46 protein-coding genes and 2 tRNA genes (1 of these 48 running past the window's edge) are annotated in these 57,671 nt (G+C 54.7%); 34 read left to right on the top strand and 14 right to left on the bottom strand.

What is annotated here, in order from left to right; all coding sequences use genetic code 11:
• From clpP to mutL, 7 genes are all read left to right on the top strand, one after another.
• A protein-coding gene (gene clpP, locus QZ170_RS00240; RefSeq protein WP_297175801.1) for an ATP-dependent Clp endopeptidase proteolytic subunit ClpP crosses the window boundary here: on the top strand, positions 1–547 show its 3' portion. The gene continues 125 nt to the left of window position 1, outside the view; 547 of the gene's 672 nt are visible here — the last part of the coding sequence; its start codon lies off the left edge, out of view; its stop codon occupies positions 545–547.
• Positions 547–1,785 (top strand): ATP-dependent Clp protease ATP-binding subunit ClpX, encoded by a 1,239-nt coding sequence (clpX, locus tag QZ170_RS00235; RefSeq protein ID WP_297175800.1) that lies wholly within the window; start codon positions 547–549, stop codon positions 1,783–1,785. Before clpP ends, clpX begins: the two co-directional genes overlap by 1 nt.
• Before the next feature lie 128 nt (positions 1,786–1,913).
• Positions 1,914–4,091, top strand: a complete 2,178-nt coding sequence (gene recQ, locus QZ170_RS00230; protein WP_297175860.1) for a DNA helicase RecQ — start codon at positions 1,914–1,916, stop codon at positions 4,089–4,091.
• Positions 4,092–4,130: 39 nt separating this feature from the next.
• Positions 4,131–5,528: a peptidylprolyl isomerase gene (locus QZ170_RS00225; RefSeq protein WP_297175799.1), complete on the top strand. Its 1,398-nt coding sequence runs from the start codon at positions 4,131–4,133 to the stop codon at positions 5,526–5,528.
• 181 nt (positions 5,529–5,709) lie between these two features.
• A complete protein-coding gene (locus QZ170_RS00220; RefSeq protein WP_297175798.1) occupies positions 5,710–7,776 on the top strand; it encodes an OstA-like protein in 2,067 nt (688 codons plus the stop codon).
• Positions 7,689–8,066 carry a hypothetical protein gene (locus QZ170_RS00215; RefSeq protein WP_297175797.1) on the top strand — a complete coding sequence of 126 codons (378 nt, stop codon included), beginning with the start codon at positions 7,689–7,691 and terminating at the stop codon, positions 8,064–8,066. The genes QZ170_RS00220 and QZ170_RS00215 overlap by 88 nt, the downstream gene beginning before the upstream one ends.
• The gene (mutL, locus tag QZ170_RS00210; protein WP_297175796.1) at positions 8,063–9,988 is read left to right on the top strand and encodes a DNA mismatch repair endonuclease MutL; all 1,926 of its coding nucleotides are present in this window, start codon (positions 8,063–8,065) and stop codon (positions 9,986–9,988) included. The genes QZ170_RS00215 and mutL overlap by 4 nt, the downstream gene beginning before the upstream one ends.
• 102 nt (positions 9,989–10,090) lie before the next feature.
• Here the strand turns inward: mutL and QZ170_RS00205 are convergent, their stop codons facing one another.
• Positions 10,091–10,555: a hypothetical protein gene (locus QZ170_RS00205; RefSeq protein ID WP_297175795.1), complete on the bottom strand. Its 465-nt coding sequence runs from the start codon at positions 10,553–10,555 to the stop codon at positions 10,091–10,093.
• A 530-nt stretch (positions 10,556–11,085) separates the two neighbouring features.
• On the opposite strand from QZ170_RS00205, the gene QZ170_RS00200 reads away from it, so the two are divergent.
• The 9 genes from QZ170_RS00200 to mnmE all read left to right on the top strand — a co-directional run bounded on the left by QZ170_RS00200 (position 11,086) and on the right by mnmE (position 22,084).
• On the top strand, positions 11,086–11,682 hold the full coding sequence (locus QZ170_RS00200; protein WP_297175859.1) for a DUF5063 domain-containing protein: 597 nt from the start codon (positions 11,086–11,088) through the stop codon (positions 11,680–11,682).
• Positions 11,603–12,394, top strand: a complete 792-nt coding sequence (locus QZ170_RS00195) for a 3'-5' exonuclease (RefSeq protein WP_297175794.1) — start codon at positions 11,603–11,605, stop codon at positions 12,392–12,394. The genes QZ170_RS00200 and QZ170_RS00195 overlap by 80 nt, the downstream gene beginning before the upstream one ends.
• Before the next feature lie 7 nt (positions 12,395–12,401).
• Positions 12,402–13,634, top strand: coding sequence for a class I SAM-dependent rRNA methyltransferase (locus tag QZ170_RS00190; RefSeq protein WP_297175793.1), 1,233 nt, complete (start codon positions 12,402–12,404; stop codon positions 13,632–13,634).
• A gap of 32 nt (positions 13,635–13,666) precedes the next feature.
• Positions 13,667–14,320 (top strand): uracil phosphoribosyltransferase, encoded by a 654-nt coding sequence (gene upp, locus QZ170_RS00185; RefSeq protein WP_297175792.1) that lies wholly within the window; start codon positions 13,667–13,669, stop codon positions 14,318–14,320.
• 42 nt (positions 14,321–14,362) lie between these two features.
• The gene (locus tag QZ170_RS00180; protein WP_297175858.1) at positions 14,363–16,234 is read left to right on the top strand and encodes a U32 family peptidase; all 1,872 of its coding nucleotides are present in this window, start codon (positions 14,363–14,365) and stop codon (positions 16,232–16,234) included.
• 85 nt (positions 16,235–16,319) lie between these two features.
• A complete protein-coding gene (locus QZ170_RS00175) occupies positions 16,320–17,798 on the top strand; it encodes an acylhydrolase (protein ID WP_297175791.1) in 1,479 nt (492 codons plus the stop codon).
• Positions 17,782–18,993, top strand: coding sequence for a GDSL-type esterase/lipase family protein (locus QZ170_RS00170; RefSeq protein WP_297175790.1), 1,212 nt, complete (start codon positions 17,782–17,784; stop codon positions 18,991–18,993). Before QZ170_RS00175 ends, QZ170_RS00170 begins: the two co-directional genes overlap by 17 nt.
• A 124-nt stretch (positions 18,994–19,117) precedes the next feature.
• The gene (locus tag QZ170_RS00165; RefSeq protein WP_297175789.1) at positions 19,118–20,641 is read left to right on the top strand and encodes an MBOAT family O-acyltransferase; all 1,524 of its coding nucleotides are present in this window, start codon (positions 19,118–19,120) and stop codon (positions 20,639–20,641) included.
• A 30-nt stretch (positions 20,642–20,671) separates the two neighbouring features.
• Complete coding sequence (gene mnmE, locus QZ170_RS00160; RefSeq protein WP_297175857.1) at positions 20,672–22,084, top strand: tRNA uridine-5-carboxymethylaminomethyl(34) synthesis GTPase MnmE; 1,413 nt, start codon at positions 20,672–20,674, stop codon at positions 22,082–22,084.
• A gap of 214 nt (positions 22,085–22,298) precedes the next feature.
• Here mnmE and QZ170_RS09105 read toward each other — a convergent pair whose 3' ends face one another.
• Entirely contained in the window at positions 22,299–23,273 is a 975-nt protein-coding gene (locus tag QZ170_RS09105; RefSeq protein WP_365299554.1) for a hypothetical protein, read from the bottom strand.
• Between the two features lie 944 nt (positions 23,274–24,217).
• On the opposite strand from QZ170_RS09105, the gene QZ170_RS00150 reads away from it, so the two are divergent.
• Entirely contained in the window at positions 24,218–25,546 is a 1,329-nt protein-coding gene (locus QZ170_RS00150; protein ID WP_297175788.1) for a DUF2130 domain-containing protein, read from the top strand.
• A 187-nt stretch (positions 25,547–25,733) separates the two neighbouring features.
• Here QZ170_RS00150 and QZ170_RS00145 read toward each other — a convergent pair whose 3' ends face one another.
• On the bottom strand, positions 25,734–26,474 hold the full coding sequence (locus QZ170_RS00145) for an SIMPL domain-containing protein (protein WP_297175787.1): 741 nt from the start codon (positions 26,472–26,474) through the stop codon (positions 25,734–25,736).
• 128 nt (positions 26,475–26,602) lie between these two features.
• Between QZ170_RS00145 and QZ170_RS00140 the strand changes: the two genes are divergently transcribed.
• The 6 genes from QZ170_RS00140 to tyrS are packed head-to-tail and all read left to right on the top strand — an operon-like array spanning position 26,603 to position 30,791.
• Positions 26,603–27,301 (top strand): DUF4271 domain-containing protein, encoded by a 699-nt coding sequence (locus QZ170_RS00140; protein WP_297175786.1) that lies wholly within the window; start codon positions 26,603–26,605, stop codon positions 27,299–27,301.
• On the top strand, positions 27,298–28,047 hold the full coding sequence (locus tag QZ170_RS00135) for a uroporphyrinogen-III synthase (protein ID WP_297175785.1): 750 nt from the start codon (positions 27,298–27,300) through the stop codon (positions 28,045–28,047). Before QZ170_RS00140 ends, QZ170_RS00135 begins: the two co-directional genes overlap by 4 nt.
• Before the next feature lie 9 nt (positions 28,048–28,056).
• On the top strand, positions 28,057–28,488 hold the full coding sequence (gene rnpA / locus QZ170_RS00130; protein ID WP_297175784.1) for a ribonuclease P protein component: 432 nt from the start codon (positions 28,057–28,059) through the stop codon (positions 28,486–28,488).
• Positions 28,489–28,505: 17 nt separating this feature from the next.
• On the top strand, positions 28,506–28,727 hold the full coding sequence (yidD, locus tag QZ170_RS00125) for a membrane protein insertion efficiency factor YidD (protein WP_297175855.1): 222 nt from the start codon (positions 28,506–28,508) through the stop codon (positions 28,725–28,727).
• 25 nt (positions 28,728–28,752) lie between these two features.
• A complete protein-coding gene (locus QZ170_RS00120; RefSeq protein ID WP_297175783.1) occupies positions 28,753–29,442 on the top strand; it encodes a TatD family hydrolase in 690 nt (229 codons plus the stop codon).
• 53 nt (positions 29,443–29,495) lie between these two features.
• Positions 29,496–30,791: a tyrosine--tRNA ligase gene (tyrS, locus tag QZ170_RS00115; protein WP_297175782.1), complete on the top strand. Its 1,296-nt coding sequence runs from the start codon at positions 29,496–29,498 to the stop codon at positions 30,789–30,791.
• A gap of 98 nt (positions 30,792–30,889) precedes the next feature.
• Here tyrS and QZ170_RS00110 read toward each other — a convergent pair whose 3' ends face one another.
• The 7 genes from QZ170_RS00110 to QZ170_RS00080 form a co-directional block, all read right to left on the bottom strand.
• Positions 30,890–31,624, bottom strand: coding sequence for a glycosyltransferase family 2 protein (locus tag QZ170_RS00110; protein ID WP_297175781.1), 735 nt, complete (start codon positions 31,622–31,624; stop codon positions 30,890–30,892).
• 4 nt (positions 31,625–31,628) lie between these two features.
• Positions 31,629–32,960: a glycosyltransferase gene (locus tag QZ170_RS00105; RefSeq protein ID WP_297175780.1), complete on the bottom strand. Its 1,332-nt coding sequence runs from the start codon at positions 32,958–32,960 to the stop codon at positions 31,629–31,631.
• Between the two features lie 26 nt (positions 32,961–32,986).
• Positions 32,987–34,507, bottom strand: a complete 1,521-nt coding sequence (locus tag QZ170_RS00100) for a polysaccharide biosynthesis C-terminal domain-containing protein (protein WP_297175779.1) — start codon at positions 34,505–34,507, stop codon at positions 32,987–32,989.
• A 9-nt stretch (positions 34,508–34,516) separates the two neighbouring features.
• Positions 34,517–35,635, bottom strand: a complete 1,119-nt coding sequence (aroC, locus tag QZ170_RS00095; protein ID WP_297175778.1) for a chorismate synthase — start codon at positions 35,633–35,635, stop codon at positions 34,517–34,519.
• Between the two features lie 74 nt (positions 35,636–35,709).
• Positions 35,710–36,288, bottom strand: coding sequence for a peptidylprolyl isomerase (locus tag QZ170_RS00090; protein ID WP_297175777.1), 579 nt, complete (start codon positions 36,286–36,288; stop codon positions 35,710–35,712).
• A gap of 24 nt (positions 36,289–36,312) precedes the next feature.
• Positions 36,313–36,386 (bottom strand) — tRNA-Arg (locus tag QZ170_RS00085).
• A 120-nt stretch (positions 36,387–36,506) separates the two neighbouring features.
• Complete coding sequence (locus QZ170_RS00080; protein ID WP_297175776.1) at positions 36,507–38,813, bottom strand: hypothetical protein; 2,307 nt, start codon at positions 38,811–38,813, stop codon at positions 36,507–36,509.
• Between the two features lie 873 nt (positions 38,814–39,686).
• Between QZ170_RS00080 and QZ170_RS00075 the strand changes: the two genes are divergently transcribed.
• On the top strand, positions 39,687–40,277 hold the full coding sequence (locus tag QZ170_RS00075; protein ID WP_297175775.1) for a LemA family protein: 591 nt from the start codon (positions 39,687–39,689) through the stop codon (positions 40,275–40,277).
• Between the two features lie 59 nt (positions 40,278–40,336).
• Positions 40,337–41,656 carry a TPM domain-containing protein gene (locus tag QZ170_RS00070; RefSeq protein WP_297175774.1) on the top strand — a complete coding sequence of 440 codons (1,320 nt, stop codon included), beginning with the start codon at positions 40,337–40,339 and terminating at the stop codon, positions 41,654–41,656.
• A gap of 136 nt (positions 41,657–41,792) precedes the next feature.
• On the opposite strand, the gene QZ170_RS00065 is transcribed toward QZ170_RS00070, so the two are convergent.
• The 4 genes from QZ170_RS00065 to QZ170_RS00050 are packed head-to-tail and all read right to left on the bottom strand — an operon-like array spanning position 41,793 to position 46,296.
• The gene (locus tag QZ170_RS00065; RefSeq protein WP_297175773.1) at positions 41,793–42,419 is read right to left on the bottom strand and encodes a 4'-phosphopantetheinyl transferase family protein; all 627 of its coding nucleotides are present in this window, start codon (positions 42,417–42,419) and stop codon (positions 41,793–41,795) included.
• On the bottom strand, positions 42,409–43,722 hold the full coding sequence (gene gldE / locus QZ170_RS00060; RefSeq protein WP_297175772.1) for a gliding motility-associated protein GldE: 1,314 nt from the start codon (positions 43,720–43,722) through the stop codon (positions 42,409–42,411). The genes QZ170_RS00065 and gldE overlap by 11 nt, the downstream gene beginning before the upstream one ends.
• Before the next feature lie 12 nt (positions 43,723–43,734).
• Positions 43,735–44,961, bottom strand: a complete 1,227-nt coding sequence (locus QZ170_RS00055; protein ID WP_297175771.1) for a hypothetical protein — start codon at positions 44,959–44,961, stop codon at positions 43,735–43,737.
• 24 nt (positions 44,962–44,985) lie between these two features.
• The gene (locus QZ170_RS00050; protein WP_297175770.1) at positions 44,986–46,296 is read right to left on the bottom strand and encodes a porin; all 1,311 of its coding nucleotides are present in this window, start codon (positions 46,294–46,296) and stop codon (positions 44,986–44,988) included.
• 606 nt (positions 46,297–46,902) lie between these two features.
• On the opposite strand from QZ170_RS00050, the gene QZ170_RS00045 reads away from it, so the two are divergent.
• The 9 genes from QZ170_RS00045 (at position 46,903) to QZ170_RS00005 (ending at position 57,464) form a co-directional block, all read left to right on the top strand.
• Positions 46,903–48,876, top strand: a complete 1,974-nt coding sequence (locus tag QZ170_RS00045; protein ID WP_297175769.1) for a glycogen debranching enzyme N-terminal domain-containing protein — start codon at positions 46,903–46,905, stop codon at positions 48,874–48,876.
• Complete coding sequence (locus QZ170_RS00040) at positions 48,873–50,132, top strand: glycosyltransferase family 4 protein (RefSeq protein ID WP_297175768.1); 1,260 nt, start codon at positions 48,873–48,875, stop codon at positions 50,130–50,132. Before QZ170_RS00045 ends, QZ170_RS00040 begins: the two co-directional genes overlap by 4 nt.
• Before the next feature lie 29 nt (positions 50,133–50,161).
• Entirely contained in the window at positions 50,162–51,463 is a 1,302-nt protein-coding gene (locus QZ170_RS00035; protein WP_297175767.1) for a glycoside hydrolase family 57 protein, read from the top strand.
• 166 nt (positions 51,464–51,629) lie between these two features.
• Positions 51,630–51,917, top strand: coding sequence for a cupin domain-containing protein (locus QZ170_RS00030; protein ID WP_297175766.1), 288 nt, complete (start codon positions 51,630–51,632; stop codon positions 51,915–51,917).
• A gap of 14 nt (positions 51,918–51,931) precedes the next feature.
• The gene (locus tag QZ170_RS00025) at positions 51,932–53,641 is read left to right on the top strand and encodes a DUF438 domain-containing protein (protein ID WP_297175765.1); all 1,710 of its coding nucleotides are present in this window, start codon (positions 51,932–51,934) and stop codon (positions 53,639–53,641) included.
• A 422-nt stretch (positions 53,642–54,063) separates the two neighbouring features.
• Positions 54,064–54,136: transfer RNA gene (locus tag QZ170_RS00020), tRNA-Gly, on the top strand.
• Positions 54,137–54,216: 80 nt separating this feature from the next.
• Positions 54,217–54,894 (top strand): MarC family protein, encoded by a 678-nt coding sequence (locus tag QZ170_RS00015; protein ID WP_297175764.1) that lies wholly within the window; start codon positions 54,217–54,219, stop codon positions 54,892–54,894.
• A gap of 54 nt (positions 54,895–54,948) precedes the next feature.
• The gene (locus QZ170_RS00010) at positions 54,949–56,892 is read left to right on the top strand and encodes an NAD(+) synthase (protein ID WP_297175763.1); all 1,944 of its coding nucleotides are present in this window, start codon (positions 54,949–54,951) and stop codon (positions 56,890–56,892) included.
• A 119-nt stretch (positions 56,893–57,011) separates the two neighbouring features.
• Positions 57,012–57,464: a copper resistance protein NlpE N-terminal domain-containing protein gene (locus QZ170_RS00005; RefSeq protein WP_297175762.1), complete on the top strand. Its 453-nt coding sequence runs from the start codon at positions 57,012–57,014 to the stop codon at positions 57,462–57,464.
• Positions 57,465–57,671 lie beyond the last annotated feature (207 nt).

The following is a 57,671-nucleotide window of genomic DNA, read 5'->3' as shown; positions in this document are numbered from 1 at the left end:
CGCTCAGATGGATGTCTTCTCCCGACTGATGATGGATCGCATCATCTTCCTCGGGACACAGATCAATGACTATACAGCTAATGTCATCCAGGCTCAGCTCCTCTTCCTAGATAGCAGCGAGCCCGGCAAGGATATATCTATCTATATCAACTCCCCTGGGGGTGCCGTATACGCAGGCTATGGCATCTATGATACGATGCAGTATATCGGCTGTGACGTCTCTACCATATGCACTGGGATAGCCGCCTCCATGGCCTCCATCCTGCTGGTAGCAGGGACCAAGGGGAAGCGCTTCGCCCTCCCCCACTCCCGAGTGATGATCCACCAGCCACTAGGTGGTATGCAGGGGCAGGCCAGCGATATGGAGATCGCAGCCCGTGAGGTCATCAAGGTCAAGAAGGAGCTCAATACCATCCTATCGACCCACTCTGGTCAGAGCTTCGAGACGATCGAGCGTGACAGCGACCGAGACTACTGGATGAATGCCTACGAAGCCAAGGACTATGGCATGATCGACAAGGTACTCATACGAGAGGTAGAGAAGTAATGGCAAAGAAGTATAAGCGCCACTGTGCCTTCTGTGGACAATCAGAGGAAGAGGCTGGGCCACTCATCCAGGGGCTCGATGCCGAGATCTGTACCTCCTGTATCTACAGAGGCTATCACCTACTAGAGGAGCTCTCAGAGAAAGCCCCCCAGGATCAGCACGACCTTCCCCTAGAGGGAATAGATACCCTCCCCAAGCCACAGGAGATCAAGGAATATCTCGATGGCTATGTCGTGGGGCAGGATGAAGCCAAGCGCTACCTCTCAGTAGCAGTCTACAACCACTACAAGCGACTCTTACAGAGCCAGACCACGGCGGATGATGGTGTCGAGATCGAGAAGAGCAACATCCTACTCCTAGGCCCCACGGGAACCGGCAAGACACTGCTGGCTAAGACTATCGCACGGCTACTGAAGGTACCCTTCACGATCGTGGATGCGACCGTCCTCACCCAAGCAGGGTATGTCGGGGAGGATATCGAGAGTCTGCTGACGCGCCTCCTGCAAGTCGCCGACTACGATGTCGCAGCGGCCGAGCGGGGGATCGTCTTCATCGACGAGATCGACAAGATCGCTCGTAAGGGCGATAATCCCTCGATCACAAGAGATGTCAGTGGCGAGGGGGTACAGCAGGGGCTCCTCAAGCTCCTAGAGGGCTCTATCGTCAACGTCCCCCCTCAGGGAGGACGTAAGCACCCCGACCAGAAGATGATCGAGGTCAATACACAGCAGATCCTCTTCATCTGTGCTGGTGCCTTCGATGGGATCGAGCGCAAGATAGCCCATCGCCTCAATACCCGTATCGTGGGCTACAACAGCCCTGGAGCAAAGCACGCTCAGCTGGCAGAGGAGGAACTAATGAAGTACGTAGATGCACGTGACCTCAAGAGCTATGGGCTCATCCCCGAGATCATCGGTCGTCTACCTATCATCACACACCTCAGCCCACTGCACCGCGATACGCTACGCATGATCCTCACGGAGCCTAAGAATGCGCTCGTGCGTCAGTATACCAAGATGTTTGAGATGGATCATATCAAGCTCACCTATACCGAGGATGCCCTAGATGCTATCGTAGAGAAGACCATGGAGCAGAAGCTCGGTGCACGTGGACTACGCTCCATCATGGAGCAGGTCATGATGGATGCTATGTACACTCTCCCCTCACAGAAGGTAGAGACCTTCACTATCGACCGAGCTTACGTAGAGGCTCGGCTCTCAGAGCGGATCGAGGCCTAGCAAACAGAGCTGATCACTACACCTATTTATATCAACACTATATCACCTCATACCTAATTAGAACGACTAGTAACAGGACAACCGCTCAAGAGGAGTAAAAAGGGACTCACAGATTGGTAAGTAGGCATATGGAGGCTGTAGACCTAACAAAGGCACTAAAGAGGTACTTTGGATTTGACCAATTCAAAGGGAACCAGCGGGAGATCATAGAGCAGATCCTCGCTGGTCGGGATACCTTCGTCCTAATGCCTACGGGCGGAGGGAAGAGCCTTTGCTATCAGCTCCCTGCCCTACTGATGCCCGGGACGGCTGTCATCATCTCTCCCCTCATCGCTCTGATGAAGAACCAAGTGGATGCCGTCCGAGGCTTCTGCGAGGAGGATGCTGTAGCCCACTTCCTGAACTCTTCGCTCTCTCGCCCAAAGCTAGAGGAGGTCAAGCAAGACATGCGCTCGGGCAAGACCAAGCTACTCTATGTCGCCCCCGAGTCACTGCACAAGGCGGAGAATATGGAGCTCCTTCGGGAGGTGCCCATCTCCTTCTATGCCGTCGACGAGGCACATTGTATCTCAGAGTGGGGTCATGACTTCAGACCTGAGTACCGACGTATACGTAGTGTCGTCACCGAGATCGCAACGAGACCCATCATGGCACTCACAGCGACCGCCACACCGAAGGTACAACATGACATCATGAAGAACCTCGGGATAGAGCGAGCCGCTGTATTCCAAAGCTCGTTCAACCGTCCGAACCTCCTCTACCAGATACGCCCCAAGACGATAGACATAGATCGCGAGATCGTGCGTTATATCTTAGCCAATCCCAAGAAAAGTGGCATCGTCTACTGTATACGCCGCACACAGGTCGAGACCTTTGCGCAGGTGCTCCAAGCCAATGGAATCAAAGCCCTCCCCTATCATGCTGGGCTAGAGACTAAGGAGCGCATGGAGAACCAAGATGCATTCATCGAGGAGCGTGTGGAGGTCATCGTGGCGACCATCGCCTTTGGGATGGGTATCGACAAGCCCGATGTGCGCTATGTCATCCACTATGATATGCCCAAGAGCCTAGAGGGCTACTATCAGGAGACAGGACGAGCGGGACGAGATGGAGGCGAGGGGGTCTGTATCGCATACTATGACCCCAATGAGCTAGAGCGTATGGAGCGATTCACCAAGGGTAAGTCTGTCGCTGACCAAGAGATAGCACGTGTGCTACTGAGAGAGACGGCTGACTATGCTGAGACGACACTCTGTAGGCGCTCCTTCCTCCTCAACTACTTTGGGGAGCGCTATGAGCGGGAGAACTGTGGCTGTTGTGATAATTGTTTAGTACCTAAGAATAAAGTGGAAGCTAAAGAATTACTTCTAAATCTCCTAGAGGTCGTCAGTGCCCTCAAGGAGAAGTTTAATGCCGACTATGTAACGACCATCCTCCTAGGGAATACGAACTCGGATGTCGAGTCGTTTCACCACGAGGAGCTGGACTGCTTCGGCGTCGGTCGGGATACCGAGGAGTCTGTCTGGACGACCGTTATCCGCCAAGCTCTCATCTCTGGCTACCTAGCCAAGGATGTAGAGAACTATGGCCTGCTGAAGATCACCCCTGCCGGGAAGAAGTATATGAAGAAGCCTACGAGCTTCAAGATCACCGAGAGCGACGAAGAGGCCGAGGAGGGTACCCCCACGGTAGGGAGCGGTGGTGCAGGAGAGTCTACCGACCCTGTACTCTACTCCATCATGAAGGATCTTCGCAAGAAGGTCGGACAGCAGAACGGAGTCCCCCCCTATGTGATCTTCCAAGACACCTCTCTGGAGGCCATGGCGACCCTCTACCCGATCACCATGGAGGAGCTACAGAATATCCCGGGTGTAGGAGCAGGCAAGGCTGCACGCTACGGACAGAAGTTCCTCGAGGTGATCCGCCGACATGTGGAGGAGAACGACATCGAGCGTCCCGCAGACATGCGAGTCAGGACGCTCCCCAACAAGTCTAAGCTCAAGGTGAGCATCATCCAGCAGATAGACCGCAAGGTCGCCCTCGACGACATAGCCATCGCCCTCGGACTAGACTTCGATGTCCTGATCAGCGAAGTCGAGGCGATCGTCTACTCAGGGACACGGATCAATATCAACTATTTCATCGAGGAGGTCATAGACGAGGATCGTATCGAGGATATATACGAGTACTTCAAGAACTCTACGACAGACGATATCAATGAGGCACTCTCTAGCCTAGGCAGCGACTACTCCGAGGAGGAGGTGCGTCTGGTGCGTATCAAGTTCCTCTCCGAGCTAGCCAACTAGACGATATACAATTTTCTCCATTCAGATTATTAGCACAAGATGAGATGTAAGACAGCCCTCAGCCTGCTAGGATTATTCTCCATCGGAGGTATACTCCTAGCACAGCCGACACAGGATGAGCCTCAGAAGAGGAGTATCGCAGACCAGGTCGTATGGATGGTGGGTGATGAGCCTATCCTCCTATCCGATATCGAGTACCAGAAGCTCATCCTACGGAGTGAAGGTCAGGGCATAGAGGGCGACCTAGACTGTATCATCCCCGAGCGTATCGCCATACAGAAGCTCTTCCTGAACCAAGCCAAGATAGATAGTATCGAGGCTAATGAGACCCAGGTCAATCGTATGGTGGAGATGTGGATCCAGAATGCCATCTCCCAGCTCGGCTCTAAGGAGAAGCTCGAGGAGTACTTCAACAAGAAGATCTCCCAGATCCGAGAGGAGCAGGCCGTACAGATGCGCAACGAAGAGATCGTACGTGCGATGCAGCAGAAGATAGCACAGGGCATACAGGTATCCCCCTCCGAGATCAGCATCTTCTACAAGAGTATCCCGAAGGATAGCCTCCCCTTCATCCCCAAGACGGTCGAGGTAGAGATCATCGCTCTACAGCCTCAGATACCCCTCACAGAGATTGACCGAGTCAAGAGCGTCCTAAGAAGTTACGCAGACGACATCAACGAAGGCAAGCGAGAGTTCTCCACCATCGCACGCCTCTACTCTGAGGACAAGCGCACCGCTCTGCAGGGCGGTGAGTATGGGTTCGTTGGGAAGGTATCCCTCGACCCAACCTTCGCGACCGCCGTCTTCAACCTCTCGGACAAGACCCGTGTCTCTCCTATCATCAAGACAGACGAAGGATATCACATCGCCCAGCTCATAGAGAAGCGTGGAGATCTCGTGAACTTTAGACACATCCTGGTACGCCCTGTCGTCGATGAAGCAGCGCTGAGTGCAGCGACCAAGCGTATGGACTCCATCGCCCAGCTTATAGAGGAGGGCAAGCTCGCCTTTGACCAAGCAGCAGCACTCTACTCTGAGGACAAGAACACCTACAACAATGGTGGCCTCATGATCAATAGCTCGAACGAGAGTGACTTCGCTGGCTCCTCCAGCTTCCGCTATGAGGACCTCCCTCAGGATATCGCCAAGATAGCCCATGAGCTCAAGGTCGGGCAGGTCTCTAAGCCCTTCACGATGCGTACAGAGAAGGGACTGGAACAGGTTGCTATCATCCGTCTCAAGGAGGAGCACCCTGAGCATATCGCCAATATGAATACGGACTTCCGCACAATCAAGGAGATGGCTTTGGCCAAGAAGCGTAGCAAGGTCATCGATGAGTGGATACGCACGAAGCAAAAGGCAACGCATATCTACATCAACGAAGCCTATCGGAACTGCACCTTCCAATACCCAGGCTGGGTTCACGAAGAGCAATAATCCATACCTTCGCATACTACGGGCATCTCCTAAGGAAGCCCAAGAACTATAAGTATCACCACTAGCCCCCCATCACCACCTAGGTATGGGCGGCTAGTCCACGTACTATACAGAGTACACAGAGGGGACACTGAGATAGTCCCCCATGTCGGGATAAGGCTCTCATGAGCCTCCCCCAGAGATGAGACAAGATAAGATGAAGCAGGAGCAGGGAAGAGACAGTAGAGAGCACCCACGAGGTATTCGCCTCGTGCTGATGGCCGTAGTTATTGCCTTCATAGGGATTAGCTACCTTGCCTCTAGTGCCTCTCATCGTACTCAGTCTCTCGACGTTCGGGCTGGAGGGGGACAGGATACCCTAGCCCCTAGCCAAGGTCAATCAACCAGCCGAGGCTCCAGGACCCCACAAAAGATCTATATCGAGCACGCAGACCTCCTCAGCTATGATGCCTCACTGCAGCCAGGTGTACAGAGGCTGAGTGGCAATATCATCCTCAAGCATGGGAATGCGACGATGACCTGCGATAGTGCCTACCTCAATGAGGAGGCGCAGAGCTTCGAAGCCTTTGGCAACGTCCATATGGTGCAGGGAGATACGATCAATATGTACTCCCGATACCTCTTCTACGATGGTATTACCAAGGTCGCACGTCTGAGGCACAATGTCCACCTTGCCAACCCCACGACGGACCTCTATACCGATAGTCTAGACTATGATAGGATAGCAGATATCGCCTATTACTTCGAGGGAGGATCGGTCTCTGATGCCAAGAATACCCTCACTTCGGACTACGGGCAGTTCCTACCGGCGACGAATGACGCAGAGTTTAGATACAACGTCAAGCTCGTCAATGAGCGGACGACGATGACGACAGAGCACCTCTTCTACAATACCCGGAGCCAGATAGGACGCTATGAGGGAGAGACCCTCATCGTATCTGACTCTGGACAGATCATCTCTCAGCGAGGGATCTATGATGTCGGCAAGGACATCGGGATCCTGCTGGATCGATCTACCGTCTACTCGGGATCTAAGACCCTCATGGGGGACTCCATTTACTACGATGGTGGAGCTAAGATTGGTGAAGCCTTTGGGCGCATGGAGCTATCAGATAGCGTACAGAGGGCTACACTCTTCGGTGACTACGGCTTCTTCGATGACAAGCGCAGCTATGCGTTCTCCACCTACAGAGCACATGCAGAGGATTACTCGCAGAAAGACACGCTCTATGTCGCAGCTGATACCCTCGAACTAGTGAGTGTCCCTATACGTGATCGGAGGAAGCTCGACAGCCTCATGGCAGATACCACCCTCGGTAAGCGCCCCGATACCCTACAACGCTACCTGAGAGGGTATCATCATGTACGTATCTATCGTCGGGATGCACAGGCCGTAGCCGACTCCATGAGCTATATATCGACCGACTCGATCCTCTCCCTCTATGGTCACCCCTATATGTGGAGTGAATCTCGGCAGCTCTCTGGGGATACGACCGTCTTCTACTTCCGCAACAAAAAGATTGACTTCGTCGATGTCCTCGGGAACACCCTTGCCGTAGAGCATATTGATAGTGTGAACTACTACAATCAGATGCGTGGTGACAAGCTCCGAGCCTATATAGCCGATAGCACCATACGACAGATCGACGTAGATGGTCGTGTCGAGACGATCCTATATATGAGGGACGAGAAGACCAATGACTATACAGGCATGAACCGTATGACGAGTAGCGCTATGTACATCACCCTCGACTCAGGTGTCGTCAAGCGAAGCTTCTGGACAGGCCCTGTAGAGGGGAAGATGTACCCCCTGAGCATGGCTTCCTCGGCTGAAGTTAATCGCCTAAAGGAATTCGTATGGGCCTCCGATCGTAGACCCATGGACAAGGAAGGTGTGATCTACGGCATCGACTCAGCGAGCAGGGCAAGGCAAGCTCCGATCCCCCTATCAGACCTCCGTAAGTTCAGCGGTATCAAGGCCGCACTCTCCGCCTACCAAGTCTTCGACGAGCAGGCGCGTGCAGACTCCCTCCGTACAGACTCCCTGATGAAGGCTCGTAAGCCCTTGACCGAGGAGGAGTACCGTAAGCAATATCAGTTTGTCCTGCGTCCTCGACCCACGGACAGACCTACAGAGCAACCCCCGATCATCAATACATCATGGGTATCCAAAGTTTTTTTAAGCAAAGAAGGCCAAGACAGTTCGAGCACAAGCTCATCTACTGGGATCCTCGTAAAGAGGAACTAGAGAAGCGCGTAGAGCGTATCCGTCAGGAGATGATCGCCTCTGGGGAGCTATCTGCCGAGGAGGCGGACAGAGCCGTAGAGGAGATGCGTCAGCAGGCCTCTACTCCGACAGAGATGGGCGACTATGACTCCTCGGCTCACCTACGAGGCACCTTCATCCGCTCCACAGAGCACCTCCAGCGCCAGCACCGTCGGGGCATCACCTCCTCGGATCGTGATCGTAAGACGATCCGCCTCATGCTTGCCCTACTTGTGCTTGGGTTCGCGTTCTGGTACTTCTTCATCCGATGAGTGATATTATCCGTCTCCTCCCTGAGAGTATCGCCAACCAGATCGCGGCGGGCGAGGTCGTCCCCGCTCCCGCCTATATCGTCAAGGAGCTCCTAGAGAACTCCATCGATGCCGGGGCGACACAGATCCAAGTAGAGATCGTCGGAGCGGGTCGCGAGGCCGTGCAGGTGACTGACAACGGCAAGGGTATGTCCCCGATCGATGCCCGTATGGCCTTCGAGCGGCATGCCACCTCTAAGCTCCGTGAGATCGAGGATCTCGACAGCCTTGCTACGATGGGCTTCAGAGGGGAGGCTCTAGCTGCTATTGCCTCGGTCTGCCAGGTAGAGCTAAGGACACGTACTCAGGAGCAAGAGGTCGGTACCGAGCTTCGGATCGAGGGGGCAAAGGTCAAGTCCTCCTCTCCCATAGCCTGTCCAGTCGGGACGACCCTCCGGGCTATGAACATCTTCTACAACACCCCCGGGCGACGCAAGCACATCGAGGCACGCAAGGAGTCTACGGAGCTGAGCGATATATGGAAGGAGTTCGCTAAGGTAGCCTTAGCGAACCCTCAGGTAGCCTTCACGCTCAAAGGGACGGGGAAGTATGACAAGGTGCTCCCAAGTAGCACACAGAAGGAGCGCATCCTCGGGATCGGTGGGGCGAAGCTCGCCAAGGCTCTGCTCCCCGTAAGCTACGAGAGTGCCTTCTGTAGTATCAGGGGCTTCGTAGGTACCCCTACGACAGCTCTGAGGAGTGGTGCTCAGCAGTACTTCTTCGTGAATAACCGCTTTATCCGTCACCCCTACTTCCATAAGGCCGTCATGCTGGCCTACGAGAAGTTTATCCCTGCAGGGACACAGCCCCACTACTTCCTATTCTTCACCATACCAGCAGCGAATATTGACGTCAATATCCATCCGCAGAAGACCGATGTACGCTTCTTGGATGGGGAGACGATCTTCCAGATCATCATCAGTCTGGTGAAGGAGGCCTTCAGCTCGCATGCGCTCACCCCCTCTATAGACTTCGAGCAGGGGATCCCCATCGAGATCCCAGCCTATCAGGGGCGGCGGGAGGTCGTCCTAGATCTAGACGGCCAGTATCAGTGGCAGGATGAGGGGCAGGCGCCCACGGAGGAGGGCACACGAGGGATCTCCCTCTCTACGGGCGGTACAGTCCTCAGGACACTTTCGGGGCGTAGTCTTCGCCCCAAGGAACCTCAGATTGACTGGGATGACCTCGGGGAGCACTTCGATAGTATGAGCTTCGAGGAGACAGAGTCCCCAGAGCCTCTATTCTCTGCGTCCCCCGACGAAGAGTTCGGCTCCACAGGTATTCGCCTCTCCTCGACCAAGGTGCAGCGACCGACTCCACTCTTCACCGCTAGCTCTCTGCTCTACCAGAGTCGCTATATCATCACGACACTTGCCGACTCACTTGCCATCATCGATATACGCCGAGCACAGCTACGCATCACCTATGATAGCTACCTCAGCGGACTCTCCAGCCTCGCCTATAGCTCGGAGCAACCGCTTTTCCCCGAGGTGCTGGAGTTCTCCCCTGGAGAGCTTCCCACGGCTCTTGCCGTGATGGAAGAGCTCACACAGCTGGGCTTCGACTTCGGGGATCTAGGGGATGGACACTTCTCCGTCTCGGAGGCTCCCTCCCTACTGGCACGAGAGGCTATCAACTTCGTCCGGCTCATCGTCGCCGACAGCCTCGATACTCACCGATCGGGAAGTGAGTATGTCCGTAGCTTCCTCGCCGAGGCAGCTGCCGAGGCGGAGGTACTCCAGATGCCTCTACCGAAGACTAGTGACGAGGTAGCAGCTCTGCTCTCCGACCTCACCTCCAGCTCTGATGCCTACCTTACCCCCTCGGGGAAAAGTATCATCACGCTGCTCAGCGAGACAAGTCTAGCGAGCTTCTTCGGTTAGAGCTCACCGCCACAGCATAAGTATAGTACGAGCGAGAGGCACAGGATAGGATGAATACCTATGTCCTGCGCCTCTCGCTCGTATTGGGTAGGTGTGATTGGGCTATGCTTGTTGCTCAGGCTTCACGCCATTGATGAATACTCCCCGCTTGCTACCTTGCTTGTGAATGAAGAGTACGGGCTGGGACTCATGAGCTACATAGCAGAGGCAGATACCACGCTCTACGATCCAGAAGAAACCTAGATAGCCAAAGAAGCCACCAGAGCCAAAGAGACGAAAGCGTATCCGACGTAGGAGTGTACCATCCTCCTCTATCTCGTATTGGGCATAGGGATAGAACTTGTTGAAGGCCAAGAGGCGTACATGCAGTCCGTCGGGCTGCCACTCATAGTATACAGGCTTCCAGAGGACCGTGATACTCATCAGAGCGATGATCACGAGGACGAAGGGGGCGAGAATCCGATACTCTGGAGTATACAGGGTGTATACGAGCAGAGCGAGAAGGGTGACATAGGCAATCCCTGTAGAGAGCCATACTCGCCAAGAGAGTTGATAGTAATGTTTCATATGTGCTATGTTCGTTTAGGTAAACTTGCTAACGGTATTCCAAAGGTACATTTTTCTACAGAACCTATCACCCATATCTATCATTCTGCTCTCACAGAAAGGTCTCTGCCGTGCAGTGTACGGAGGGGAGAGGTGTATACATAGCTCTTTCACAGGGGGAAGAACCTGGGCTCCCCCCCTCGTATAGACCATGCTATATCGCGTATACCGAGAGGGGAAAAACGCTCTTACCGAGAGCCCACTTGCGCTCTCGGTAAGAGCGTCCTCGTCACCTTACATAGGTGATGGGGACGCTCTTTATAGGAGCGTAGACACGCTCTCAGTATGCTCGTCTCAGGGGATGCGAAAAGCCCTCAGTGATTGGTTCTATTCCCCCCAAGGTGGGACAAGTGCTCCCCTACGTCACACCTATCCGGAGGTGTACGACTCAGTGGGAGATACACGTAAATAGGGATACTGAGGGCATGGAGGGAGATACTTAGCAGAATAAACGGTATTTTTGTACTCGTATGGAATCGAATGAACAAGTGATGACAAGCCTGTACACCAAAGAGGTCTTGGAGTTCGCTGCCGTAGGTGTGAGGTTTGCGAGCCTGCTTGAGCAGGCTTCTTCCCTCAGTGAACGAGCGTTCGTCCATGAGGCGATCTTGGTTCTTCCTCAGCTTTACCTCTCTACCCTACGCTTACCAGATTACCTCTATAGTCCTGAGGAGGACTATATCGAGGAGTTTGTGACCGAGGAGGCCTATGAGGGTGTGCGTCTGAGGGTAGCGGAGCTATTGGGAGAGAAGGACAGCTTCCTCTCCTGTCAGGGTGAGGAGATGCAGTATAGCGACACTCCTCTAGCGGCCTTCGTCTCGGAGTACCTAGCAGACGTCTATCAGCAGACGGTGAACCTACTCGGTATCCTACGGGATGAGAATGAGGAGGCGCTACCAGCAGCCATCGGGAGATGCCTGTTCTACTTCCACTCCTACTACGGGCTACACCTCCTAGAGGCTTTGACCGCACTACATCGCTTACATACCCAGCTACAGAGCTCATCAGATGACGAAGAAGACAACAGAGACGACGAAGAGGAAGACGACGAAGACGACAAAAGGCTCAACGAAGACCTCCTCTACTAAGAGGAAGAAAGCAGAGCTCCCAGAGCCCTCACTATCAGTAACACCTACCCCCAGGCGCGCCAGTAGGCGTACCGGGCGAGGGTCTGCACCCTTCACTCCCGTACATCTCTATCCCACTACAATCAGCGAGGAGGAACTGGCAGCCCTACCCATAGCCAAGTGCCCCGTGCCCCTACACGTCATAGACACCAAGCTCGATGCCCGCAAGGCAGTGGCTAAGATCCGTAAGTCTATGGTCATCGGGATAGATACAGAGACCCGCCCTAGCTTCAAGGCAGGGGTACGCTACGAGGTATCCCTCCTGCAGATAGCGACTGAGGAGGAGTGCTATCTCTTTCGTCTCAACCTCATAGGACTCACCAAGTCCCTCATCAGCCTCCTCGAGGATCCCGATATACTCAAGGTCGGGCTGAGCCTCAAGGATGACCTATCCGCTCTGGCTCGTCGCCATAGCTTCACCCCTGCCTCCTTCGTAGAGCTACAGCGTCTATGTGGGGGCTATGGGATACGAGAGCTCAGCCTACTAAAGATCTACGCGATCATCTTCGCCGAGCGAATGAGCAAGGCACAGCGAATGAGCAACTGGGAGAGCTCCACGCTCAGCCCCGCTCAGATACACTATGCGGCACTAGATGCCTGGGCATCACTCCGCATCTATCTGACGCTACTAGCTTCGCCAGCCCCCTCACCTACGAACTTCGCCCTACTATAATTAAGATATGTCCTACCCTAAGATACATTTGTACCCCCGCAAGGAGGAGTCACTCCTGCGCTTTCACCCCTGGGTCTTCTCTGGGGCTATTGCTTCGATCACCGATGGCAAGCCTCAGGATGGAGACCTCGTAGAGGTACTCGACGCTCGAGGTTCGACCCTCGGCATAGGGCACTATGCAGCAGGGAGTATAGCGGTGCGCATGCTGAGCTTCGGAGGGAGCGAGCAGATCGGACGAGACTTCTTTAGGGATCGGCTACGGGCTGCCCTTGAGCTAAGAGCAAGCATGGGACTCATTCGCCCTGAGGGCGGACCCGCCACCCCAAACACAGCCTATCGCCTTATCCACGGAGAGGGCGACAGCCTACCCGGCCTCATCATAGATATCTATGGGGACACCGCAGTCATGCAGGCTCATAGTATGGGTATGCACTACGCTCGGGAGCTAATCGCAGAGACCCTCTTGGAGGCCTACAGCGAAGCACCAGAGCTGACACCCCCTCTACAAGCCGTCTACTACAAGTCTGAGACGACCCTCCCGACACGGGATATGAGGGAGCTCGCAGAGGATGGCTTCCTCATCGGACATACCGAGGCCAGCTATGTGTGGGAGAACGGACTGAAGTTCATCCCCGACTGGCTCAAGGGGCAGAAAACTGGCTTCTTCATCGACCAGCGGGATAATAGATCCCTCTTGGCTCAGTATGCTGATGGGCGTAGGGTGCTCAATGCCTTCTGCTACACGGGGGGCTTCTCCGTCTATGCACTTGCCTCTGGGGCGGAGCGTGTGGACTCACTCGACAGCTCAGGCAAGGCGATATACCTCACCGAGCAGCATGTCGCCCTCAACTTCGGAGCAGACTGCCCTCGTCACCACTCGATTACTCAGGATGCCTTTGACTACCTAGAGCAGATGCCCGAGGGAGCGTATGATCTGATCATACTCGATCCGCCAGCCTTCGCCAAGCACCGCAAGGTGCTACGCAATGCCCTCATCGGCTACCGTCGGATCAATAGCCAAGCCTTCCGCAAGATAGCTCCAGGGGGGATTGTCTTTACCTTCAGTTGCTCTCAGGCTGTGTCCAAGGAAGAGTTTCGCCTAGCAGTCTTCACCGCAGCAGCAAGCTCTGGCAGGCGGGTACGTATCCTACATCAGCTCACCCAGCCAGTGGATCACCCCATCAACATCTACCATCCCGAGGGTGAGTACCTCAAGGGTCTTGTCCTCTACGTAGAATAAGTCGAACCTTCGTAACCCACTATACCCCCAAGATGCAAATAAAACATCTCATCGAGGAGCACTCTCTCCTCTGTCACTTCGTTGCAGAGATGCGTGATGTCACAATCCAGAAGGATGCTATGCGCTTCCGACGCAACGTGGAGCGTGCCGGCGAGATCATGGCCTACGAGGTGAGCAAGCGACTGCACTATGCCTACCACGATGTACAGACCCCTCTAGGAGTAGCCTCCTGCGCAGAGGTCTCAGATCAGATCGTCGTAGCGACGATCCTTAGGGCAGGGCTAACCCTTCATCAGGGCTTCCTCAACTACTTCGACCGTGCGGAGAATGCCTTTGTCTCTGCCTACCGCAAGTACAAGGATCGCCTAAACTTCGACATCTTCATTGAGTACATCGCCTCACCCTCCCTACAGGACAAGACCCTCCTACTCGTAGACCCGATGCTCGCCACAGGGAGCTCTATGGAGCTTGCCTACAGAGCCCTACTGACCAAAGGAACGCCCCGTGAGGTGCACCTCGTCTCCATCATCTCGAGTCAGCAGGCCGTGGATGCCCTACAGGCCTCCTTCCCCGAGGACAATATCACCCTATGGGTCGCAGCCATTGACCCCGAGCTCAACGATCATGCCTACATCGTGCCTGGCCTAGGCGATGCAGGTGACCTGGCCTACGGAGAGAAGCTCTAAGGCTCCCCACTCCACCCGTCCCACCATCATATAGATACGACTATCAAGCCGACCCTTCGCCCCATAGAGCTCCTCGCTCCCGCACGAGACCTAGACACAGCCCGAGCTGCTATCCAGCACGGAGCCGACGCCATATATATAGGAGCTCCACGCTTCGGAGCTCGTGCCGCTGCGGGAGTTCCACTAGAGGATATATGCCAGCTGACTAGTGAGGCACACCGCTTCGGGGTACGTATCTATGTCACCGTCAATACGATCCTCTACGACCACGAGCTACAGGAAGCCGAGCAGATGATATGGGATCTCTATCGTGCAGGTGTGGATGCCCTCATCATTCAGGACATGGGGATTACTCGGATGAATCTCCCCCCGATCCCCCTACACTCCAGTACGCAGTGTGACACCCTAGAGCCCGAGGATGTACAGCACCTGGAGGCCTTGGGCTTCGAGCAGGTCGTCCTAGCTCGAGAGCTCAACGTGGAGCAGATACGACGCATACGAGCCGTGACGACTGTCCCCCTAGAGGTCTTCATCCACGGAGCCCTATGTGTCTCCTACAGCGGGCGGTGCTACCTCTCTCATGCACTGACAGGGCGATCAGCCAATCGTGGTGAATGCTCCCAGCAGTGTCGCCTACCCTATGACCTCATCGATGACGAGGGGCGGAAGATCCGCACCGAGGAGCACCTACTATCTCCACGAGACCTCAATCGCACGGAGGTACTAGAGCAGATCCTAGAGGCTGGAGCCTCCTCCCTCAAGATAGAGGGCCGGCTCAAGGGTGAGAGCTATGTGAAGAATATCACAGCACACTACAGACGTGAGCTAGATCGCATCATAGCCCTCTACCCAGAGAAGTACTGCAGAGCTAGCTTCGGGGAAGTGTCTCTACGCTTCGTCCCTGACCCTGCGAAGAGCTTCAACCGTGGCTTTACTCCCTACCTCTTCCACCTAGCTACCCCCGAGCACCCCAATGCCTCGGTCATCAATCCCCTCACTCCGAAGAGCCAAGGCCAGTATCTCGGTCGTGCACGCAAGGGACGAGACGGGATCACGATCGATACCCAGGAGCCTCTAAGCAATGGCGATGGGCTACTCTTCGTCACCCCCGGGGGACGAGTAGATGGTCTCCGTATCAATCGAGTCACTCCTGAGGGGAGGCTGCAGCTAGGACGAGGGAGTTCTCTCCCCGAGGGAAGTCAGGTCTATAGGAACTATGATCAGGCCTTCGAGCGCCTACTCGCTGGCCCGACAGCAGAGCGCCGCCTACGAGTCAGCCTTCGTCTACGACAGCTCCCCTCTGCTCTGGAACTAGAGATACGTAGCCACGACTATCCAGAGCACCACACGACCACACGTCTGGAGATGGAACTAGAGGAAGCTCGGAACTTTGACCCCGATCGTCTTCGCTCAGAGCTCTCCAAGCTAGGAGATACCGATTTAGCCGCTCGGGAGGTAGAGCTAGAGCTGACCTCGACTCCATTCATCCCCTTATCGCTCCTCACCCGTCTACGCCGTGAGGCCGTAGAGGAGTATCTGCTGAGCTGGGACAAGCTACAAGCTCCCCTCACCTCGCAGCGAACTCAACAGATGAAGTCGCTCACGAAGGAGGATGTCCCCCCACGACGTATGCGTCAGGCCGACTATAGAGCTAACATATCCAATCATCTAGCCCGTGCCTACTATGAGGCTATGGGCTATACGGAACCAGCAAAGGCCTTCGAGCTCGTCCCGGTCAAGACCGCAGAACTAATGTGCACCAAGCACTGTATCAAGCACGAACTCGGCTACTGTATCCGTGAGACCTCGGAGAAGATGCCCTATCGTGAGCCTCTCTACCTCAGCCGAGAGGGCAATAAGCTCCGGCTAGAGTTTGACTGTATCCACTGTCAGATGAAGATCTTCCAGGCTTAGCCCTCCCCATAGATATTAGCTATAGAGCTCACACGACACAGCGTGTGGAGCTATGACGATAAAGAAAGACTAGTGCATCCCCTTCATGAAGAAGAAAAAAAAGAATAAGCCCACAGATAAGGAGCCTCAGGAAAGAGCCCCCAAGGACTACCTCCTCCGCGCCTGGCTCCTCTTCCTAGTCGTAGCCCTAGGGCTAGGAGCGCTCTACTTCCTGCCCGAGAAGGTAGATCGGTGGGAGCTTACCAAGGTGGATCTCCTATCCGATCTTCGCTACCAAGCCCCTGACACAATCAACAATGCAAAGGGTGCAGAGAAGCTCAGCGAACATGCACGCAAGGACAATGCACGCGTGCGGCGTCGGGAGCAGATCTACGAGCAGATCAAGGCAGAGGCCGTCGCCTCATCATCCTCTAACACGACGCAGCCTCAGGAGCATACTAAGGCTGTCTCGTCTGAGGACAATACGATCATCGATATGACGCCTGAGCATGACGGCCTACGGCACTTCTTCGCTCAGCTCCGTAGGCGGAGTTCCTTGGGTCGTCCCGTACGTATAGCTGTACTCGGAGACTCCTTCATCGAAGGGGATATATTCAGCGGCAGCCTCAGGAGCATGCTACAGGCTCGCTATGGAGGCTCTGGGGTCGGCTGGATGCCTCTATCCTCAGAGACAGCAGGCTTCCGCCGTACGATACGTCACGAGTTCAAGGGGTGGAAGGAGTACAAGCAGCTCCACAAGAAGGGAGACTATCCCCTCACGGGCTACTACTTCACCGGTCAGGTCGGGGACTGGGTACGCTATACGGTCGCCAAGGGAGATCGTCCCTTCGAGATCGCCACGATCTACTATCGTGCCAGCCAGCCCGTCTCCCTCTCTGTATCGACCAACGACGGGGAGGCTCGCACCATAGAGCTCCCTGCGACAGAGCGTGAGGGGCTAGAGGCCTATCGTCTGGCGGAGGGACATATCAGCACCCTCAAGTTTAGCCTCGTCTCGGGAGCCTCGGGCTTCACCTGCTACGGGGTATCGCTGGATGCTTCCTCAGGTATTGCTGTAGATAACTTCTCGACACGAGGCAACTCTGGGCTCCCCCTCGCCTCGGTCAATGACGCACTGAACTCAAGCTTCTGCGCGGCGCATCCCTACGACCTGATTATCCTACAATATGGGCTGAACATCATCTCTCCCAAGCAGCTCGACTACTCCCACTATACGATGAAGATGGGCAATGCTATCCGCCACCTCAAGGCGACTACAGGGCGTGCCGAGTACCTCATCCTCGGGGTATCCGACCGAGGGAAGAAGTCTGAGGGCAAGGTCGTCACCATGCCTGCTGCAGTGAAGCTAGAGGAAGCCCAGATACACCTAGCCTCGGAGCTCGGTCTGACCTTCTGGAGTACTCGTGCTGCAGTCGTCCGTCTAGGCGGGATAGGTAAGCTAGCAGAGCGAGGCTGGGCAGCTAAGGACTATACGCACCTCGCACACCGAGGGGGCGCAGAGCTCGCTAGCCAGTTCCTCGAAGCCTTCCTCCTCGAAGAAAAGTATTATGATGCTATTAGGTAAGCTCGGGCTAGATCTCATCATCCTCTCAGCCTCCCTCGTAGGGAGCTACTCGATGGTCCCCCGACCTATCCCCAACTGGTATGCCCCACAGGGATACCTAGCTCCCCTGAAGGTGAAGCTGAGCCTCTCGAAGCAGTCTCAGACCCCTATCTCCATCGTACAGATCGGGGATAGTCATATCCAGGCAGGACATATCACTGCCCCTATCCGCCGTACCCTGCAGAGGGCATACGGCAATGCTGGCCGAGGCTGGATCGGGTGGTATCGTCTCTACGGCTCCAATGCCCCCGGAGACTACAGGATCACCAGTACGGGGCTGGGGTGGCAACGACAGACCCTACTCAAGGATGACGGGTCTATCCCTATGGGGGTCGGGGGCTATGCCTTGAGGACAAAGCGAGGAGGTGCCTTTTCACTATCCATATCCTCCCCCCTCAATCCCTTTTCTCGGATGTATCTCCTGCGCTCAGCCTCCTCCAATGCGCTCTCGAGCTTCCCTCCGGGGCAGCTTCGTCGAGGCATATTCTCCGTAGGAGCCTATGTAGTGGATACGCTCTCCTGGACCTCCCCGCATGCCGAGGTCACACTCACCCCTCAGCAGGGGGATGGGGATGAGGCCGTCTATGCGGGATGTGTCCTACTTTCTGGCAAGGGGGGAGTCCTCGTACACGACATCGGTATCAACGGGACTACCTATCGGCACTATGCCCGAGAGGACTACATCGAGCAGCTAGCTCTACTAGAACCCGAGCTACTGATCATCTCCCTCGGGACGAACGACTCGTATAGCTACTCCTTCTCGATGAATAGCTTCCGCGAGAGCCTTGATCGAACGATCCATCTCGTGCAGGAGGCACTTCCCCGTACCAAGATCCTACTGACGACTCCCCCACCGAGCTACTTCAGGCAGGCTCATGGAGGTCAGCATGGGCGCCATCGTCAGTCGAAGGCGAGTACGGTGAGCTATACCTTCAACGACAATGCCCGTCGTGTGGCAGCCGAGATCATGCGCTACGCAGAGGCCAATGGGCTCGCAGCCTTTGACCTCTACAGCGCCATGGGAGGCGAGATCGGGGTAGAGCAATGGATCCAGGATGGACTCATTGCCAACGACCGCGTACACTATAGCGTGAGGGGGTACGAGCGTCAGGGACAGCTGATCGCAGAGGCTCTACAAGCCGCCCTAGGGGCATAATCAACAGTAATCCGCCCCCTCGGAGAGCGAGAAGCTAGAGAGGGGACCAAGACGAAACAAAGCTATCATCTGAGAAGAATATATAGCATAGGGCTAAGTGTCCTTAGCCGATAAAGTAAAGCGAATGAACTACCTAGATACAATAGACTGGGGGCGACTGCCAGAGGTACTCTCCTTCGACCGGGATAGCCCGATGATCTTCTCCTCGGGCCTATTCCTCTTCTGTGCCCTACTCTTCCTACCGACCTACCTCCTACTGAGGAATAGGACGGCGCTACGGATCCTCTTCGTAGCTGCCTTTTCCCTCTTCTTCTACTACGAGAGTAGTGGATGGTATGTGGTCATCCTCCTATTCTCGGCCACGATGGACTATCTGATCGGACGAGCTATGGGGGGGAGTGACAATCCTCGTGTCCGTCGGGGGCTGATGACACTAAGTATCCTAGTCAATCTGGGTCTACTCTCCTACTTCAAGTACTTCTACTTCCTGCTTGATCTCTCCCAGATGGCGCTGGCAGCCCTGGGGCTATCAGCACCACTAGATGTACCGCTGGAGGCTAGAGACTACTTCATACCGGCAGGGATCTCCTTCTACACCTTCCAGACGCTAAGCTACACGGTAGACATCTATCGGGGTGAGATACGCCCACTGAGGAAGTGGATCGACTACCTCTTTTACCTCTCCTTCTTCCCTCAGCTCGTCGCTGGACCTATCGTTCGAGCCAAGGACTTCATACCACAGATCCATCGTAGACCACAGCTACTGAGGGCTGAGTACGGGGAGGCACTAGCCCTCATCATCTCGGGGCTGATCAAGAAGGCTATCATCGGGGACTTCATCGGGGCTAACCTCGTAGACCAAGTCTTTGCCGAGCCCTCTCGCTTCACGGGGATCGAGAACCTCTTCGCTACCTATGGCTATGCGATGCAGATTTACTGCGACTTCTCGGGCTACTCGGATATGGCTATTGGTATTGCCCTACTGCTTGGCTTCCGCTTCAATATCAACTTTGACTCACCCTACCAGTCTGGGAGCATATCGGAGTTCTGGCGACGCTGGCACATCTCGCTCTCCTCTTGGCTCCGAGACTATCTCTACATCCCACTAGGCGGGAACCGAAAGGGGCGCATACGCACCTATATCAACCTCTTCCTCACGATGCTCCTCGGGGGGCTATGGCACGGAGCGGCTCTACGCTTCGTCCTATGGGGGGCTATCCATGGCGTAGCTCTTGCGCTACACAAGTTCTATCTATCCGTCACCGCTCGGCTCGGCATACGGAGAGCCAAGCCACTATGGATACAGCGGTTCCTAGGGCAAGTGATCACCTTCCATCTCGTGTGCTTTGCATGGATATTCTTCCGTGCCGACTCGATGGAGACGGCGACGACGGTCATCAATCAGATCATAGGGCACTTCACTCCCGAGGTCTTCATGCAGTTCGTGGAGGGCTATCGTGGGGTACTGATCATCATGGCTATCGGCTACCTACTTCACTTCACCTCGCATCGCCAGGAGCAGTGGTTTAGGTCTTGGATCACCAATCGGAACTTCGTCATACAGGCTGCCGTCTTTATCCTCGTGATCTTCGCTATGCTGCAGATACGTAGTGCCGATGCTCAGCCGTTCATCTACTTCAACTTCTAGCCTACCCTCCCCTATATGCAGCATACACTCATCAGCAGCGATACGATATGCGCCGTAGCCACCCCCCCAGGCTCTGGAGGGGTAGCCCTCATCCGCATCTCAGGGTCAGAGGCTATCGGTATCGTGGATCAGATCTTCACCTGCTCGGAGCTACGTAGCCTAGAGCGTGCCAAGGCTCGTACAGCCTATCTAGGCAAGATCGTCCACGAAGGAAAGCTCCTCGACGAAGTCCTCGTCACCTGCTTCCCTGCCCCACGCTCCTACACAGGTGAGGATGTTGTAGAGATCTCCTGCCACGGATCTGAATATATCCAGCAGGCCTTGCTCGAGGCTCTCACCGACAACGGCTGTCGTATAGCTGCCCCAGGAGAGTATACCCGACGAGCCTACCTCAATGGCAAGATGGACCTTAGCCGTGCGGAGGCTGTCGCCGACCTCATCGCCTCGGAGAGTGCCGCCCAGCACCGTATGGCGCTCTCTCAGATGCGAGGGGGATACAGCAGGGAGTTCACGGCACTACGTGATCGGCTCATCCAGCTCACCTCCCTAATGGAGCTAGAGCTGGACTTTAGTGAGGAGGATGTGACCTTTGCAGACCGATCTCAGCTGCTAGAGCTCCTAGAAGAACTTGCACAGAAGATAAGCAGACTTACTGAGAGCTTCCGTCTAGGGAATGCCATCAAGCGAGGCATCCCCGTGGCAATCATTGGGGCAACCAACGCAGGCAAGAGCACCCTACTAAATGCCCTACTCGGCGAAGAGCGTGCGATCGTTAGCGACCTCGAGGGTACGACACGTGACACCATCGAGGAGGTACTCAATGTTGAGGGCATTACCTTCCGCTTCATAGATACTGCAGGGCTACGTACTACAACCGATGCTATCGAGGCACTTGGTATCGAGCGTAGCTACGACAAAATGGCCTCCGCCACTATCGTCCTACTCATGCTGGACGGCACAAGGCTAGAGGACAAAGCCTACCTCTCCTCCGTACAGGATCTTATGCCCCGTCTCGCCGAAGTCTCCTACCTCGTACTACTGAATAAGGCAGACCTCCTCGAGCCAAGTCGTATCACGGAGCTTCTCTCCCCCACCTCGCCCCTACGTCAGCTCTTCCCAGAGGGCACTCCCCTGCTAAGCCTATCAGCAAAGGAGGGTCTCGGGATCGATGAGCTCCGCAAGGCTCTTGTCTCCACCCTGGGCTTACCCCACCTCAGCCCCTCTGACCTCGTCGTCAGCAACGCTCGCCACTATGCCCTCCTCACCAAGGCGCAGAGTGCACTAGAGCAAGTACACAGAGCCCTTACCGAAGGCTTGCCAACCGACCTCATCACCCCCGACCTACGCATCGCAGTCACGGCCATCGGCGAAGTGACCGGCCAAGAGATCACGAGCGACACTGTCCTCCACAACATCTTTGCCCACTTCTGCATCGGAAAGTAGCTGCTGACCACAAGTAAAGCCTAAGTAGTACTCAAAAAGGAAAGGCGCTCGTTATGAGCGCCTTTCCTTTTATCTATCTACACATTGGGCTTCATCCGAAGGTTTTTGTTCTCCTATTCTTGTACTTCATTTGCACCTCACTCTTCTTATCAACAGTCAAGTGCCTCGAAAGGAAGAGCCTAGATTGTCTATCCAACGATTCTATGAATATAAGCTAGTCGAGATAAGTTGGCGGACGAAGAAAATTACTCAGATAGGCAAACTCACATTTATAGCGTTCCAAGCGTTCGTAGTCCCGAGGAGAAGGGGATACTAGTCGAGAAAGATCCATGTTATGAGTCAAATCATGTAGTTTGACAGCCGTTGCTAATGGACTAGCCACTATACCTTGTATATAAGACTCTCGATTAGCTGCACAATGGTGGTCTAGAAGCCTTAGTGCTCGCTCTATTTCATTTCTATCTCGCCTAGGTAACGAAGCCCCTGCAAGCTCTTCCAAAAGGGACAGTACGAAGTCCGGCGTAGATTGGGTATCCTCAGTACTATCATGCAGATAACCAACTACCCGTTCACGCCAGTCCCTTCCCTGAGCAGCAACAGCAGAGAGATGACCTTCGTAATAAGGCACACCAGCCTTATCTACTTGTCCCAGATGCAGACGCTTGGCAACTAGAGAAGCACATTCCACCCAAACATGTGCAGCAGGTGTTCCAGTAAATGGCTGTGGAGATACCGGAGGCAAAGGAAAATGTTCGCCATCTCCTCCAATGGTATCGATATATCCACTACATATACTCGCTATCCGATCATCAGAGTAGGGATTTGGATAAATGCCTCTGCATGCAAGCTCTACTACTCGTCTAAACCACTGTACATAATCTGAATCCACCGCCTTAGCCCTGAGTAGATCTGGGTGCTCTGCAAACTCTTCTAGGAACTCATCAGCAAGAGAATCCGCAGATAGCCCACAGCAATCAGAGCCAACAGAGGAATACCAAATAGCCTCTCCCTCCAATTCGTAGCCGTTTTCACTCATTGCATCTCGATGCGCTAGATGAACTCTATAAGCCATCCCATTAGGTGATAGATAACCAAAGAAACGCATGCGTTCGTAGCCACGTCTATGTAGTTCTTCTAACAGTAGGATAACATCTCTAGCCCCTAGAGTACAGTTGGTAAATCGCTTCATAGAATCTTACTTGTATTCTTCGTTGTCGCCAAATATACAGCATTCCTAAGGAACTATCTCAGTCAACATGGACACCCTTTGCTCAGATCCTAGATAATCAGAGAGAGATAGGCTTGTTTGAAGACTTGATGGGGATAACTTATAGGTCTCAGGGGGGCGTGGGTGGGAGTGACATGCTCCAGCTCCTCCCCGAAGAGTTCCTTGTAAAGTCCCCTACGGCTGTCCTATGCGCTTGGACATAATCTAGAGTTATGCTTCGAGATACTTGCACAGAAGACGATGAGCAGAAGGAGCGGTAAGAGCTAGCATTTATTCTTATCACTACGGCGATTATCGATCGGGCTGAGATTACTGATGAGGCTAGATAGGAAGTTCCATAACATGAGAGCGAGAGTGGATGAAACAAAGCTAAGCAAGTCTACCTAGCTATGGGCAACATCATGCACCAGCCCTGCCATCTCTCAAGAGCTCTCCTCGGGCTAACATATGAGAAATCACCAGAGGCCAAGAGCAAAGGGGGCGAGGAGCACTTTCTAGGGAAGGTAGGATCTACACTATTGGTGTATATCTACTTGTGTATATCTACCGTGCAACACCTGCTATCTAGGAGAGAAGAGTATACACGTGTGTACACTACTGTATACCCACGTGTACACAACAGTATACACGCGTGTACACTACTCCGCTCTAGGTATATCCTCGGTAGAGCTCTCTCGTAGGTGTATGTCCCGAGACTAACGGCTAAGCAATCAGAAGATTAGGCCTAGGGCTCTCCCCTAACCGCGAAATCCCCCTCCGTAAGCACCCAAGAGTAGCGGATGCTCAAGGAGTCTATACACTGGTTCCATGACAAGGATGAGCCTGTACTAGGGGATACAGAGGAAAGAGCTAACTTTGCACGAAAGAGTATACCATTCAAATCATCTCCATATCACCCCTCTCATATGAAGGAACTGAAATGCCCCAAATGTAATAGTGTCTTCACGGTAGACGAGGCTGGCTACGCAGCGATCCTGAGCCAAGTACGGAGCGCAGAGTTCGACCGAGAGCTCAAGCGTAGAGTACAAGAGCTACAGGAGCTACAGCAGGCTGCCCAAGAGGTAGCCATCCGACAAGAAGAGACCAAGTGGAAACTAGAGCTAGGCAAGCAGGCGAGCCGAGCCAGCGACCTAGAGCGAGAGAAGCAAGCTATACAGGCTGAGAAAGACCTAGAGATAGCTAGGCTCCAGGCAAGACTACAGAGCTACGAAGAGAGCAAGCAAGCCGAGCTAGAGCTTGCTCTCGCAAAGAAGGATAACGAGATCGCCACCCTCCAGGCCTCGATCGCCCAGAAGGAGAAGGAGACCAAAATCGCAGTACTCCAGGAGCGACAGACAGCTCAGCAGGCTCTCAGCGAAAAGGAAAGTGAGCTACAGAGACTACATACGGCTCATGACCTAGAGCTAAAGAAAGCTAACGAGCTCATCGACTACTACAAGGACATGAAGCTTCGCCTATCGACCAAGATGGTCGGCGAGACCCTAGAGGCACACTGTGCCAACCTCTTTAGCCAGATGCTCCGCCCCGTGATGCCGGGGGCTTACTTCGAGAAGGATAATGATGCTTCGGGTGGGGCCAAGGGGGACTTCATCTTCAGGGACAGCGTAGATGGAGTCGAGTACCTCTCTATCATGTTTGAGATGAAGAACGAGATGGATACGACGGCCACCAAGCATCGCAACGAGGACTTCCTCAAGAAGCTCGACAGCGACCGCCGAAGCAAGGGGTGCGAGTACGCTGTCCTCGTATCTCTCCTAGAGCCAGAGAATGAGCTATATAATGCGGGGATCGTCGATATGTCGCACCGCTATGAGAAGATGTACGTGATCCGCCCCCAGTTCTTTATCCCCCTGATCACCCTACTCGTGCAGACCTCTAGGAAGAGTCTAGAGTATAGGAGAGAGCTAGAGACCGCGCGCCGGCAGTCGGTCGATGTAACTAACTTCGAGAACCAGCTTCGGGAATTCCAAGACAAATTCGGTCGCAACTATCGCTTAGCCAGCGAGCGCTTCCAGACGGCAATAGATGAGATAGACAAGTCTATCCAGCACCTACAGAAGATCAAGGAAGCCCTCATCGGGAGTGAAAACAACCTCCGCCTAGCCAATGACAAGGCCGAGTCACTGACCATCCGTAAGCTGACGAGAAACAATCCCACGATGAAGGAGAAGTTTGACGAGGCTCGTCGTCTCGGTAGACAGCCTGCAGAGGAAGAGACGACAGAGACAGAGTAGGACCATCGACATAACTTGATAGGAGAGCCCCATCAAGGAGAGGCGAGGTATCCGACACTCTTTCACTCCCCTCCCTTGGTCTATAGCCCTCCGTGTAACTGACACAAAAGAACCATCCCCCACAGACTCCCGTCGGGATCTGTGGGGGATGGTGTGAAGATGTAGCTAGGTGAAGGGGGGCGGAGGATCAGTTGAGAGCAAAGGTAGAGGTGACAGTAATCGTTGCGGTCTTCAACTTGGAGGTGGTATTGAATGAGCCTCCCCAACTGTAATCCTCATCACTATTCTGCCCAACGATCTGGAAGACTCCCATGCTGGAGTGTTGGAGCTTGCCTAGGCTAGATGCTCCCCCTTCGGCTATGACCTTAGCACGGTTGCGAGCATCTTCACTAGCATCCTTGAGCATCTGTATCTTGAGGTCATTGAGCTTGGTGTAATAGTAGCGGGGATCCTCTGACCGGATCTCTATCCCCTGAGTGATGAGTTCAGAGATCTGACGAGAGACAGCCTCTGTAGCATCGACGTCCTTGGAGGTGATAGTCACGGTCTGGGTGAGTAGATAGCCATTGAAGCGGTAATAAACGTGGCGATCATCCTCGACACGTTCCTCTTCGCGCGAGATGCTCACACTGCTGTAACTGATCGCATCGGCAGGTACATTCTTGCGCTTGAGGAAGGCGCTCACGGCTTCACGCTGCTTGGTTAGCTCGCTGTAGGCATCGGACAGGTTGTATGCTCGGACAGAGAGGGAGGCAGACCACACCATGAGGTCGGACTCGAAGTTGCGCTCAGCCATACCGGTCACACTGACGTTCTTCTTGGTCTGTGAGCGGAAGCCCTTTAGCCCACTCGCCAGGAAGGCGACGGAGGCGAGGAAGATTAGGGAGACGAATGCGATCGTCCCATAGAGGAGATTCTTGTTATTCATCCTTGTAGTCTTTAAGTTGTTGGGTAAGTTATGTGGGTGAGTAGTTGCAAATATACAACTTATTTAGCGTGATTATACAGAAGGGTGTATCTTTGTGGGCGAATAGAGTCCCACGATAGAATGAGTCTATGGATTTCAGACTGACAGAGCAGTTTACAAATATCAGCTATCTCATCATCCTCGTTATCGGTCTGCTGACGCTCCTCGTGCGTGGGCTAGCCCCGGGCTTCAGTTCACTGATCTGGCTAAGCATCAAGTATCGCCATACGGGGACTATCCGCTCTCAGGTGGCACGAGTCATCCCTGTATGGCTCTACCAGTTCCTCATCTATCTACTGGAGAGCCTCGGCGGGGGCTTTATCTTCTATCGTATCCTCGTCCTCATGGGGCGTCTACCGATCACGGGCTACGAGACGACACTCCTATGGATCGGGCTCTTCGCGCTAGCGATCTTCGTGATCCTACTCTTTCATGCTCAGGTCTTTCGGTTCTGGAGGTACATCCTCTTCTCTGAGGGGCAGGGGACGCTCCTCGGCCGAGACTATTTCTTCTTGGACTGGATACGGGCACGCCTGATCCTCCTATTGGCCTTGGCTACACTCCTGCCGATACCCGCTCTATCCCTCGGGCTCATCTTCCTAGGGACGATCATCCTCGTACAGATAGTGACGGTGTGGGGTGTCACTCGTCGCCTCAAGGGGGAGACGGGAGGGTACTTGCTTCTTTTTTTGTACCTTTGCGCCCACGAAGTCGTTCCATTCCTCTACATTATAGGGGGTGGAATCTATTTGACTAGGAGTGATCTCCTACCGAGTTTGTTTCAATGAGTATCAAGAAGATCCTAATCTCACAGCCTCAGCCTGAGTCAGGGAAGTCCCCTTACTTCGATATAGCAGCTCGCTATGATGCAACCGCTACCTTCCGAGCCTTCATCGAAGTAGAATCTGTTACCCCCCGAGAGTTTCGCAATCAGAAGGTGAATATCCTAGATCATACTGCGATCGTCTTCACCTCCCGTAAGGCCATGGAGCATTTCTTCCAGCTGAGTGAAGAGCTTCGCGTGACGATGCCAGATGATATGAAGTACTTCTGCATCAACGAGCAGGTGGCCAACTATCTCCAGAAGTTCATCGTCTACCGCAAGCGCAAGGTCTTCTACCCCGAGCCAGGGGGACAAGCTGAGCTTGTTAGCCTCATGGCCAAGCACAGCAAGGAAGTCTACTTCCTCCCCATGGCAGAGGATCACAAGATGGATCTACTAGAGCAGCTGGAGGCTAAGAAGCTCCAGTACGGACATGCTGTGATGTACCGTACAGTCAGCGCAGAGTTCACCGAAGCAGAGAAGAAGGAGAAGTATGATATGATCATCTTCTTCAGCCCAGCAGGAGTGACTTCCCTCCTACACAATCATCCTGACTTTACGCAGGGCAAGCTCCTCATCGCAGCCTTTGGTCCTGCGACCTGCCGGGCTGTCGAGCAGGCTGGACTTCGTCTAGACCTAGCAGCCCCCTCCCCTACGGCGCCCTCTATGGCCATGGCACTAGAGAAGTACCTGGAACAAAAGAACAAATAGGCGAGCCCCGTGTGTAGCACGCCTCACCCCCAACGCTATACGCTGAAGAAGAAGGAGCGTCTACATCTCAAGCGAGATGTAGACGCTCTCTTTGCCTCGAGCCGGAGCTTCATCGCCTACCCTCTACGTGTCCTCGTCCACTATCGTCCCCTAGAGGAGGAAGAGCAGGCGGGTGTCGCTATCCTCGTCGTGGTGGCAAAGAAGTACCACAAGCGTGCTAACAAGCGCAACCGCATCAAGCGACTCATCCGTGAGACCTACCGCCTGAACAAGCATGCCCTACAGACCTTAGCCACCGAACGAGGACTACGCATACACCTCGGTCTCCTATCCGTGGCCAAGGGGCTCCCTGACTACAGCGAGGTAGAGCGAGGTATGCTCAAGGCTCTTGCAAAAGCCTCGGCGATCGTCCTAGGCCAAGAGGCGGAAGAGCGACCATGAAGACTCTATTACATGGGCTGAGGAAGCTCGTCATCTGGCTACTCCTACTCCCCATCTACTTCTACAAGGGGGCTATCTCTCCCCTCACTCCTCCTTCCTGCCGCTTCACCCCCTCCTGCTCCACCTACGCGATCGAGGCGATACGGCGACATGGGCCTCTACGGGGGCTCTATCTGGCTATACGTCGTATACTCCGCTGTCACCCATGGGGTGGGAGCGGCTACGACCCCGTCCCCTGAGCAACCACATCTACGCGAGATATAGATGCCCACCAATCCACCTCCTCCTAAGGTAGACCTACACACCCACATCCATCCCCCTCAGCCTATGCCGGGAGTGATTAGCATCCAGAGTCTGAGTCTATCAACGGGTATATCCTTCCCCGAGGAACAAGGTCTATACTACAGCCTAGGACTACACCCCTGGGAGCTCCCCAGCCTCGGGGATGATGCCCTAGAGATGCTAGAGTACCATCTGGATAGAGAGCCTCGTATCATCGCCCTCGGCGAAGCAGGATTAGATAGGCGGTGCGACACAGACTTTGCCCTACAGGTTCACCTCTTCGAGGAGCAGATCAAGATAAGCGAGCGGAGGCAGCTCCCACTGATCATCCACCTCGTGGGAGCACAGGATGAGCTTCTACGCCTGCATAAGAAGTACAGCCCACGGAGCCCCTGGGTAATACATGGTTTCCGAGGCAAGCCCAGCAGTGCCCGCCCACTGCTAGACAAGGGACTCTATCTGAGCTTCGGGGAGCACTACCAAGGGGAGAGTCTGACCCTAGCGAACCACTTCGGGCGAGCCTTCCTAGAGACGGATGATCAGGCGACGCTGCCGATCGGTAGTGTCTACGAGCTGGCCAGTAGCGTACTCGGGATCGAGGAAGAAGAGCTCACCCAAAGTCTTTGGATCCGGGCACAACGACTATTCTCAGGGCGTATCTGCTGGCAATAATACGTATCTTTGCAGTGCAAGGAATAGACAATCAATAGCTTCAGAAGAATAATATGACCAACTTTATTGAAGAGCTCCGCTGGCGTGGGATGATCCATGATATGATCCCAGGGACAGAGGAGCAGCTACTCAAGGAGCGCACCTCTGCCTACCTCGGTATCGACCCCACCGCAGACTCGCTACACATCGGTCACCTGGTGGGTGTGATGATGCTACGGCATCTACAGCGTGCGGGACATCGTCCATTAGCACTAATCGGAGGGGCAACGGGCATGATCGGTGACCCCTCAATGAAGTCTGCAGAGCGCAATCTCCTAGATGAGGAAACCCTACGTCACAACCAAGAGTGTATCAAGCGACAGCTGGCTAAGTTCCTCGACTTCGATAGTGGTGCTCCTAACGCTGCCGTCCTCGTCAATAACTATGATTGGATGAAGGACTACTCGTTCCTAGCCTTCATCAGAGACATCGGCAAGCACATCACGGTGAACTATATGATGGCTAAGGACTCGGTGAAGAAGCGCCTCAATGGCGAGAACTCTGCTGGGATGTCCTTCACTGAGTTCAGCTACCAGCTCCTGCAGGGCTACGATTATCTATACCTCTACCGCAACTATGGCTGCCGCCTACAGATGGGGGGCTCAGACCAATGGGGCAACATCACCACGGGTACAGAGCTCATCCGTCGCAAGGAGGGTGGTGAAGCCTATGCCCTCGTCTGTCCTCTCATCACAAAGGCTGACGGAGGTAAGTTTGGCAAGACCGAGTCAGGCAATGTATGGCTAGACCCTGCCCGCACGAGCCCCTATGCCTTCTACCAGTTCTGGCTCAATGTGAACGATGCCGATGCCGCCCGCTACATCAAGATATTCACCACTCTGGGACAAGAGGAGATCGCCCAGCTGGAGCAGGAGCAAGCTGCAGCACCACATCTCCGCCCCCTACAGAAGCGCCTAGCAGAGGAGCTCACCACGCTCGTACATAGCCGAGCTGACTACGAAGCCGCCGTATCTGCCTCCTCGATCTTATTCGGGCAGGGGACCAAGGAGCAGCTACAGGCCCTCGACGAAGGTACGCTCCTCTCTGTATTCGAGGGCGTGCCTCAGTTCGAGGTCTCCCGTGATACCCTGAGCTCTGGAGTCAAGATCGCTGACCTCCTCACGGAGCAGGCAGCCGTACTCCCCTCCAAGGGAGAGCTTCGCAAGCTCATCGCAGCGGGCGGACTTAGCCTCAACAAGGAAAAGGTCACCTCTCCCGAAGACCTCGTAGGTACAGAGCACCTCATCGCAGGACGTTTCCTACTCGTCCAGCGAGGGAAGAAGAATTACTACCTACTGATCGTGAACTAGAGCGACACCCGTACAATCATATAGACAGAGGGGGCGTCCTCCCTATCCCATGGGATAGAGAGGACGCCCCCTCCTTATTGGATCGAGACACCTAAGTTCTACCTCCTACGTACAAAGAGGAAGCGTAGATGCTGTCGGAGCGTACGCCAGAGTCCGTAGTGCTCACTCATGATCTCGAAGCGCTCTATGAGTGATGCCCGGTGATTGGCCGTCGTCGTCCCGACATTGAGGTACAGAGCTATAGGGCGGTCTATGAAGAAGCAACACCGAGCCTCCCGGAGCACACGGATACACCAGTCCACATCCGAGGAGAAGCGATAGCGGAGGTTGTAATACGGTGCTAGGGTACGCCGCACGATGAAGGCCTGATGACAGACCAGCATCCCCTCCTCGAAGCTACGCCAAGTGAGCTCATGTGGAGGCCGAAGTCTCCGTAGCCCTAAGTCTCGCCCCTCAGCATCAATGAGGCGTGTATCACCATAAATGACATCGGGTTCTCGTCCATCGGCAAAGGCCTCTGAGACGAGCTCCTCGACAGTCGTGGGTAAGGGAAGGGCATCCCCCGCATTTATATACCAGACATAGTCACCTGTAGCATGCTTGAGCCCTTTGTTCATCGCATCATAGATCCCCTGATCTCGCTCACTGAAGACTCGTGCTCGGGGAGCGAGCCTGGATACGAGCTCTAGGGTCGCATCTCTCGAGGCTCCATCTATGACTAGATACTCTAGGTCTATATAGGTCTGCGCCTGGATACTCTCTAGTGTACGAGAGATCGTAGACTGCGCATTATAGCAGATCGTGATGATCGTTATCGTAGGACGCTGGTTCATTCGATTATGATTTAGGTATGGAAAGGGAAAGGGCGTATTCGTAGAGGGAGAGGAGCTGCACGGCTATAGCATCTGCAGCGAAGCCCTGCACGCTCTGTCGGCAGATACTCGGGGTAAAGCCTCCCGCCTCTCGTGCTCGGAGTAGCTGAGCCAGTCTCTGAGCATAGAGGTGCGTATCGAAGGGGGGGATGAGGAAGCCGTTCTCCCCATCATGTATTATATCCTCTGGCCCCCCACAAGCAAAGCTAATCGCAGGAGTCCCCATCGCCAGCCCCTCTACGAGGGTCTGTCCCTGGGTCTCATAGACACTCGTGGAGAGCACCACCGAGGAGAGGCGATAGAGCATAGCCAAGTCCCGTCGGTCTCTAATAGAGCCTAGTGTCCGAGTAGAGATAGGATAATCGGCAAAGGCTGTCGGCTCCTTGATCGTACCGACTAGCAGGAGGCACAGCTCCTCAGCGAGCTCTGGAGCGTCTGCCCTCAGATGGGTACAGATCTCACGGAGTAGACGGCCACCCTTGACCTCATCATCCAGGCGAGCTGCCACGAGGAGCAGGTAGCGAGTGCGGGGGGAGTGCCATTCATAGGTCACCTCCTCCTTTACTCGGTCTGGAGAGAAGAGCTCGAGGTCGATGGGATTGGGTAGGACGATTGGGGCTGGGCGTCCTCTCATCAGTGGACTACGCGAGAAGAGCCTGGCCTCAGCTCGGCTAACAGCGATATAGTGGAACATCTCCCCACTCAGGAAACCCTTCGTACGTTGCACCTGTCGAGAGAGATCTTCCTGTACCGTACTCCTCAGCAGAGGGCAGAAGCCACAGCCCTGCTCGTAGTGCGGGCAAAGGGTCGCTCCTGAGTCCTGACTAAACTCTAAGGGTAGGTGACAGATACCCGTAGCCATCCAGAGATCGTGCAGTGTGACGAAGATCGGCTTACCTAGAGTGGAGAGTCGCTCTAGCGAAGAGAGAGAGAGAAACCCCTGATTGATCCAGTGGAGGTGTAGGACATCTGCCCACTTCACCCACGGATGCTTAGAGACATCGAAGCCGTAGTGAGCCGTAGAGACACGAAAGAGGTCATGCCGTGAGCGTCCATTCCTCAGGTAGATCTCCAGACGCTCGGAGAGGAAATAATACCGTCCCTTTAGCTTCCTCAGCGGAGTAGACGCTACCGTACCGACCTGAGATAGGTCAGATCCTCGATGAAGAACCAAGAGCCTCACCTCTACGTAGCATAGCCCAGCGAAGGCCTCCACGAGTCTACGACAAGCCTCGGCTGCTCCACCTCCTAGGTCAGAGGTCGAGAGTAAGAGTATCCGAAGGGGACGATCTTGCATCCTAGAGGAAAGTCTTATGCTGAGGTCTACTTCTTAAATCGGGCTGGGAGCCTTCCCTCCAGCATCCCCATAAGCTCTGGGGTGATACGCATCAGGAGCAGAAGGACAAGGAGAACCACCCCTACGACAGCGGAGCGAAGGAAGAGGTCTATCCAGACCGAGGAAACCCTAGGGAGTAGGCTATCTGCTCCCCAGGCGAGCAGTGTCAGTGGTACGAGTAGAAGCATACGCCTAGAGAAGGGATGTACCCGCATCTTCACACTCAGCAGGAGCTGCTGTAGTCCATAGCTCACGACATTGGTCAGGAGCATAGCGATAGCAGCCCCCATAGTGCCGAGAGCTGGGATGAGGAAGATCGTCGAGAGGAAGGACATCACGAGTACACAGCAGGTGTAGTAGATATTCCAGTGGTAGTATCGGGATGTACTGACCACCGTATGGCTACACGTCAGGGTCAGCTCCACGAGCTTAGCTAGACCGAGGTAGAAGAAGACCCACTTGCCCTGCTCGAACTGCTCGCCATTGGGCATAATACCGAAGATATTGTCGATATTTACCCAGATCATAATGAAGATCAGTAGGCCTGCTAGGAGCTGATAGAAGGCAACCAGCTTGTAGATATCGCCCACACGCTGCTGGTCTTGTTCCTTGGCTGCATCAGCGATCTTAGGGCTAGCGATACTCAGTATGGCACGCATCGGGATCTCGATGATCGATACCATATAGAAGGCCATCGTGTAGACACCTGCCGAGGATAGTCCCCCTCGGTCAAGGAAGGCAACCATGAATAGATCCATTCGCCCCGCCAAGGTAATCCCCACAGAGGTCAAGGTATACAGAGCGGTATAGCGATAGAAGCCACGACGCATCTCTAGGCTGACGTAGCTGGGATTATGCCTTAGACTAAGGGGGGTAATCCGCCCCAGATAGACCCCACTAACGAGCATACAGACCCCAAAGCTCCCAATGAAGCCCCATACCATCGTGGGGAAGTCTATGTACCCAAAGGCATAGAGGAGATACACTGCTAGCTGGAGTAGACGCAGGAGCACCTCCTTGATCCCCTTGGGTACTGCGACCTTAAGGAGCTGGTAGGTATAGAGCTCAAAGATCGTCCATCCCATCGTGAAGAGCGTCAGAGGGATGATCGCATAGTAGAAGTCCGAGAGTAGAGGGCTATTCTTGCTATACAGAGCGGTCAGTGGGTCACGTGCTAGCACATAGAGGAGTACCATCGTCAGCGCTCCTATCCCTCCGACGACCAAGACATAGTATAGGAAGCCGTGATTAGGCCCATCTTCAGCACGATAGGGATTGCTCGGGCTGTCCTTGAAGAAGGGGAAGTATCGACTAATCGAATAGGTCATCCCCAGCATCCCTAGCCCCGAGAGCTGAGTCGCCAGCTCGGGTAGGAGACGTGTCAGACCGATCTCCTCAGGTGTGAGAAACTTTGCGAGAATGAAGAAGGTGGTCAGGAAGCCTATCCCGACCCCTATATAGGTAACGATCGTCCCTAGTATGCTTTCCTTAGCCGCAGGGCTTGCCATGGATATATATTATGGTCTGAGGGAGACGGAGCTCTCTCTATAGGTTAGATACTCCAGATAGAGGTCCATGAGTGAGAGGGCTGTCATAGCCTCCACTACGGGCTGTGCACGCAGGACGACACAGGGATCATGCCGTCCCTCTATGCTCACGGTCGTAGCTGATCCATCGGTCTTGACGGTCTGCTGAGACTTCCGAATGGAGGGTGTAGGCTTGAAGGCCACACGATAGGTCAAGTCCTCACCGGTAGTAATGCCTCCGAGCAGTCCGCCCGAGTGATTGGTACACGTGCGGATATGCCCCTCATCGCTGTAGAAGGCATCATTGACCTCAGAGCCTCTCCGCTGTGCTACCCCGAAGCCCTCTCCTAGCTCGAAGCCCCTCACGGCATTGATACTCATCATCGCCGAGGCTAGGCACGAAGAGGCCTTGCCATAGAGTGGCTCACCGAGACCAACGGGCAGTCCGAGGACACGCCCAGAGATCACACCTCCGATACTATCGCCATCAGCTCGTACTTCTTCGATGAGGGCTATCATCTGCCCTGCTAGAGCCTCGTCGGGACAGCAGAGTACATGCTGCCTACTGGAGCGCATCCAGCTGAGATACTGCTCATCTGAGGGATAGCTCCAGCGGTCATCCACGAGTGTGATACCGCCGATAGCGGAGATATAGGTCAGGATCTCTACTCCTCGGGTATGTAGCCACTGACTCGCCAAGGCTCCAGCGACGACACGGACAGCCGTCTCTCGGGCTGAGGCTCTCCCCCCACCCCTCGGGTCACGTATCCCATACTTCATCGCATAGGTATAGTCGGCATGCCCAGGGCGATAGAGGGTGCTCAGAGTCGAATAGTCACGGCTACGGGTATCTTGGTTCTCAATGACGAAGGCTATGGGAGCCCCCGTCGTACGTCCCTCATAGATACCAGATAGGATACGTAGCTCGTCGGGCTCTCGGCGAGGGGAGGTGAGAGCAGAGCGACCTGGGCGACGTCTCTCCAAGGCCTCCTGCACCAGAGCGAGGTCAATAGTCAGCCCCGAGGGAAAACCATCTAGTATCCCCCCTATCGCTATACCATGAGACTCACCGAAGGTCGTCAGCCGGAGTAGGCGCCCAAATGTATTCATCTCTCGATAAACGAGGGCACGGACGTCCATGGTGGGAAACCACCAGACATCCGTGCCCTGATGTTGTGTCTTATTTAGTGACAGCCACAGCAGCCACCACACCCATCGTCACCGTGCTCATGCTCATGATCGTGGTCGTGACCACAGCCGCAACCGCAGCCCTCATGACCACCGAAGAACTGCTCGATCTCCTCTGGGGTAGCATCATGCTCATCCAGCACTTCACCGATGAAGTGAAGCTCTTCTCCAGCTAGGGGGTGATTGAAGTCCATCACTACGACATCCTCCTTGATCTCTAGGACACTGCCACGTACGGTCTGTCCATCAGGAGTATATAGGGGTAGTGTTGCACCCTCTTGTACACTAGAGTCTAGGTCACCATTCTGATCTAGGAAGATCTCACGTGGGAGCTCCTGGACAGCCTCTTCGGTGCGAGGTCCATAGGCCTCTTCGACGCTGAGGGTGAAGTCAAACTTGTCTCCGGCGCTTAGCCCAAAGAGGTGCTTTTCGAACTCTGGGAGCATCATCCCCATACCCTGTATATACTCTAGCGGGCGATCTGGGGTCGTAGCCTCCATGAGGACACGCTCATTCTCATCCCCGACATAGAGCTCGTAGCCACAGGATACGAACTTATTAGGTGAAATAGCCATATATCTATTCGCTTAGTGATTATGTGACCCAGGAGGGACTCAAACCCTCGACCTTCAGAACCGGAATCTGACGCTCTATTCAACTAAGCTACTGAGCCAATGAATTACCCCTAGGGGTAGACATTACGAGTGCAAAGATACAATTTCTGAGCGAAGCCCCAAGAGGGAGGGTCATTCTCTGACCCTTTTCCCTCCTAGGGCTAGCTCAGCGAGTGGGGTTACTTGACCTCGCAGGCTCCTCCTGCACAGGACTGAGCCCCTAGCTCATCAGCATTGGTGTACCTCCGCCCAGAGAAGTCTACAGCCTTCCAGTCTACGGGCTTGTAGGTCTTCTTGAGGAGCTCGAAGAGGTGTAGGTTGTTCACACTCTTCAGTAGGTTCACCGTCCGGTATAGGTCTCCACGATAGTAGTTGTGGGCGAACTTCTCTATACGACGTACGATGTCTCGCTTAGCAGAGAGGTTCTCGACCTTGTCCTGGAGCTTGGAGGTCAGGATCGAGCGTACGTGATCTCTGGTTAGGGAGTCCTCGCCCTCTACGCTGTTCTTCCGTATATATTCGTCTATAGCCTGGTCGGAGACGAAGAGTTGCTCTCCACGACCCTGAGCGGCCTCACAGGCCTTCCATAGGTCTCCGAAGACCTCGATCGTATCCACGACAAGTCCCGAGGCAAACATACAGCCCACTCCGTACTCTCTCAGGATCTCTTCGGGGGTGAAGACACGGCACATAGGAGCCTGTGGCAGATCCATATCTCCGTAGGTGGAGAGGAAGGTAACGCCTGCTATATAGTTCTGGTTCTCCCAGACCCAGTCACGTACGGCATCCCACTGATCGCTGGGGACGTCTACGGTGTTGGAGACATTGTTCTTGACGGGGGACTCCATATCCATCATACCGGGGATGACCCAGCTCTGCTGGACGAGCTTGACGTATTCTAGGAGCTTGACACCACTGAGCTCACTCCGGAGGAGGGTATCCTCGGACTCCTCGATGGGGAAGAAGATCTTCTTATCTGTCGTAGGCTTAAAGATGTTGGGCTGTACCGCCTTGGGGTTAGCCTCTTCGTAGGCCTTGAGGTTAGGCTCCTCGACATTTGCCTCTACACTACGTAGGTAGCGCTTGGCGTAGGCTCCATGGATCCCAGAGGTCATCCCAAGCAGGAGACTCACCGTACCGTCCGGCTTGACACAGGTCGTACGGCTGGCAGGGTTAATCCCCAGGATGCGGGCACACTGGGCATTCTGCTGACGTACCTGTATCGCACCTACGGCTAGGATATCCTTGTTGGTAAGGATCTCGGGGTTGTTCATGATCCCCCCAATGGATACTCCGATGAGGGGGTCTGCCTCGATGATATTTCTTGTTGCTGGGCTCAGGTAGGGGAAATCCATGTAGGTCGCCTGCACAGTAGCCAGAGTAGAGGCACAGCGACAGATCTTGTAGAACTCCTCCTCCGTCGTACACTCCATACCATTGATAGATACCAGGTTGCAGACCTGCCATCCCGTCTTGCCGTCCTTGTCTGTGGGATAGAAACCGATCTCACAGCAGGGGTTGCACCCTACTCCGAACTTGTCGCGCCAGTAGAGCCCAGGATCGCCACTCGTACGCATCGCCTCGAAGAGGTACTCGTATACGGGACGCTCGACCTCTCCGCGATTGAGAGCAGCCGACATATTGAAGCGGGCACGCTGAGGGTTGGTCGTGAACCAGTCGCCATGCTTACAGTTCACCATCTCCTTATCCTCGGGAGAGAAGAGGATCATCAGGGCAGAGCGACGAACGCCCCCAGAGAGCACGGAGTCCGCCAGATAGGCGATGATGTCGGTGCACTGTAGGGCTGTCAGCCTCGTCTGCGCCGCAGCTACAGCCCCCTTGAGTAGGAGACGGATCTTGTCTAGTGATAGACGTAGCCCATCAGGCCCTGGAGCGATGAAGCGTCCTGCGATACGTGCCCCCTTGGGACGTACTTCGGAGTAGTCGAAGACGGGCTTAGTCGTCCCTGGGACAAAGTAGTACTCTAGGAGGCGATGGATGGCATCTGCCCAGCCCTCGATGCTATCGGCCACGACATAGGCCTCGCTCTGCTTGCTCAGCTCTTCGGCCCTCAGGAGATTAGGGAGCTTGTCTACGTGCTCCTGCTCTACGGAGAGTCCGCAGCCACAGCCGCTGAGTAGTAGCCACTCCGTCTCACGGAAGACCTCGAGGCGGTCACAGTGCGAGTAGCTACAGTTGTAGGACTTCGCCGAAGACTTCAGTACAGGCTCTCCCCCAAACTGGAGGTTACGCTGTGAGCCTACGAACTTCTTCTTCTTGTAATAGTCAATAGCCTCGTGGAACTGCGTCATGAACCACTCGTCCTTTAGAGCCTGAGGGGCGAACGATGCTAGGTGCGTCAGATGCATATCCCGGATGCGATCGACACTCTCCTCCCAGCTCTCCTTGCGCCCCAGATCCTCTCTGTAGAGGGAGTACTTACTCTGGTAAATGTACTCTGATAAAGCGCGTTTGCTCTCTGTCATTGTGCTGTAGCTTGAGTTTGATGTTGTGATGAGGGGCTGGGTGCCCCTATATTATTGTATAGGTGAAACCACCTCCCGAGAGAGATTGTTTGCCCCCATCCGACCACTTTCTTCATCTCTACGCCCGATCCTCTCTACAAAACATTCATATACACGAGGATAAAACCCTAACAACTGTAAAGAAATACTTATCCACACCCTCCGAAACCCATTATATCGCTATAGTTCTCTCCCAAGTCTAGCCCCCAGAAGTCCCCGGCTCTCCCCTCTCGTAAATCTCGTACCCCCCTACAATATCCTCTCTAAACACTCTAATGTACGCACACGCGCGAACCTATAAATATAGGGATGCGGAGAAACGCACATACACTAGGAGCTCTCCCCTCGGAGAGAAAGCACGATAATCCCGCCACCTAACAGCCTCTGTATCAAACGTGCCGAGAGCACCAAAACGAACATACCGAGAGCGCCTCTGCGCTCCTATAAAGAGCGTCCTCATCACCTATGTAAGGTGACGAGGACGCTCTTACCGAGAGCCCAATCGGGATGATTATAGGAGCGATATACCCCCATCGGAATAAGCCACACAAGGGGGGCTTCGGGATCCGCCACCAGACTCTTATGTCGGACAGGTCTCTGATAGCTCCCGCCCCTCCCAGCTCTAGGAGAGGGAGAAATCTATGCCTCTCTTATTCTCCAGCATCGGGGACGGAGGGAACACTAATCCCAGAAATAAGGTTAGTACTACATCCTAAGTAGGGTACATCCCTACCAAGGGAAGGTGGTCGTCACCATCGAGGATTTACGTATCTTAGCACCCGGCTTCGGCCTCTCCATAACGAATATGTATTACAATTAAAGAACAAAGACAACATGAAGCTTCCAAAGTGGGCTATCCCAGCAGGTATCGCAGTCATTATCCTACTATGGGGTATCACCCAATACAACGGCCTAGTAGGCATCCAGGAGAATGTGAACACCCAGTGGAGCCAGGTAGAGAACCAGTATCAGCGTCGTGCGGACCTCATCCCCAACCTCGTGAATGTCGTCAAGGGCTATGCCTCCCATGAGCGTGAGACCCTAGAGGGGGTGATCCAGGCTCGTAGCCGTGCCACTGCTACCACCATCGACGCAAACAACATGGACGAGGCCGCACTCCAGCGCTTCCAGCAGAGCCAGGATGCCCTATCCTCCGCCCTCTCTCGCCTCATGGTCGTCGTAGAGAAGTACCCCGAGCTCAAGGCCAACGAACAGTTCCAGAGCCTAATGGCACAGCTAGAGGGCACAGAGAATAGGATCGCTACGGCTCGTATGGACTTCAACAACGCGGCCAAGGAGTACAATACAAGGATCCGTAAGTTCCCCGCCTCCCTCATCGCAGGCGTCACGGGCTTCCGCACTCGCCCCTACTTCACTGCTCAGGCTGGTAGTGAGGTCGCTCCTACCGTGGACTTCTCCAAGTAACCAGAGTACGAGCTCTGCCCTAGGCTTAGCTAAGCACAGCCCCACATACAGATCAGCAAATGAAGCTACAGATGATGCACTGGCTCAGGCTCCTCGCCGTGACCCTAACGCTAGCCCTCCCCCTCGGGGTGAAGGCTCTTGCAGCAGGGAACACCTACACGCCAGAGACCGTACCGAACGTCTTCGCACAGGACAGCCTCCAGCTACTCACTGACCCTAGCGATCATATAGACGAGGCTTCACAAGCGAGGATCAATGAGCTCCTCCTACAGCTGAGGCTGAGTACTGGGGTGGAGTTCGCCGTCGTCGTACTTGACGATATCGAGGGAGATATAGAGAGCTTCTCCACCCAGCTCTTCCGGCTCTGGGGCATTGGCTCCAAGACGAGGAACGATGGGCTCCTGCTCGTCCTAGCCCTTGATCAGCGTAAGATGCGCTTCGAGGTCGGCTATGGACTCGAGGGCACACTACCCGATGCCGTCACCTCCCGCATCCAACGCCACGAGATGGTCCCGCTGATGAAGCAGGGTGACTACGCCGGGGCGATCATCGCAGGGATACAAGCCGTACAAGCACAGATCACTGGCGAAGGCTATACCTCCGATAGGCGCACAGCCCGAGGGGGAAGTAGGGATACGATCCCATCGACCTTCCTCCTCTTCTTCTACGCGATCTTCATCATCGCCACCACCTATAGTGCTGTGAGTTCTCTCCACGGGAGGATCAGACAGCTCCAGCTGGATGATGGAGTGCTACTGACCCAGCTGGGTGATATGCGCCGTACCTATAGCGTCTACAGTGTACTCATGGTGATCCTTTGCCCTCCTGTAGGTATTCTCTTTTGGCTATATGTACGTAGGACGATGAGCAGATTGGCTCACCGGGCACTCCGATGCCCTAAGTGCAAGCAGGAGACCCTGCATCTGCTCTCTCCTCAGGCGACTGCAGACCGCCTTACTCCTAGCCAGCTGCTAGAGGTGCGGCTACACTCCATGACCTACAGAGCCTGTGCCTGTACGAACTGTGACTACGAGCGGATCGTAGGCGAGGAGATCGCAGGTAATAAGTGGATGAGTTGTCACCGATGTGGTACACGGGCAGCCTCCATCGTGAGGCAGGAACATATCCGGAGCCCTCGTGGACAGCGCTACATACGCACCTACTACCACTGCCAGTACTGTGGTCATGACGACCACTATGACCGCAAAGATGACTCGGGGGATCGGGCTGCACTAGGGGCACTCATCCTCTCTGAGCTACTCAGTAGCAGTGGTCGCCGAGGTGGCGGTGGGTCTAGCTGGGGAGGCGGTGGAGGCTTCTCTGGAGGGAGCTTCGGAGGAGGTTCCTCTGGTGGAGGAGGCTCTACCAGTAGCTGGTAACCTACAGTGAACGAAACACAAAGGGGAAGCCCCCATAGCGAAGGACGCTCCGACAAGGAGCTATTCGCTATGGGGGCTTCCCCTTTGTCCCTTTGGGCTACTTGGTGCTAGGCCCGGTCTAACTCACGGCTCTAGTTCAAGACTCTATAGCCAACCGAGCCTCAAGGCAATAGCAGAGCACATAGTCCTCGTGGATCTCGTAGCTAAGGTGATAGATCCCTCGGGAAGGCTCTCCATAGCTAAAGAGCAGAGTACCTCGATACTCCCCCTCTAGCTGGACACCCACTAGCCGAAAGTCTAGGAGTGACTGGGAGGGTGACTGTAGCATCTTGAAGAGGGCTTCCTTGGCTGACCAAAGAAGGGTCAATGCCGTAAGCACCTCCGATACATAGGTAGACAACAGAGCACACTCTCCCTCATGGAGGTACTTCCCTTGCACCCGAAAGAGCTGGGGACGAAGCCTTTCGACATCGACACCGACAGCCCAGGGGCTTGGGGCAAGTAGGATAGACACCAAGCCCCGTGTATGGCTCACGCTAATACTTAGGTCGGGATAGGCAGGCAGATAGGGAGCCCCATTCGGTCTATGCTCTAGGACGGGAGGAGAGGAGGGCTCGAGAGCATACTGTAGTAGGTGGAGTGTGACCTCTCTCTGTAGCTCTAATGGAGCCTTTGCTCCTTCGTCTGCGGAGGAGCAAAGGTAAAGGGCTACCCCCTCGGGTAGCCCTCGTAGCTTCTTGATCACGCCGAGACTAGCTGACATGCGTCTCAGGGGATGAGGGTGGGATGATCTGCACCTCGGTGATGCGGAACTTCTCTAGGGAGACGACCTTGAAGCGCCAGCCTTCGACCTCCACTTCGTCCCCCTTGTGCGGGAGGTCTTGCTTCAGCTCCAGCACCAAGCCCCCGAGGGTATCGACTTGTTCCTCAGCCTTGCCAAAGGTACCCGCCTCTAGGTCTAGGGCACGTAGCACATCGGTCAGAGGTGTCCCCCCCTCGAAGAGGTAGCTCCCATCAGATAGACGCTTATAGGGGAGCTCCTCCTCGTCATATTCGTCCGTGATCTCTCCTACGATCTCCTCCAGCAGGTCTTCCATAGTCACGATACCACTAGTCCCACCGTATTCATCGACGACGACAGCGATATGCTTCTTGGTGCTACGAAACTCCTCTAGCAGGTCATCCAGAGGCTTATTCTCTGGGATAAAGTAGGCCTCGCGAATGAGCCCCCTCCAGTCGAAGTCTGCCTCCCGATCCTTGTAGGGGATGAGATCCTTTAGGTAGAGGATCCCCCGAATATTGTCCTCCGAGCCCTCATACACAGGGATACGAGAGTAACCGCTCTCGACCGCAAAGTGAAGCATACGATGGAAGCCCCACGAGATATCTATATCTGTCATATCGACGCGGGGCATCATGATCTCGGAGGCTGTCTTATGGTGGAAGTTGATGATCTCCTCAAAGAGCTCCTTCTCCTCAGGCTCATGTCCCTCGAGTAGATCGACCGCCTGCGAGAGCTCATCGACCGAGAGGTCGTACCTACGAGGCTGCATACGACGAGTCACCAGACTCGTCGTACGCATCAGGAAGCTGGAGAAGGGTGAGAGCAGTCGGGAGACCACACGCATCTTCGCCGAAGAGAAGCGGCTGAAGGACAGAGGATGTGCCTGTGCATACACCTTGGGGATAATCTCTCCAAAGAGTAACAGCAGGAGCGTCAGGATCACCGTCTGCACGATGAAGCCCAGCACAGGAGAGGCGGAGAAGTCAAAGATGAGCCCAAAGGCATAGCCCGTGAGGATGACGATGGCGACATTGACGAGGTTATTGCCGATGAGAATGGTAGCTAGGAGGCGCTCCGTATCCTTGAGCAGCTCTAGGAGGACGGGGTCAGCAGGGTCTTCCTCCTCCTTGATGGCATCAATGTCTGTAGGTGATAGCGAGAAGAAGGCGACTTCGGATGAGGACATGAAGCCCGAGACGACTAGGAGTAGCCCACTGATAAGGAGAGCGATCCAAGCCGAGAGGGCTATATCGGGGCGGATGATTTGGTTTAGTATATCCAAGTTAAGTTCTTATTAGTTTACACCCTCTAGCCTTCGTACGGCATTGTACCGCTCGCGGAGCTGGGCCTCGAGCTCACGGAGCTGAGTCTCTAGGAGGAGAATCTCCGTCTTGAGCGACTCACGCTCCTGCTCCGATGCGCTCTGCCAAGTGGCTCGAAGCTCGCGGAGATGCTCCCGACGCTCCTCTACCGACCTACGCTCGGTCTCAGCCACCCGGTAGACCTCGAGAGCCTCCTTGGAGGAGAAGTCCGACCAATGCCGATAGACACGACTCCCCTGGAGGAGGAAGTAAATCTCTCCCTCGTGCGACGTCCCCTTGGTCTGCTTGGCCACCACGCTACCCTTGTAGAGCAGGCCACGGAGGCTAGCCCTAGCCTGCATCGCCTCCTCACCGAGGCTATCGACCTCACTCTGGCTCTCCCCCGAGAGGAACGAAGGCTTACCGATGAAGCGGTAGAGGTGCACCGAGTCTGCAGGACAGAAGCGATCACTCACGAGCACCCCCCAGTCCTCACTCTCATGATAGGCGAGCAGATAATCATTGTAGGGGGAGTTATAGGGCATCCCCAGGAGCGTCGGCTCGAGGAAGCTCATCCCCTGTCCTGAGAGACGAGTCATATAGAGGTCATACCCCCCGAGACCCTGTGTGGTGCGCCGGCCATAGACCAGAGTGATCCCATCCTCAAGCAAGAAGGGATAGGCGAGCTCTGTACCTTCGCCTAGAGCTTTAGTACCTAGGGCTTGCTTCTCCCAATGATCCCCCACTGCAGAGAGCCATTCTAGTCCCGTGGAGGTGGGGCGGATCCAGTTGCGCCCTAGAGCATCTCGGTAGGAGGCCTGCCTCATCAGGCTATCTCCATCTAGGAGTCCCTCCTCGGGGCGTATCGTACCTCCAGCCTGCTCGAGATGCTCTAGCCAAGTCTGCTTCGCCACCACAATGCTATCGACGATCTGTAGTGACTCAGCTCGTGGATACATGCGCTCCGCACGGGCGATCATCGCCTGTAGCTGGCGGGCACTCTCGGGGATCGCCTGACGGCGCCGTTCTTGGGTCGTGATGTACTTCTCTATAGCGGTGCGTGCCGAGGCGAAACGGTATCCTTGGTAGGCCTCACGAGCCTCCCGCAGGAGAGTCTCTGAGGCAACTGGAGTCTTGGGCTTCACCTCCCGCCCCTCGGCGAGCGAGGGGGAGAGGAGGAGAAGCCCAAGGGTAAAGAGCAAACTTGGTCTATAGTGCATCTCTTGCAGATTGTTCGTGAGAGGTTAGAAGACGAGCTGGGCCCGTAGCTGTAGGGTATGTAGTCCTAGGGAGGAGGATCGGGGGGCTATAGGGACTAGCCGGCCACCGGCTGTAGCTCGGTTATTCATAGAGCGGTACGAGTAGTCTAGCCCGAGGAGAATGAGCTTATTAGGATACCAGTTCAGAGCAGCCAGCCCCTCTATCATCTCTCCGCCCTCCTTGGCATCCAGATAGCTCACCCGAGCCATGAGCTCGAGGTTTCCCCCTGGCTCGATCTGGTTAGCTGTGTTGCGGAAGGTAGCTGAGCCACGATTATAGGCACGCTGCTCCCCACGTAGCATATAGCTCGCGGTGAGGTAGCCTCCGAGGTAGGTGGTGTAGGTCTCAGGAGAGACGAAGAGCCCACGGCTGAGCGTCGACCCAGCAGGTATAGGCCCTCTGGCATGCCCAACATTGGTCATAAGGAACTCTCCTAGGGTGTAGAACTTGGTGTTGCGATAGGCCACCTCTGCACCGAAGAATTCGTAGCGCTGGACATTGGGGATAGCTGTCTGGATGAACCCATGCCTATCGACGGCCGAGGTCCCCTCAGCCGATAGGCTTAGCCCACCCGTCTCATCCAGAGTGCGCTCTGGAGCACGAGTGCTGGCTGATACGCCAAGATGGAGGACCTGATCCTCTGTATATATCGGGAGGTAGGCGAAGCGAGCGGCCACCCCATAGCCCTCATCGCTATGGTTAGCCTCAGCTAGAGTACCTCCGATCCCCCCTGCGGAGATACCTGCAGAGAGCCAATATTTGCCTCCCCACTGGGTCAGGCCGATGCCCATATGACGCACAAAAGGAGCGAGGAAGGAGATGGGGGCTGCCCCGGGCAGAGAATTATGCCGAGTAGCCGTATTGAGTCCTATACTGATCGGATCAAAGAAGTAACCTAAGGTGATATCCCCACGCTCCGAGTAGGAGTAGCTGACGTAGGCATCAGCCAGAGAAACCTTGTTCCCTGCAAAGTTCACATCGAAGCGTCCAGACCACTCCTTATACCTTGGGACGAGGGCGATACGAGCCTGGGAAATCGTTGTCCCAGAGGTCATCCTGAAGGGCTCATACTGACCCGACTGACCCGAGCCTACCTGCCATCGATACTGCCCCCTATCCACAGGGAGGAAGGCGGCAGACTCTAGCGTCAGCCGACCATCGACCGTCAGGCTCAGCTCCTCAGGTTGCCCAAGGCGCAGTCCTAGTCCCGTCTGAGCTCGGAGCTCTGGGGTCTCGGCGAAGGCGAGAAACCCAGTAAGGGTCAATGTACAGAGTAAGTGTAGTTTCTGTTGCATGAAGATGTTTGTCTAAGAGTAGTATCTATATTGATTGTTTTGTGTGCACAAAGATAACTTTTTCTCTTGCAGAATACCAGCCTCTTACACATCGTATCCTAGGGAGGAGAGGTATATAATGGGGGGATACCTCCCAAGATGTAGCCTCTCTGAGGTCCTAGTAGTACTATCCATGGGTACTAGACGCTATGCCAGAGGTAGGGCTGAGCCCTACGCCTAACCAACCGAAAGCACATAGCGGAGACGCTCAGCCTAAGGCCTGTGAACAGAGTAGGATGACACGGACTGAGGACTGAGGATTGAGCTCTGCTCTAGCCCTAGACAGAGAGCAAAGTATATGAGGAAGAGTAGGTGAGTAGGTGAGGAATACATGCATACGCTGAAGCTCTTGATAGGGGGGGATAAACGGAGCGATTTGGAGGTTTTGTATACAAGGTCTTGATTGTACCCTGCTAAATTGCTAACTTAGCGGACAAGTTAGGGGTGAGACCTTTCCCCACGAGGCCACACCCCTGATGCACCTAGTAGACAACTAACAGCTCAAACTCCTGCCACTACTCTACAGACAGTCCTTCTGCTAGAATGGGGCTCATATATTAGCAAAGCATGAGTTACCTCAAGTTTGACCGACGCCTCATGGCGAACCTCAATGAGTCCACCCAGCGAGAGTACATCCGAACCAATAGGAAGGGCGCCTACTGCTGCTCCAGCATCGTCGGCTGTAACACCCGCAAGTATCATGGTGTGCTCGTCGTACCGATCCCGACCCTTAGTCCCAACAACCATGTCCTACTCTCTAGCCTAGACCTCACGATCGTCCAGCATGGAGTCCCCTTCAATGTGGGGATACATGAGTACGAGGGAGATATCTTCTCGCCCAAAGGGCATAAGTACATACGTGAGTACAATGTAGATATCGCCTCCTCTATGACCTACCGTGTGGGTGGTGTCGTCCTGCGCAAAGAGTTCATCTTCTGTCACTACATCAATAGAGCCCTCCTACGCTATACACTCCTAGAGGCACATAGTCAGACCACACTGAGGCTCTCGCCCTTCCTCGCCTTTAGGGATGTGAAGATGCTTACCCATCGCAATGACCAGATCAACGAGTCCTATGAGGGGGTAGACTCTGGGGTTAGCTTCTGCCTCTATGAGGGCTATCCTAGGCTCTACATGCAACTCTCTAAGCCGAACCACTTCGTGAGCGACCCGGTGTGGAATGAGCGGATAGAATACACGAAAGAACGAGAGCGAGGATACGAGTACACCGAGGACCTCTACGTACCTGGATACTTCGAGGTAGATATTGCCCTGGGTGAGTCGGTCTACTTCGCCGCAGGACTGGAGGAAGTGAATCCGCAGGACATCGCAGCCCTCTTCGAGCAAGAGGTAGCGATACGTACCCCGAGGGAGGACTTTCGGAGCTGTCTGCTGAACTCTGCCCTACAGTTCTACTACCGCCCCGACGCCACTCGGGGGTACCTCCTAGCGGGCTACCCTTGGTTCGGAGTCCGTGCACGAGACCTGTTTATTGCCCTACCGGGGTGTACAATCTATGCCGATGCCCCAGAGCGGTTCTACCGTATCATGGATACAGTCATCCCGGACACCCGTGCCTTCATGGAGCAGGTGGGGGTATCCAAGGAGATCCAGGGGATCAATGAGCCAGACGTCGGCCTCTGGGCTATCTGGACCCTACAGCAGTACGCAAGCTACGCGGGTGTCGAGGATATGGTCAGCCGCTATGGGGACTTCTTGGATGAGATGGTACGATACTACCTACGTAATGTACATCCCAATCTGCGTATCGACGAGACAGGCCTCTGCTTCATCCTCGGTGACGGCAAGCCCCTCTCCTGGATGGATGCCAAGATAGGTGGGCAGGCTGTCATCCGCAGAGAGGGTTATCTCGTCGAGGTCAATGCTCTCTGGTACAATGCTCTCTGCTTCTATCGTGAGGTCATGCCCTCCAGGTGGGATGAGGGACTCGAGGAGCTGCTAGGCCGGGTGAAGGAGAGCTTCAACCAAGTCTTCGTCAACGAGCATGGGTACCTCTTTGACTACATCTCCCCACACGAACGTCAGGACTGGAGCGTGCGTCCCAACATGATCTTTGCCACTTCACTCCCCTACTCCCCACTCTCCAAACAACTACGTCGCTCCGTACTGAACTTCGTCACACGAGAGCTACGCACCCCTAAGGGGCTTCGCTCACTGAGCCCCAAGAGCTATGGCTACCAAGCCCAGTGTAATGGTACTCAGCTCCAGAGAGAGCGAGCCTACTACAATGGCTCTGTGTGGCCGTGGCTCCTAGGTCCGTACTTCGAGGCCTGCCTCAAGCTCTACGGGCTAGGAGCGATCTCCTTCATCCAGCGGACGCTCATCGGTATGGAGGAGGAGCTCCATGAGCATGGTATAGCGACCATCAGCGAACTCTTCGACGGGAACCCACCCTTCCAGGGTCGTGGTGCGATCTCCTTCGCCATGAGTGTCGGGGAGATCCTACGATCCCTCAAGCTCCTCGAGGACGCGAAAAAGAAATATGATACACAAACACTCCCGATAATAAGATACGAATGAAAGCATTAATGTTTGGATGGGAGTTCCCCCCCCACATACTAGGAGGCCTAGGTACAGCTAGCTATGGCTTGACCAAGGGTATGGCAGCCCAGGGAGACATGGAGATTACCTTCGTCATCCCCCGTCCCTCGGGTGATGAGGATACGAGCTTCCTACGTATCATCGGAGCAGGAGATACCCCCGTGGTCTATCGGGATGTAACCTACGAGCAGGTACGAGACCGCCTCGCTGGCAAGATGAGTCCAGAGCTCTACTTCCACCTGCGAGATCATATCTACGCGGACTTCTCCTACCTCGGGACAAACGACCTCGGGACAATAGAGTTCTCTGGGAAGTACCCCGACAACCTCCTCGAGGAGATCAATAACTACAGCATCGTAGCTGGGGTGATCGCACGGGCTGAACCCTGCGACATCATCCACTCCCACGACTGGCTGACCTATCCCGCCGGTATCCATGCCAAACAGGTGACGGGGAAGCCTCTAGTCGTGCATGTGCATGCCACAGACTTCGACCGCAGTAGGGGGAATGTCAATCCCACGGTCTTCGGCATCGAGATGGACGGGATGAACCAGGCCGATCACATCATCACCGTCAGCGACCTCACCCGCCGTACCGTGATCGAGAAGTATCATCAGGATCCAGCCAAGGTCACCACGGTACACAATGCCGTCTCTCCCCTCGATCCAGCCATCCTAGCCCTACCCGATAGGCGTGGGGTAAAGGACAAGGTCGTTACCTTCCTCGGGCGCATCACGATGCAGAAGGGGTGCGAATACTTCGTCGAGGCCGCTGCTAAGGTACTGGAGCGTACGGAGCATGTACGCTTCATCATGGCGGGCAGCGGGGATATGATGGATGCGATGATCCGCCTAGCAGCACAGCGCAACATCTCTGATCACTTCCACTTCACGGGCTTCATGAAGGGTCAACAGGTCTATGAAGTCTTCAAGTCCAGCGACGTCTACGTCATGCCCTCCGTCTCCGAGCCCTTCGGTATATCGCCCCTAGAGGCTATGCAATGTGGTGTCCCCTCCATCATCTCCTACCAGTCTGGTTGCGCTGAGATCCTCAACTATGCAGTGAAGGTAGACTACTGGGACATCGACGCTATGGCTGATGCCATCTATGCCCTCATTACCTATCCAGAGATGCACACCTTCCTCAAGGAAGAGGGACTCAAGGAGGTCAATAGCATCACTTGGGAGGCTGCTGGGCGCAAGGTACGTGCCATTTACGACCAATATGTACGCTAAGTCACAACTCCACTATACCCATACCCCACATGAAAAAGATCTGTCTTTGCTTCCAGATACATCAGCCCTATCGCCTGAGACGCTATCGCTTCTTCGACATCGGGAACTCGCACTACTACTCAGATGACTACCTGAATGAAGAGGTCTTCGAGCGTATCGCTGACACTTGCTATCTACCCGCTAACCGGATGCTACTTGAGCTCCTAAAGGCCTACCCTGAGTTCTCCGTCAGCTTCTCTATCTCAGGGCTGGCCATCGAGCAGATGGAGTACTACAAGCCCGAGCTCATAGAGAGCTTTAGGGAGCTCGCAGCTACAGGACGAGTAGAGTTCCTGGCGGAGAGCTACGCTCACTCGATCTCCTCGCTCTACGACAACGTAGAGTTCCGCAATCAGATACGGATGCAGCAGACTAAGCTACGAGAGCTCTTCGGGATTAAGCCCTCTCGGGTCTTCTGCAACACCGAGCTCATCTACTCAGATGAGATCGCGGTAGAGCTATCTGCCCTCGGCTATGAGGGGATCATCACAGAGGGAGCCAAACACATCCTAGGGTGGAAGAGTCCTAACTACCTCTACTCCTCCATCATCAACCCCAAGACTCGCCTCATCCTACGCAATGCAGGTCTCTCTGAGCTGATTACGACGCACTTCTCCAACTACTCCTCAGCTGAGTATCCAGTCACTGCAGACAAGCTCCTAGAGCGCGTGAAGTGGCTGCCTGAGGGAGAGGACTTCGTCTGCCTCTATATGAACTATGAGGTACTCGGGGTGATGAACCGCCCTGAGACGGGTATCTTTGAGTTCTTCCGTGCCCTCCCTGCCCTAGCGAGCGACTACGGAGTGTCCTTTACCACTCCATCTGGGATCCTTGACGAGTCCAAGAGCGTCGGTACACTCTCTGTAGCCTACCCCATCAGCTGGGACGGGGAAGAGAAGAGTACGAACGCCTGGAATGGCAACATCCTACAGCAGGGAGTCATCGAGAAGCTACGGGCCTGGGGCGAACGAGTCCATGCCCTAGAGGATCGGCGCCTCCTACAGGACTGGCTCTACCTGCAGAGTGCCGATCACTTCTACTACATGAATACGGTCAACTGGGGGGGGCATCCATTCAGCCCGTACAACTCGCCCTATGATGCCTTCAACAACTATATGAACGTCCTGAGCGACCTCCTGCTACGTGTAGAGGAACAGGCTCCTAGCAGCATCGAGACCGAGGAGCTGAACTCCTACCAGCAGACCATCCATGCTCAGGATGAGCAGATCACCCGGCTGGAGAATGAAGTCCACCAGCTGCGGAGACAACTCTCTAGCCTCACAGAGGCATGAGAGATAGAGCCCCGAGGGTGAACGATTAGCCTTGAGGGGTTGTTCTGAAGTAGGGTGCCCCCAGTGAGCAAGAGGGCACATAGGGGCGAGGGATGGCTTCCCGTCCACCCTCCGCCTCCGTAGAGATAGCCACGCTCAGCATACAAACATCAAGTAGATACACCTTATGATAGGAACAGAGATTAAGGAATTCGGTCACGTCCTAGAGCTAGAGGAGCTCTCTGTCGTACATGTAGACCTCCCTCGGGGAAAGAAAGTACGACCTCATGACCACATCGGGCAGGAGATCTTCTTCTGCGTGGTGAAGGGCGAGGTCATCACCACCCTAGATGGGATCGAGACACACAAGCTTACGCCCGGTGTCCTCCTCCGCTTCCCAGGGGAAGCGATGATCGGTATCGAGGCTATCGTGGATAGCGAATTCTACGTCTATCTAATCAACCGAAGAAACTAAGCAGAATACACCAAATGGAAATGCAGAAACACCTTCCCCAGGTGGACATGGATAAGCTACGTATCGTCCTCGATACGAAAGAACGCTATATGAACGGGGAGCTCTCCCTAGAAGATGCTCGTGCCATCCTCAGAGAGAAGGTCAAGACCCTCCGCCCCTATGAGATCGCCCTCGCAGAGCAGGAGCTCAAGACCTTCCAGGACGATGAGTGTCGCAAGGAGGATATCCAGCAGATGATGACCCTCTTCCAGGATGTAATGGATACCAGTCGTCCTGACCTCCCCCCCGATCACCCGATCATGTGCTACATCAGAGAGAATGATGCTATGCGTGAGCTCCTCAAGCAGGTAGAGGAGCTAGCACAGTATCCCGTGATCAAGAACCAGTGGCTTGCCCTCTATGACGAGCTCCATAAGTTCCGCCTTCACCTCTCCCGCAAGCAGAACCAGCTCTACTCCATCCTAGAGCGAAAGGGCTTTGACCGTCCGACGACGACGATGTGGCTCCTAGATGACTTCATCCGTGATGAGATCAGCGATGCCCGTCGCCTGATCGAGCAGGACAAGGATGAAGAGTTCATCAAGATGCAGAAGATGATCGTCGAGGATGTACTCGACCTGATGCAGAAGGAGGAGACCGTCCTCTACCCAACCTCTCTCGCCATGATCCGCCCTAACGAGTTCGAGGCAATGAAGGCTGGAGACCGGGAGATCGGCTATGCCTGGATACGCGTCGGGAAGGCAAAGAAGGAGCAAGAGGAGCCAGTAGCCCCAGCATCCGGAGGCTCAGCTATGACAGCTGGCTTCGCAGGAGAGCTCGCAGCACTCCTCGGGAAGTACTTCAGTGCAGGAGGGACAGACCCTAATGGGCTGCTAGATGTCGCACAGGGGAAGATGACCCTCGAGCAGATCAATCTTGTCTACAAGCACCTCCCCGTAGACCTCTCCTACGTAGATGAAAGCGAGATCGTACGCTTCTACTCCGACACCGACCACCGAGTCTTCCCACGAAGCCAGAACGTCATCGGGCGTGATGTGAAGAACTGCCACCCTCGTACTAGTGTCCACCTCGTAGAGGAGATCATCGAAAAGTTCCGCAACGGAGAGGAGGACGAGGTTGACTTCTGGATCAATAAGCCCAATCTCTTCATCTATATCACCTACGTCGCTGTCCGTGATGAGCAGGGTCGGTTCCGTGGTGTGCTGGAGATGATGCAGGACTGCACACGCATCCGTAGCCTCGAGGGCTCACGCACCCTACTCTCCTGGGATAAGAGCAACAAGGCAGCCGACAAGCATGCCTCTGCTGACCAAGCTGCCAATTCCTACGCTCCCTCCACACCCAGCACACCCACACAGGATACCCCAGCACCACAAGCACCTCAGCCTGCCCAGCCCAAGGAAGAGGACGATGATGATGACTATGTCTCCTGCTCGTGCATGAAGAAACCAGCTCAGGCACCAGCCGAAGAGCCTGAGGAGGCTCCCGCCACGGAGATCGCCGAGTACAACGGAGATACACGTCTCAAGCACCTACTAGACGTCTACCCCTGGCTCAAGGCCGAGTTACCCAAGATTAACCCAGCCTTCAAGATGCTCTCCACTCCTCTGGCACGCATCATGATCCCCCGTGCGACCATCTCGATGATGAGTGAACGCAGTGGGATGCCTATCCCTGAGCTCATAGCAGCGATCAAGGAGCGCATCGCAGCGCACAAGGAATAAGCCTGCGGTGCCCATAGGGCTCATACCGGACTCAGATCCCTCTACTCCTAGATTTGATGGAGTGGAGGGATCTTTTTATAGTCCCTAAGAAGCGAAGAAGCCTCCTGGAAAGAATCTCATGGGGGGCGGGGGAAAAGTTTTCTACAAGTTTTCTGCACTCTATCGGGACGGTATAAAGACTATATTCCACACCTACCTATCGACTCTCTCGGTCTAGCATCTATCCCATACTGTATATTTACACAGAGCAATTTACGATGGGATTGAGCTCTCTGATGACAGGCCGAGGGCCTGGTCTCAGCTGGTCTCAAACGGAGGTATAGGGAGTAAATGATTGAGGTGTATAGCCTAATCCTCTTGTGGCAATAAAAACTTCTTATTACCTTTGCGCCAGCGAAACCCCAAGAGGGGGATCCAAGACCGCGGTAGTAGCTCAGTTGGTAGAGCATCAGCTTCCCAAGCTGAGGGTCACGAGTTCGAGCCTCGCCTACCGCTCTCTTAGCGGGGGTATCCTTCATCGAGGGATACCCCCGTTTAGGTTATAAATACATTACTACTACATAAGACATATCACTATGATCGCTACACTACTCAGTACGAGCCTCGGGGAGTTCTTTGGCTCACTAGGGCATGAACTCACCTCCTTCAGCCTAGACCAAGTATACAAGTCCTTCCTCACACTCTTCGTCACCATTGACATCATCGGAGCCATCCCGATCATCCTATCGTTAAAGTCCAAGGGGCAGGTCTATCAGGCCTCCCAGGTAGGGATCTATTCGGGGGTTATCCTCATCGCTTTCCTACTGGCTGGTGAGCCTCTCCTTGGATCCTTTGGGGCAGACATATCTACCTTTGGTGTAGCTGGGGGGATTGTGCTCTTCGTCATGGCAGTAGAGATGATCTTTGGCATCGAGATCTTCAAGTCCGAAGACTCTAGTGGCAACTCTACGTTCGTCCCCTTGGTCTTCCCCCTCTTCGCTGGGGCAGCCTCCTTCACGACGCTCCTGACCCTACGTGCAGACGGTATGGCGATGATCAACCTAGCCATAAGTATCATCCTCAACATGGTGATCGTCTATCTCGTCCTCCGCTATGTATCCATCCTTGACCGCCTGCTTGGAGCTAACGGGGTATATATCCTGAGGAAGTTCTTCGGCGTAGTACTCCTCGCCATCTCTGTCAAGTTCATCACCAAGAACCTCATCGACGTGATCGCTATGGTGCAGCAGGGGGTCGCTAATCACGCAGGATAGTCTCCCGGAGCGTAAGGGTGCGACTATACATTTACTAGAATAAGAAACAACTATATGAAACATGGCTTTGTCAAGGTGGCGGCCGCCGTCCCCTTCGTCCGAGTAGCGGACTGTATATACAATATCGAGCGCATAGAAGCTATGGTCCTCGAGGCCGAGTCCAAGGGGGTAGAGATCATTACCTTCCCTGAGCTATGTATCACAGGCTACACCTGTGGCGATCTCTTCCTCCAACCCTTCCTCATCGAACAGGCTCAGCAGGCACTCCTTCGGCTCGCAGAGCGTACAGCGCACACCTCGGTACTGATCATCGTCGGGATGCCCATCCTCATTGAGTCTCAGCTCTTCAATGCTGCCGTGGCTCTACAGTCCGGGGTGATCCTCGGAGCGATACCGAAGACCTACCTACCGAATTATCGGGAGTTCCAGGAGGCACGCTGGTTCGCACCTGCCCGGGATCTACAGCTAGCCACGGCACATATCGGGGGCTTCGATGTACCCATCGGACACAATGTACTCTTCCGCTCGGGGGAGGTCGCTATAGGGATCGAGATCTGCGAAGATATGTGGACACCCTATACCCCTGGTACCCGACTCGCTCTCTATGGGGCTCAGATCATCTTCAACCTCTCAGCCAGCAACGAGCTAGCGGGCAAGAATACCTACTTACGCTCGCTCATCTGTGGACTCTCCTCCCAGAACCTCTGCGCCTACGTCTACTCCTCGGCTGGATATGGCGAGAGTACGACGGACGCAGTCTTCGCTGGCAAGGCCTTCATTGCCGAGGTAGGTAAGATCCTAGAGGAGACACCTCGCTTCGTCCATGAGGAGCGTATGATCATCAGCGACATCGATGTCAGCCGCATCGACTATGATCGTATGAGCACCAATAGCTTCAACGAGTCCGTTACCGATCATACCGAGCGAGGGAAGCTCATGGAGATCCCCTTCGAGCTGCGGAGTCTGGAGTGCTCGCATGATGTCGATCGGCATATCGAGCAGAACCCATTCTTCCCCCAGAATGGGACGGAGGGGGAGCGAGCCGAGGAGATGTTCGACATACAGACATGCGCTCTGGCTCAGCGTCTACAGTTCGTCGGTGCACGTCATGCCGTGATCGGGATCTCGGGTGGACTAGACTCCACACTGGCGCTCCTCGTCGCTGTGGCCGCATTTGACTTCCTCGGGATCCCTAGGCTGGGGATCATCGCCGTCACCATGCCCGGCCTCGGGACGAGCCAGCGCACCAAGAGCAATGCACTACAGCTCATGGAGCACCTAGGCGTGACCTCTCGTACCATCGACATCACAGAGGCCTGCCTACAGCACTTCGCAGCTATCGGGCACGACCCACAGGTACAGGACGTAGTCTACGAGAATACTCAGGCGAGAGAGCGGACACAGATCCTCATGGATCTAGCCAATAAGCACAATGCTCTCGTCATAGGTACGGGTGACCTCTCGGAGCTGGCGCTCGGGTGGTGCACCTTCAACGGGGATCATATGTCCATGTATTCGGTCAATGCTGGTGTCCCCAAGACAGCGATACAGATCATCGTCACTCATCTAGCTCAGACCCGACGCTTCGGCGAGAAGCTCTCCGAGGTGCTCCAGGCGGTCGTTGACACCCCGATTTCACCCGAGCTCAAGCCCACAGATAGTGCAGGAGATATTGAGCAGAAGACAGAGGATCTCGTAGGACCCTATCGGATCCATGACTTCTTCCTCTATAACTTCCTCGGCTATGGCTATACCCCGAGCAAGATCTTCTATCTGGCTCGAGTAGCCTTCAGGGACGAATACAGTCCAGAGACAATCCGACACTGGCTGAAGGTCTTCTACCGGCGCTTCTTCTCCCAGCAGTACAAGCGCAACTGTCTACCTGATGGGCCTAAGGTAAGCCGAGTAAGTCTCTCTCCTCGGGGAGACTGGCGTATGCCAAGCGACGTATCGTCACGAGCTTGGCTAGAGGAAATCGATCGTCTACCCATCGACTAAGGGTACGCTTGTATCTGTGTATCGATATTTTTAGTACGTTTGTATCCGAATTCGTCCACATAGACGTTCTGTCACAGGACAATCTTCTGTAGACGTCTTCCTTTAGACAAATAAAGATTATGAAGAAAGTATTTGTTTCTTTCGCCTTTATGGCGCTCGCCCTCGCTTCTTGCCAGGGTAAGACCGACGCTTCCTCTACGGATAGCGCCGCTATGGACAGCACAATGACCGCAGCCGTTCAGCCCGCAGCTGAGCAGGCTAACGGCGACGTAGTAGGCACCTACGAAGGTGTACTCCCTGGCGCTGATGGATCTGTCACCACGAAGATCACGCTCAACGCTGATGGCACCTACAGCAAGCACGAAGAGTTCTCTAAGGCTGGTGTAGAACCAATGGATGAGAACGGCACCTACAAGTATGAGGCTAATGGACTCGTGACTCTCATCACGCCATCCTCTAACCTCGAGACCTACTACAAGGCTGCTGCTGGTACGCTCACGCTGCTAGACCAGACGACTAAGGAGCTACCTACTGGCGAGCTAGCCGCTCAGTATGTCCTCAACAAGAAGTAAGTCAATCCATCACCTCTAAGGACCCCGTACATGGGGATACCTCATCGAGAGGCTATTCTATCCGATACATATCGGTAGGATAGCCTCTCCTCTCTTATATCCCTAACCTCAGTCACTCAGATGAGACTCAGAGCATAAAGCTCTGGATATACGACACGGGACACACCCGGGAGATACGATAGGAGGAGGGGAGGAGGGGAGGAGACG

Source organism: uncultured Porphyromonas sp. (assembly GCF_905372525.1).
Taxonomy (GTDB): domain Bacteria; phylum Bacteroidota; class Bacteroidia; order Bacteroidales; family Porphyromonadaceae; genus Porphyromonas.
This window is presented reverse-complemented; position numbering and strand designations above follow the sequence as displayed.

Excerpts from the sequence above, each read along its gene's own strand:
- clpX (WP_297175800.1), top strand. The coding sequence starts at position 547 with ATGGCAAAGAAGTATAAGCGCCACTGTGCCTTCTGTGGACAATCAGAG.
- recQ (WP_297175860.1), top strand. The coding sequence starts at position 1,914 with ATGGAGGCTGTAGACCTAACAAAGGCACTAAAGAGGTACTTTGGATTT.
- QZ170_RS00225 (WP_297175799.1), top strand. The coding sequence starts at position 4,131 with ATGAGATGTAAGACAGCCCTCAGCCTGCTAGGATTATTCTCCATCGGA.
- QZ170_RS00220 (WP_297175798.1), top strand. The coding sequence starts at position 5,710 with ATGAGACAAGATAAGATGAAGCAGGAGCAGGGAAGAGACAGTAGAGAG.
- QZ170_RS00215 (WP_297175797.1), top strand. The coding sequence starts at position 7,689 with ATGGGTATCCAAAGTTTTTTTAAGCAAAGAAGGCCAAGACAGTTCGAG.
- mutL (WP_297175796.1), top strand. The coding sequence starts at position 8,063 with ATGAGTGATATTATCCGTCTCCTCCCTGAGAGTATCGCCAACCAGATC.
- QZ170_RS00205 (WP_297175795.1), bottom strand. The coding sequence starts at position 10,555 with ATGAAACATTACTATCAACTCTCTTGGCGAGTATGGCTCTCTACAGGG.
- QZ170_RS00200 (WP_297175859.1), top strand. The coding sequence starts at position 11,086 with ATGACAAGCCTGTACACCAAAGAGGTCTTGGAGTTCGCTGCCGTAGGT.
- QZ170_RS00195 (WP_297175794.1), top strand. The coding sequence starts at position 11,603 with ATGACGAAGAAGACAACAGAGACGACGAAGAGGAAGACGACGAAGACG.
- QZ170_RS00190 (WP_297175793.1), top strand. The coding sequence starts at position 12,402 with ATGTCCTACCCTAAGATACATTTGTACCCCCGCAAGGAGGAGTCACTC.
- upp (WP_297175792.1), top strand. The coding sequence starts at position 13,667 with ATGCAAATAAAACATCTCATCGAGGAGCACTCTCTCCTCTGTCACTTC.
- QZ170_RS00175 (WP_297175791.1), top strand. The coding sequence starts at position 16,320 with ATGAAGAAGAAAAAAAAGAATAAGCCCACAGATAAGGAGCCTCAGGAA.
- QZ170_RS00170 (WP_297175790.1), top strand. The coding sequence starts at position 17,782 with ATGATGCTATTAGGTAAGCTCGGGCTAGATCTCATCATCCTCTCAGCC.
- QZ170_RS00165 (WP_297175789.1), top strand. The coding sequence starts at position 19,118 with ATGAACTACCTAGATACAATAGACTGGGGGCGACTGCCAGAGGTACTC.
- QZ170_RS09105 (WP_365299554.1), bottom strand. The coding sequence starts at position 23,273 with ATGAAGCGATTTACCAACTGTACTCTAGGGGCTAGAGATGTTATCCTA.
- QZ170_RS00150 (WP_297175788.1), top strand. The coding sequence starts at position 24,218 with ATGAAGGAACTGAAATGCCCCAAATGTAATAGTGTCTTCACGGTAGAC.
- QZ170_RS00145 (WP_297175787.1), bottom strand. The coding sequence starts at position 26,474 with ATGAATAACAAGAATCTCCTCTATGGGACGATCGCATTCGTCTCCCTA.
- QZ170_RS00140 (WP_297175786.1), top strand. The coding sequence starts at position 26,603 with ATGGATTTCAGACTGACAGAGCAGTTTACAAATATCAGCTATCTCATC.
- QZ170_RS00135 (WP_297175785.1), top strand. The coding sequence starts at position 27,298 with ATGAGTATCAAGAAGATCCTAATCTCACAGCCTCAGCCTGAGTCAGGG.
- QZ170_RS00120 (WP_297175783.1), top strand. The coding sequence starts at position 28,753 with ATGCCCACCAATCCACCTCCTCCTAAGGTAGACCTACACACCCACATC.
- tyrS (WP_297175782.1), top strand. The coding sequence starts at position 29,496 with ATGACCAACTTTATTGAAGAGCTCCGCTGGCGTGGGATGATCCATGAT.
- QZ170_RS00110 (WP_297175781.1), bottom strand. The coding sequence starts at position 31,624 with ATGAACCAGCGTCCTACGATAACGATCATCACGATCTGCTATAATGCG.
- QZ170_RS00105 (WP_297175780.1), bottom strand. The coding sequence starts at position 32,960 with ATGCAAGATCGTCCCCTTCGGATACTCTTACTCTCGACCTCTGACCTA.
- QZ170_RS00100 (WP_297175779.1), bottom strand. The coding sequence starts at position 34,507 with ATGGCAAGCCCTGCGGCTAAGGAAAGCATACTAGGGACGATCGTTACC.
- aroC (WP_297175778.1), bottom strand. The coding sequence starts at position 35,635 with ATGAATACATTTGGGCGCCTACTCCGGCTGACGACCTTCGGTGAGTCT.
- QZ170_RS00090 (WP_297175777.1), bottom strand. The coding sequence starts at position 36,288 with ATGGCTATTTCACCTAATAAGTTCGTATCCTGTGGCTACGAGCTCTAT.
- QZ170_RS00080 (WP_297175776.1), bottom strand. The coding sequence starts at position 38,813 with ATGACAGAGAGCAAACGCGCTTTATCAGAGTACATTTACCAGAGTAAG.
- QZ170_RS00075 (WP_297175775.1), top strand. The coding sequence starts at position 39,687 with ATGAAGCTTCCAAAGTGGGCTATCCCAGCAGGTATCGCAGTCATTATC.
- QZ170_RS00070 (WP_297175774.1), top strand. The coding sequence starts at position 40,337 with ATGAAGCTACAGATGATGCACTGGCTCAGGCTCCTCGCCGTGACCCTA.
- QZ170_RS00065 (WP_297175773.1), bottom strand. The coding sequence starts at position 42,419 with ATGTCAGCTAGTCTCGGCGTGATCAAGAAGCTACGAGGGCTACCCGAG.
- QZ170_RS00055 (WP_297175771.1), bottom strand. The coding sequence starts at position 44,961 with ATGCACTATAGACCAAGTTTGCTCTTTACCCTTGGGCTTCTCCTCCTC.
- QZ170_RS00050 (WP_297175770.1), bottom strand. The coding sequence starts at position 46,296 with ATGCAACAGAAACTACACTTACTCTGTACATTGACCCTTACTGGGTTT.
- QZ170_RS00045 (WP_297175769.1), top strand. The coding sequence starts at position 46,903 with ATGAGTTACCTCAAGTTTGACCGACGCCTCATGGCGAACCTCAATGAG.
- QZ170_RS00040 (WP_297175768.1), top strand. The coding sequence starts at position 48,873 with ATGAAAGCATTAATGTTTGGATGGGAGTTCCCCCCCCACATACTAGGA.
- QZ170_RS00035 (WP_297175767.1), top strand. The coding sequence starts at position 50,162 with ATGAAAAAGATCTGTCTTTGCTTCCAGATACATCAGCCCTATCGCCTG.
- QZ170_RS00030 (WP_297175766.1), top strand. The coding sequence starts at position 51,630 with ATGATAGGAACAGAGATTAAGGAATTCGGTCACGTCCTAGAGCTAGAG.
- QZ170_RS00025 (WP_297175765.1), top strand. The coding sequence starts at position 51,932 with ATGGAAATGCAGAAACACCTTCCCCAGGTGGACATGGATAAGCTACGT.
- QZ170_RS00015 (WP_297175764.1), top strand. The coding sequence starts at position 54,217 with ATGATCGCTACACTACTCAGTACGAGCCTCGGGGAGTTCTTTGGCTCA.
- QZ170_RS00010 (WP_297175763.1), top strand. The coding sequence starts at position 54,949 with ATGAAACATGGCTTTGTCAAGGTGGCGGCCGCCGTCCCCTTCGTCCGA.
- QZ170_RS00005 (WP_297175762.1), top strand. The coding sequence starts at position 57,012 with ATGAAGAAAGTATTTGTTTCTTTCGCCTTTATGGCGCTCGCCCTCGCT.